At 60.0% G+C, this 57,671-nt stretch carries 50 protein-coding genes (1 of these 50 running past the window's edge); 17 read left to right on the top strand and 33 right to left on the bottom strand.

Features of this window, described 5'->3' with window-relative positions:
- The 4 genes in view from truD to CER19_RS09880 are tightly spaced (at most 54 nt apart) and all read right to left on the bottom strand, a layout consistent with a single transcriptional unit that may run on beyond the window.
- A protein-coding gene (truD, locus tag CER19_RS09895; protein WP_116666285.1) for a tRNA pseudouridine(13) synthase TruD crosses the window boundary here: on the bottom strand, positions 1-280 show its start. Its footprint begins 779 nt before the window's first position; 280 of the gene's 1,059 nt are visible here — the first part of the coding sequence; the start codon lies at positions 278-280; its stop codon lies beyond the left edge, outside the window.
- Positions 277-750 carry a 2-C-methyl-D-erythritol 2,4-cyclodiphosphate synthase gene (gene ispF / locus CER19_RS09890; RefSeq protein ID WP_003189207.1) on the bottom strand — a complete coding sequence of 158 codons (474 nt, stop codon included), beginning with the start codon at positions 748-750 and terminating at the stop codon, positions 277-279. Before ispF ends, truD begins: the two co-directional genes overlap by 4 nt.
- A 54-nt stretch (positions 751-804) precedes the next feature.
- On the bottom strand, positions 805-1,650 hold the full coding sequence (gene fghA / locus CER19_RS09885) for an S-formylglutathione hydrolase (protein WP_116666284.1): 846 nt from the start codon (positions 1,648-1,650) through the stop codon (positions 805-807).
- Positions 1,651-1,658: 8 nt separating this feature from the next.
- Positions 1,659-2,771: an S-(hydroxymethyl)glutathione dehydrogenase/class III alcohol dehydrogenase gene (locus tag CER19_RS09880; protein ID WP_014717243.1), complete on the bottom strand. Its 1,113-nt coding sequence runs from the start codon at positions 2,769-2,771 to the stop codon at positions 1,659-1,661.
- Positions 2,772-2,880: 109 nt separating this feature from the next.
- Between CER19_RS09880 and CER19_RS09875 the strand changes: the two genes are divergently transcribed.
- Entirely contained in the window at positions 2,881-3,780 is a 900-nt protein-coding gene (locus CER19_RS09875) for a LysR substrate-binding domain-containing protein (protein WP_116666283.1), read from the top strand.
- Positions 3,781-3,886: 106 nt separating this feature from the next.
- Here the strand turns inward: CER19_RS09875 and ispD are convergent, their stop codons facing one another.
- The 23 genes from ispD to rpsB all read right to left on the bottom strand — a co-directional run bounded on the left by ispD (position 3,887) and on the right by rpsB (position 30,053).
- Positions 3,887-4,594: a 2-C-methyl-D-erythritol 4-phosphate cytidylyltransferase gene (gene ispD, locus CER19_RS09870; protein WP_116666282.1), complete on the bottom strand. Its 708-nt coding sequence runs from the start codon at positions 4,592-4,594 to the stop codon at positions 3,887-3,889.
- Positions 4,591-4,869 (bottom strand): cell division protein FtsB, encoded by a 279-nt coding sequence (ftsB, locus tag CER19_RS09865; protein ID WP_003189195.1) that lies wholly within the window; start codon positions 4,867-4,869, stop codon positions 4,591-4,593. The genes ispD and ftsB overlap by 4 nt, the downstream gene beginning before the upstream one ends.
- 171 nt (positions 4,870-5,040) lie before the next feature.
- On the bottom strand, positions 5,041-6,330 hold the full coding sequence (gene eno / locus CER19_RS09860; RefSeq protein WP_003189193.1) for a phosphopyruvate hydratase: 1,290 nt from the start codon (positions 6,328-6,330) through the stop codon (positions 5,041-5,043).
- A gap of 157 nt (positions 6,331-6,487) precedes the next feature.
- Positions 6,488-7,333 carry a 3-deoxy-8-phosphooctulonate synthase gene (gene kdsA, locus CER19_RS09855; RefSeq protein ID WP_003189190.1) on the bottom strand — a complete coding sequence of 282 codons (846 nt, stop codon included), beginning with the start codon at positions 7,331-7,333 and terminating at the stop codon, positions 6,488-6,490.
- Positions 7,334-7,338: 5 nt separating this feature from the next.
- Complete coding sequence (locus CER19_RS09850) at positions 7,339-8,970, bottom strand: CTP synthase (RefSeq protein ID WP_003189189.1); 1,632 nt, start codon at positions 8,968-8,970, stop codon at positions 7,339-7,341.
- 273 nt (positions 8,971-9,243) lie between these two features.
- On the bottom strand, positions 9,244-10,563 hold the full coding sequence (gene tilS, locus CER19_RS09845; protein WP_116666281.1) for a tRNA lysidine(34) synthetase TilS: 1,320 nt from the start codon (positions 10,561-10,563) through the stop codon (positions 9,244-9,246).
- A 174-nt stretch (positions 10,564-10,737) separates the two neighbouring features.
- Positions 10,738-11,685 (bottom strand): acetyl-CoA carboxylase carboxyltransferase subunit alpha, encoded by a 948-nt coding sequence (locus tag CER19_RS09840; RefSeq protein ID WP_003189182.1) that lies wholly within the window; start codon positions 11,683-11,685, stop codon positions 10,738-10,740.
- 129 nt (positions 11,686-11,814) lie between these two features.
- Positions 11,815-15,336, bottom strand: coding sequence for a DNA polymerase III subunit alpha (gene dnaE / locus CER19_RS09835; RefSeq protein WP_116666280.1), 3,522 nt, complete (start codon positions 15,334-15,336; stop codon positions 11,815-11,817).
- Positions 15,337-15,412: 76 nt separating this feature from the next.
- Positions 15,413-16,039 carry a ribonuclease HII gene (rnhB, locus tag CER19_RS09830; protein ID WP_165861621.1) on the bottom strand — a complete coding sequence of 209 codons (627 nt, stop codon included), beginning with the start codon at positions 16,037-16,039 and terminating at the stop codon, positions 15,413-15,415.
- Positions 16,040-16,041: 2 nt separating this feature from the next.
- Positions 16,042-17,181, bottom strand: a complete 1,140-nt coding sequence (gene lpxB, locus CER19_RS09825; RefSeq protein ID WP_116666278.1) for a lipid-A-disaccharide synthase — start codon at positions 17,179-17,181, stop codon at positions 16,042-16,044.
- A 2-nt stretch (positions 17,182-17,183) separates the two neighbouring features.
- Positions 17,184-17,960, bottom strand: a complete 777-nt coding sequence (gene lpxA, locus CER19_RS09820) for an acyl-ACP--UDP-N-acetylglucosamine O-acyltransferase (RefSeq protein WP_032893181.1) — start codon at positions 17,958-17,960, stop codon at positions 17,184-17,186.
- Positions 17,957-18,397 (bottom strand): 3-hydroxyacyl-ACP dehydratase FabZ, encoded by a 441-nt coding sequence (gene fabZ / locus CER19_RS09815; protein WP_003172281.1) that lies wholly within the window; start codon positions 18,395-18,397, stop codon positions 17,957-17,959. The genes lpxA and fabZ overlap by 4 nt, the downstream gene beginning before the upstream one ends.
- Positions 18,398-18,508: 111 nt before the next feature.
- Positions 18,509-19,564: a UDP-3-O-(3-hydroxymyristoyl)glucosamine N-acyltransferase gene (gene lpxD, locus CER19_RS09810; RefSeq protein ID WP_116666277.1), complete on the bottom strand. Its 1,056-nt coding sequence runs from the start codon at positions 19,562-19,564 to the stop codon at positions 18,509-18,511.
- A 3-nt stretch (positions 19,565-19,567) separates the two neighbouring features.
- Positions 19,568-20,071 (bottom strand): OmpH family outer membrane protein, encoded by a 504-nt coding sequence (locus CER19_RS09805; RefSeq protein ID WP_003189173.1) that lies wholly within the window; start codon positions 20,069-20,071, stop codon positions 19,568-19,570.
- Between the two features lie 45 nt (positions 20,072-20,116).
- Complete coding sequence (bamA, locus tag CER19_RS09800) at positions 20,117-22,504, bottom strand: outer membrane protein assembly factor BamA (RefSeq protein ID WP_014717234.1); 2,388 nt, start codon at positions 22,502-22,504, stop codon at positions 20,117-20,119.
- A gap of 74 nt (positions 22,505-22,578) precedes the next feature.
- Complete coding sequence (rseP, locus tag CER19_RS09795; protein ID WP_014717233.1) at positions 22,579-23,931, bottom strand: sigma E protease regulator RseP; 1,353 nt, start codon at positions 23,929-23,931, stop codon at positions 22,579-22,581.
- Positions 23,932-23,984: 53 nt separating this feature from the next.
- Positions 23,985-25,175, bottom strand: a complete 1,191-nt coding sequence (ispC, locus tag CER19_RS09790; protein WP_116666276.1) for a 1-deoxy-D-xylulose-5-phosphate reductoisomerase — start codon at positions 25,173-25,175, stop codon at positions 23,985-23,987.
- Positions 25,172-25,978, bottom strand: coding sequence for a phosphatidate cytidylyltransferase (locus tag CER19_RS09785; protein WP_116666275.1), 807 nt, complete (start codon positions 25,976-25,978; stop codon positions 25,172-25,174). Before CER19_RS09785 ends, ispC begins: the two co-directional genes overlap by 4 nt.
- Entirely contained in the window at positions 25,979-26,734 is a 756-nt protein-coding gene (gene uppS / locus CER19_RS09780) for a polyprenyl diphosphate synthase (RefSeq protein WP_003189167.1), read from the bottom strand.
- Between the two features lie 17 nt (positions 26,735-26,751).
- On the bottom strand, positions 26,752-27,309 hold the full coding sequence (frr, locus tag CER19_RS09775; protein ID WP_116628371.1) for a ribosome recycling factor: 558 nt from the start codon (positions 27,307-27,309) through the stop codon (positions 26,752-26,754).
- Complete coding sequence (pyrH, locus tag CER19_RS09770) at positions 27,306-28,049, bottom strand: UMP kinase (protein WP_003189161.1); 744 nt, start codon at positions 28,047-28,049, stop codon at positions 27,306-27,308. Before pyrH ends, frr begins: the two co-directional genes overlap by 4 nt.
- Before the next feature lie 211 nt (positions 28,050-28,260).
- Positions 28,261-29,124, bottom strand: coding sequence for a translation elongation factor Ts (tsf, locus tag CER19_RS09765; protein ID WP_003189160.1), 864 nt, complete (start codon positions 29,122-29,124; stop codon positions 28,261-28,263).
- A 191-nt stretch (positions 29,125-29,315) separates the two neighbouring features.
- Positions 29,316-30,053: a 30S ribosomal protein S2 gene (gene rpsB / locus CER19_RS09760; RefSeq protein WP_003189158.1), complete on the bottom strand. Its 738-nt coding sequence runs from the start codon at positions 30,051-30,053 to the stop codon at positions 29,316-29,318.
- Positions 30,054-30,440: 387 nt separating this feature from the next.
- Between rpsB and map the strand changes: the two genes are divergently transcribed.
- The 4 genes from map to CER19_RS09740 all read left to right on the top strand — a co-directional run bounded on the left by map (position 30,441) and on the right by CER19_RS09740 (position 36,394).
- Positions 30,441-31,223: a type I methionyl aminopeptidase gene (gene map, locus CER19_RS09755; RefSeq protein WP_003189156.1), complete on the top strand. Its 783-nt coding sequence runs from the start codon at positions 30,441-30,443 to the stop codon at positions 31,221-31,223.
- Positions 31,224-31,287: 64 nt separating this feature from the next.
- Positions 31,288-33,990 (top strand): [protein-PII] uridylyltransferase, encoded by a 2,703-nt coding sequence (locus CER19_RS09750; RefSeq protein ID WP_014717230.1) that lies wholly within the window; start codon positions 31,288-31,290, stop codon positions 33,988-33,990.
- Between the two features lie 143 nt (positions 33,991-34,133).
- Complete coding sequence (dapC, locus tag CER19_RS09745; RefSeq protein WP_116666274.1) at positions 34,134-35,333, top strand: succinyldiaminopimelate transaminase; 1,200 nt, start codon at positions 34,134-34,136, stop codon at positions 35,331-35,333.
- 239 nt (positions 35,334-35,572) lie between these two features.
- A complete protein-coding gene (locus tag CER19_RS09740; protein WP_116666273.1) occupies positions 35,573-36,394 on the top strand; it encodes a M12 family metallopeptidase in 822 nt (273 codons plus the stop codon).
- Between the two features lie 62 nt (positions 36,395-36,456).
- On the opposite strand, the gene CER19_RS09735 is transcribed toward CER19_RS09740, so the two are convergent.
- Positions 36,457-38,100, bottom strand: coding sequence for a Na+/H+ antiporter (locus CER19_RS09735; protein WP_116666272.1), 1,644 nt, complete (start codon positions 38,098-38,100; stop codon positions 36,457-36,459).
- 278 nt (positions 38,101-38,378) lie between these two features.
- Here CER19_RS09735 and CER19_RS09730 point away from each other — a divergent pair, with 278 nt between their 5' ends.
- The 4 genes from CER19_RS09730 to CER19_RS09715 all read left to right on the top strand — a co-directional run bounded on the left by CER19_RS09730 (position 38,379) and on the right by CER19_RS09715 (position 41,436).
- Positions 38,379-38,687, top strand: a complete 309-nt coding sequence (locus tag CER19_RS09730) for an arsenate reductase (protein WP_229999207.1) — start codon at positions 38,379-38,381, stop codon at positions 38,685-38,687.
- 31 nt (positions 38,688-38,718) lie between these two features.
- Complete coding sequence (gene dapD / locus CER19_RS09725) at positions 38,719-39,753, top strand: 2,3,4,5-tetrahydropyridine-2,6-dicarboxylate N-succinyltransferase (RefSeq protein WP_116666271.1); 1,035 nt, start codon at positions 38,719-38,721, stop codon at positions 39,751-39,753.
- Positions 39,754-39,820: 67 nt separating this feature from the next.
- On the top strand, positions 39,821-41,026 hold the full coding sequence (locus CER19_RS09720; RefSeq protein ID WP_116666270.1) for an aminotransferase class V-fold PLP-dependent enzyme: 1,206 nt from the start codon (positions 39,821-39,823) through the stop codon (positions 41,024-41,026).
- Entirely contained in the window at positions 41,023-41,436 is a 414-nt protein-coding gene (locus CER19_RS09715) for a SufE family protein (protein ID WP_116666269.1), read from the top strand. The genes CER19_RS09720 and CER19_RS09715 overlap by 4 nt, the downstream gene beginning before the upstream one ends.
- Positions 41,437-41,526: 90 nt before the next feature.
- On the opposite strand, the gene tcdA is transcribed toward CER19_RS09715, so the two are convergent.
- Entirely contained in the window at positions 41,527-42,345 is an 819-nt protein-coding gene (tcdA, locus tag CER19_RS09710) for a tRNA cyclic N6-threonylcarbamoyladenosine(37) synthase TcdA (RefSeq protein ID WP_371921543.1), read from the bottom strand.
- Positions 42,346-42,562: 217 nt separating this feature from the next.
- Between tcdA and CER19_RS09705 the strand changes: the two genes are divergently transcribed.
- From CER19_RS09705 to CER19_RS09685, 4 genes are all read left to right on the top strand, one after another.
- On the top strand, positions 42,563-45,154 hold the full coding sequence (locus tag CER19_RS09705; RefSeq protein WP_116666267.1) for a glycosyltransferase: 2,592 nt from the start codon (positions 42,563-42,565) through the stop codon (positions 45,152-45,154).
- Positions 45,155-45,408: 254 nt separating this feature from the next.
- Positions 45,409-46,560: a succinyl-diaminopimelate desuccinylase gene (gene dapE / locus CER19_RS09695; RefSeq protein WP_116666265.1), complete on the top strand. Its 1,152-nt coding sequence runs from the start codon at positions 45,409-45,411 to the stop codon at positions 46,558-46,560.
- On the top strand, positions 46,560-47,369 hold the full coding sequence (locus CER19_RS09690) for a putative RNA methyltransferase (RefSeq protein ID WP_116666264.1): 810 nt from the start codon (positions 46,560-46,562) through the stop codon (positions 47,367-47,369). The genes dapE and CER19_RS09690 overlap by 1 nt, the downstream gene beginning before the upstream one ends.
- A 54-nt stretch (positions 47,370-47,423) precedes the next feature.
- A complete protein-coding gene (locus CER19_RS09685; RefSeq protein ID WP_116666263.1) occupies positions 47,424-47,801 on the top strand; it encodes a hypothetical protein in 378 nt (125 codons plus the stop codon).
- Positions 47,802-47,938: 137 nt separating this feature from the next.
- On the opposite strand, the gene CER19_RS09680 is transcribed toward CER19_RS09685, so the two are convergent.
- Positions 47,939-48,148 carry a cold-shock protein gene (locus CER19_RS09680; RefSeq protein WP_003189131.1) on the bottom strand — a complete coding sequence of 70 codons (210 nt, stop codon included), beginning with the start codon at positions 48,146-48,148 and terminating at the stop codon, positions 47,939-47,941.
- A gap of 181 nt (positions 48,149-48,329) precedes the next feature.
- Here CER19_RS09680 and plsB point away from each other — a divergent pair, with 181 nt between their 5' ends.
- Genes plsB through CER19_RS09665 form a run of 3 tightly spaced genes read left to right on the top strand, consistent with a single transcriptional unit; the run spans position 48,330 to position 52,020 of the window.
- Entirely contained in the window at positions 48,330-50,849 is a 2,520-nt protein-coding gene (gene plsB, locus CER19_RS09675; RefSeq protein WP_116666262.1) for a glycerol-3-phosphate 1-O-acyltransferase PlsB, read from the top strand.
- Between the two features lie 51 nt (positions 50,850-50,900).
- Positions 50,901-51,302: a YbaY family lipoprotein gene (locus tag CER19_RS09670; RefSeq protein ID WP_014717218.1), complete on the top strand. Its 402-nt coding sequence runs from the start codon at positions 50,901-50,903 to the stop codon at positions 51,300-51,302.
- Positions 51,303-51,330: 28 nt separating this feature from the next.
- Entirely contained in the window at positions 51,331-52,020 is a 690-nt protein-coding gene (locus tag CER19_RS09665) for a DUF4197 domain-containing protein (protein ID WP_003189124.1), read from the top strand.
- A gap of 92 nt (positions 52,021-52,112) precedes the next feature.
- Here the strand turns inward: CER19_RS09665 and CER19_RS09660 are convergent, their stop codons facing one another.
- The 3 genes from CER19_RS09660 to CER19_RS09650 all read right to left on the bottom strand — a co-directional run bounded on the left by CER19_RS09660 (position 52,113) and on the right by CER19_RS09650 (position 56,665).
- Complete coding sequence (locus CER19_RS09660) at positions 52,113-52,352, bottom strand: type III secretion protein (RefSeq protein ID WP_116666261.1); 240 nt, start codon at positions 52,350-52,352, stop codon at positions 52,113-52,115.
- 142 nt (positions 52,353-52,494) lie between these two features.
- Positions 52,495-55,560, bottom strand: coding sequence for an efflux RND transporter permease subunit (locus tag CER19_RS09655; protein WP_116666260.1), 3,066 nt, complete (start codon positions 55,558-55,560; stop codon positions 52,495-52,497).
- Positions 55,561-55,564: 4 nt separating this feature from the next.
- Positions 55,565-56,665, bottom strand: a complete 1,101-nt coding sequence (locus tag CER19_RS09650) for an efflux RND transporter periplasmic adaptor subunit (RefSeq protein ID WP_116666259.1) — start codon at positions 56,663-56,665, stop codon at positions 55,565-55,567.
- 93 nt (positions 56,666-56,758) lie between these two features.
- Between CER19_RS09650 and CER19_RS09645 the strand changes: the two genes are divergently transcribed.
- Positions 56,759-57,415 (top strand): TetR/AcrR family transcriptional regulator, encoded by a 657-nt coding sequence (locus CER19_RS09645; RefSeq protein ID WP_116666258.1) that lies wholly within the window; start codon positions 56,759-56,761, stop codon positions 57,413-57,415.
- Positions 57,416-57,671: the final 256 nt, after the last annotated feature.

Raw genomic sequence — 57,671 nt, 5'->3', positions numbered from 1 at the left:
ATTGCACGCTGAACCACTGGCGGGTCAAGGCCTGACGGTCCTTGAGCCCGGCATAGCTGACGGTGCGCAACGGCACGCCAGCGGCTTTGGCGATACGCCGTGCGGCTTCCTCAGTGTTCAAGCCGCGCTTTTCCACCCACAGCCACAGGTGCTCGCCATCGCCGGTCAGCGGGATGTCCAGCACCTCATCAACCTGGAAGTCTTCGGCCGTGGCCTTGAGTACCGCGCTGCCCAGGGCCTCGCCATAGGCCCGCGGGCCCAGCAGTTGCAGGTCGTTCATGCGCGCAGCAACAAGGCGACGGAGTGCACCGCAATGCCCTCTTCACGACCGGTAAACCCGAGCTTTTCGGTGGTGGTGGCTTTCACGTTGACTTGATCCAATTCAATTTGCAGGTCTGCGGCGATCGCTGTGCGCATCGCTTCGATATGGGGGGCCATTTTTGGCGCCTGGGCGACGATGGTGTTATCGACGTTGCCGACCTTCCAGCCCTTGGCATGGATCAGGCCGACCACATGGCGCAGCAACACACGGCTGTCCGCGCCCTTGAAGGTGGGGTCGGTGTCCGGAAAGTGCTTGCCGATATCGCCCAATGCTGCCGCGCCGAGCAAGGCATCGCTCAAGGCGTGCAAGACTACGTCGCCGTCGGAATGAGCCAGCAACCCATGGTGGTGTGCAATGCGCACGCCGCCCAGGGTGATGAAATCGCCTTCAGCGAAACGGTGCACATCGTAGCCGTGGCCAATACGCATAAAAAAACGCCCCGATTTAATTCAGGGCGTGATTCTACCTACTTTTGCCTCAGATTAACCGAGCAAAGCACGACCATGATGCCGCAAATGGTCTTCGATGAAGCTGGCGATGAAGAAGTAGCTGTGGTCGTAGCCAGGCTGCAGGCGCAGTTCCAGCGGATGGTTGGCTGCCTTGGCCGCTTGCAGCAGGGCTTCAGGCTTTAGCTGAACGGCGAGGAAATCGTCGCGATCGCCTTGATCCACCAACAGCGGCAACTTTTCCGAGGCCTCGCTGATCAGCACGCAGGTATCCCATTCACGCCACTTCGAGCGCTCTTCACCCAAATAACGGGAAAAGGCCTTCTGGCCCCACGGACAGTCCATCGGATTGTTGATCGGCGAAAATGCCGACACCGAAAGGTAACGTCCAGGGTTGCGCAGCGCACAGACCAACGCACCGTGACCGCCCATAGAGTGGCCGCTGATGCCGCGTTTATCCGACGCAGGGAAATGCGCCTCCACCAGTGCCGGCAATTCCTGCACCACGTAGTCATGCATCCGATAGTGCTTGGCCCAGGGTTCCTGGGTGGCATTCAAGTAGAAGCCGGCGCCGAGGCCGAAGTCCCAGGCATTGTCCGGGTCGCCCGGCACGCCGGGGCCACGGGGGCTGGTGTCCGGCGCGACGATAATCAAGCCCAGCTCGGCGGCCATGCGCTGGGCGCCGGCCTTCTGCATGAAGTTTTCGTCGGTACAGGTCAAACCGGACAGCCAATACAACACCGGCAGCTTGCCGCCCTGCTCCGCTTGCGGCGGCAGGTAGACGGCAAAGGTCATGTCGCAACCGAGCACATCGGAATGATGCTTGTAGCGTTTATGCCAGCCGCCGAAGCTCTTCTGGCATGACAGGTTTTCCAGACTCATGGCCGACCTCAGAAGTGAATGACGGTACGAATGCTCTTGCCTTCATGCATCAGGTCAAACGCTTTGTTGATATCTTCCAGGCCCATGGTGTGGGTGATGAAGGTATCCAGCGGGATTTCACCGGACTGAGCCATTTCCACGTAGCTTGGCAATTCGGTACGTCCGCGCACGCCACCAAACGCCGAACCACGCCAGACGCGCCCGGTGACCAGCTGGAATGGGCGAGTGGCAATTTCCTGGCCAGCACCGGCCACACCGATGATCACCGATTCGCCCCAGCCTTTGTGGCAGCACTCAAGGGCCGCACGCATCAGCTGCACATTGCCGATGCACTCGAAGGAGAAGTCCACGCCGCCGTCAGTCAGGTCGACAATCACGTCCTGGATCGGGCGGTCGTAGTCTTTCGGGTTGATGCAATCGGTAGCGCCCAGTTGCTTGGCGATTTCGAACTTGGCCGGGTTGATATCAATGGCGATGATGCGCCCGGCCTTGGCTTTGACCGCACCGATAATCGCCGACAGACCAATGCCGCCCAGACCGAAGACGGCCACGGTGTCGCCCGGCTTGACCTTGGCGGTGTTGATCACCGCACCGATACCGGTGGTGACACCGCAACCGAGCAGGCAGACTTTTTCCAGCGGCGCTTCTTTAGGAATCTTGGCCACGGAGATTTCCGGCAGCACGGTGTACTCGGAGAACGTCGAGGTGCCCATGTAGTGGAAAATCGGCTGGCCCTTGTAGGAGAAACGCGTGGTGCCATCCGGCATCAAGCCCTTGCCCTGCGTGGCGCGAATGGCCTGGCACAGGTTGGTCTTGCCACTCAGGCAGAACTTGCACTTGCCGCATTCCGGGGTGTACAGCGGGATCACGTGATCGCCCACAGCGACCGAAGTCACGCCTTCGCCGATGGCTTCCACCACTGCGCCGCCTTCATGGCCGAGGATCGACGGAAAAATGCCTTCCGGGTCTGCACCCGACAAGGTGTAGGCGTCGGTGTGGCACACGCCGGACGCGACCACCCGCAGCAGCACCTCGCCAGCCTTGGGCATGGCGACATCCACTTCAACAATCTCAAGGGGCTTCTTGGCTTCGAAGGCTACGGCGGCGCGGGACTTGATCATCCGGGTTTCTCCATCGGGTTAAAAACTGAGGCTGTGAGTGTAAAACATCGCCCATTGATGAATAATCCGGACCAAAGCAAAACATTATTGCCGTACAGGGACAATCAGAATGCTGGAGAACCGCTGGGAAGGCATTGACGAATTTGTGGCGGTGGCCGAGTGCAGCCAATTCACGGCGGCGGCCGAACGGTTGGGCGTATCGTCCTCCCATGTCAGCCGGCAAGTGGCGCGCCTGGAAGAACGCCTGCAAACCCGATTGCTGTACCGCAGTACGCGCAAGGTGACCTTGACCGAAGCCGGTCAGACCTTCCTGCAGCACTGCCAACGCCTGCAGGACGGTCGCGAGGAAGCGTTGCGAGCGGTGGGCGACCTGACCAGCGAACCCAAGGGCATGTTGCGCATGACCTGCGCCGTGGCCTATGGCGAACGTTTTATCGTGCCGCTGGTGACACGGTTCATGGCGCACTATCCGCAACTGCGCGTGGACATCGAGTTGACCAACCGCTCGCTGGACCTGGTCCATGAAGGCCTCGACCTGGCCATCCGCCTGGGACGCCTGCAAGACTCGCGCATGGTTGCCAGCCGCCTGGCGCCTCGACGCATGTACCTGTGCGCGTCGCCCTCCTACCTCGAACGATACGGTCGGCCACACAGCTTGTCGGAATTGAGCCGGCATAACTGCCTGATTGGCAGCTCGGATATCTGGCAAATGGCCCAGGACGGGCGCGAATTTTCCCAGCGCGTGCAGGGCAATTGGCGCTGCAACAGTGGGCAAGCGGTGCTGGATGCGGCGTTGCAAGGCATGGGCTTGTGCCAGTTGCCGGATTACTACGTGCTGGAGCATCTGCACAGCGGGGCGTTGGTGTCGTTGCTGCAGGCTCATCAACCGCCGAATACTGCCGTGTGGGCGCTGTATCCGCAGCAGCGGCATTTGTCGCCGAAGGTGAGGAAGCTGGTGGATTTCTTGAAGGTGGGTTTGGCGCAGAGGCCGGAGTACAGCGGGTTGTAATGGGGTGTTTGGGCCGGCCTCTTCGCGAGCAAGCCCGCTCCCACATTTGACCGTGCTCCTACCCTGTGCGGGCTTGCTCGCGAAAGGCGCGACTCGGTGTGACAGGTTACCGCCGGTTAGCCCAGCGCAACTTCAACCACTCCAAGTCTTCCGGCCGAGTCACCTTGATATTGTCCGAACGCCCTTCGACCAGGCGCGGCGCCTGCCCGGACCATTCCATGGCCGACGCTTCATCGGTGATCACCGCATCGGCCACCAGACTGTCGGCCAAGGCGCGATGCAAAGCGCCCAGGCGAAACATCTGCGGCGTGTAAGCCTGCCAGATCAGGCTGCGATCAATGGTGTCCACCACACGGCCATGCTTGTCGACACGCTTGAGGGTGTCGCGCGCCGGCACCGCCAGCAGGCCGCCTACCGGATCGTCAGCCAGTTCCGCCAACAATTTGTCGAGGTCATCACGGCTCAGGTTAGGCCGCGCAGCGTCGTGCACCAACACCCAGTCGTCATCACTTGCGCCCAGGGCGTTGAGTTGCAGCAGCGCATTGAGTACCGAGCCGGACCGTTCCGAGCCCCCGTCGGCACGCTGGATACGCGGGTCATTGGCGCATGCCAAGGTGGGCCAATAAGGATCGTCAATTGCAAGACTGACCACCAGGCCCTTGAGGCGTGGGTGGTCGAGAAAACAGCCGAGGCTGTGTTCGAGAATAGTGCGCCCGCCCAATTGCAGGTACTGCTTGGGACGGTCTGCGGCCATACGGGCACCGACGCCCGCGGCAGGAATCACGGCCCAGAAGGCCGGTAAATCGTGGCTCATTGGGCCAACTGGTAGAGGGTCTCGCCCTCCTTAACCATGCCCAACTCATGGCGAGCCCGCTCTTCAACGGTCTCCGTGCCTTTTTTCAGCTCAAGCACTTCAGCGTCGAGGACGCGGTTACGCTCCAGCAGGCGTTCGTTTTCGGCACGCTGGTCGGCAATTTGCTGGGTCAACTCTTCCACCTGCGCAAAGCTGCCATTACCGACCCATAGGCGGTACTGCAGGCCAGCCAGCAACAAGAGCAAGACGAGGAACAACCAATTGGGACTGCGCATCGAAATCCGGGTATCCAGTGAAAAAAGACAGTCATGCAAACCTTTTGCAGCAACTGATAGCACAAAGCCTGGAAAAACCAGGCTTGCGCTTGTCAGTCAGCAGATTAGCGCCGAAATTCACACTTTCGTGAAATTTCTGACGCAACCCGCCGACTTTTTACCATTTACTGCTTAGCCGCGAAACTCACCGCGACCGTTGTACTTGGCTTTACCTGCCAATTGCTCTTCGATGCGCAGCAATTGGTTGTACTTGGAGACGCGATCGGAACGGCACAGGGAACCGGTCTTGATCTGGCCCGCCGAAGTACCCACGGCCAGGTCGGCAATGGTGGAGTCTTCGGTTTCGCCGGAGCGATGGGAGATCACGGCGGTGTAGCCCGCGGCCTTGGCCATCTGGATGGCTTCCAGGGTTTCGGTCAAGGTGCCGATCTGGTTGAACTTGATCAGGATCGAGTTGGCGATCTTCTTGTCGATGCCTTCTTTCAGGATCTTGGTGTTGGTCACGAACAAGTCGTCACCCACCAACTGGATTTTCTCGCCGATCTTGTCGGTGAGGATTTTCCAGCCATCCCAATCGGACTCGTCCAGGCCATCTTCGATCGAGATGATCGGGTAGCGCTGGGTCAGGCCCTTCAGGTATTCAGCAAAACCTTCTGAGTTGAACACCTGGCCTTCGCCGGACAGGTTGTACTTACCGTCTTCATAGAATTCGCTGGCGGCGCAGTCCAGGGCCAGGGTCACGTCGGTGCCCAGCTTGTAGCCAGCGTTGGCCACGGCTTCGGAGATGACTTTCAGTGCATCTTCGTTGGAGGCCAGGTTCGGCGCGAAACCACCTTCGTCACCTACGGCAGTGCTCAGGCCACGGGCCTTCAGTACAGCCTTGAGGTGATGGAAAATCTCGGTGCCCATGCGCAGGCCTTCGGAGAAGGACTTGGCGCCCACCGGCTGCACCATGAACTCCTGGATGTCGACGTTGTTATCCGCGTGCTCGCCACCGTTGATGATGTTCATCATCGGTACCGGCATCGAGTAGACGCCCGGGGTTCCGTTCAGGTTGGCGATGTGCGCGTACAACGGCAGGTCCTGGTCCTGCGCAGCCGCCTTGGCAGCCGCCAGGGATACCGCGAGGATGGCGTTAGCGCCGAGGCTACCTTTGTTTTCAGTGCCGTCGAGCTTGATCATCGCGTGGTCCAGGGCTTTCTGATCCAGCGGGTCCTTGCCCAGCAACAGGTCACGAATCGGACCGTTGATGTTGGCTACAGCCTTGAGTACACCCTTGCCCAGGTAACGGCTCTTGTCGCCATCACGCAGTTCCAGCGCTTCGCGCGAACCGGTGGAAGCACCGGACGGCGCGCAGGCGCTGCCGATGATGCCGTTATCGAGAAGCACGTCGGCTTCGACGGTGGGGTTGCCACGGGAGTCGAGAACTTCACGACCTTTGATGTCGACGATTTTTGCCATTGTTGTAAACACTCCAAAGTTGACGAAAACGACGCAGCTGAAGGAAATTTTTTGACCGACCGCAAGGGTGGAACAACGGGGCAGGCTTGCAGACGACAAGGCTCAGGCCCGGGGGCCTGAGCGTAAAGCGTGGGAAATTCTACCGGAGAAATGCCAGTTACGCGGTCTCTACCGTCGGAAAACTCTTGACCAGCTCGTCCAACTGCTTGAGTTGGGCCAGGAATGGCTCCAGCTTGTCCAGGCGCAGGGCGCATGGGCCGTCGCACTTGGCGTTGTCCGGGTCTGGGTGAGCTTCAAGGAACAGGCCCGCCAGCGACTGGCTCATGCCCGCCTTGGCCAGGTCCGTCACTTGGGCACGACGCCCCCCAGCGGAGTCCGAACGACCACCGGGCATTTGCAGCGCGTGGGTCACGTCGAAGAACACCGGGTACTCGAACTGTTTCATGATGCCGAAACCGAGCATGTCCACCACGAGGTTGTTATAGCCGAAGCTCGAACCCCGCTCGCAGAGGATCAACTGGTCGTTACCCGCTTCCACGCACTTGCTCAGGATGTGTTTCATTTCCTGGGGCGCAAGGAACTGGGCTTTTTTGATATTGATCACAGCGCCGGTCTTGGCCATGGCGACCACGAGGTCGGTCTGGCGCGACAGGAAGGCCGGCAACTGGATGATGTCGCACACCTCGGCGACCACGGCAGCCTGCTCAGGCTCGTGGACGTCGGTGATGATCGGCACGCCGAAGGCTTGCTTGATGTCCTGGAAGATCCGCATGCCTTCTTCAAGGCCCGGGCCGCGATAGGAGGTTACGGACGAACGGTTGGCCTTGTCGAAGCTGGCCTTGAAGACATAAGGGATACCCAGTTTCTGGGTGACCCGAACGTACTCCTCACACACCTGCATCGCCATGTCGCGGCTTTCCAGCACGTTCATGCCGCCGAACAGCACCATGGGCTTGTCGTTGGCAATCTCGATGTCGCCTACGCGAATGATCTTCTGGGCCATCAGGTTTACGCCTTCTTCTGATGTTGCGTCAGTGCTGCTTTGACGAAACCACTGAACAACGGGTGACCGTCGCGCGGTGTCGAGGTGAACTCCGGGTGGAACTGGCAGGCCACGAACCACGGATGATCCGGTGCCTCGACCACTTCAACCAGCTTGCCATCACCGGAGCGGCCGGAGATTTTCAGGCCAGCTTCTTTGATCTGCGGCAGCAGGTTGTTGTTCACTTCGTAGCGGTGGCGGTGACGCTCGACGATCACGTCCTTGCCGTAGCAGTCGTGTACCAGCGAGCCGGCTTCCAGCAGGCAGTCCTGTGCACCCAGGCGCATGGTGCCGCCCAGGTCGGACGTTTCGGTACGGGTTTCAACGGCGCCGGTGGCGTCTTCCCACTCGGTGATCAGGCCCACGACCGGATGGCCGCTGCTGTGATCGAACTCGGTGGAGTTGGCGTCTTTCCAGCCCAGCACGTTACGGGCGAACTCGATAACGGCCACTTGCATGCCCAGACAGATACCCAGGTACGGCACCTTGTTTTCACGGGCGTACTGCACGGCAGTGATCTTGCCTTCCACGCCACGCAGGCCGAAACCGCCCGGCACGAGAATCGCGTCAACGCCTTCGAGCAGCGCGGTGCCCTGGTTCTCGATGTCTTCGGAATCGATGTAGCGCAGGTTGACCTTGGTACGGTTGCTGATACCGGCGTGGCTCATGGCTTCGATCAGCGACTTGTACGCGTCCAGCAACTCCATGTACTTACCGACCATGGCGATGGTGACTTCATGCTCAGGGTTGAGCTTGGCGTCGACAACCGCTTCCCACTCGGACAGGTCGGCACCGCCGCACTGCAAGCCGAAACGCTCGACCACAAAATCATCCAGCCCCTGGGAATGCAGGATGCCCGGGATCTTGTAGATGGTGTCGGCGTCTTCCAGGGCAATCACCGCACGCTCTTCAACGTTGGTGAACTGCGCGATCTTGCGGCGCGAGGAAATGTCGATCGGGTGATCGGAGCGGCATACCAGCACATCCGGCTGCAGGCCGATGGAACGCAGTTCCTTGACCGAGTGCTGGGTAGGCTTGGTTTTGGTTTCGCCGGCAGTGGCGATGTAGGGCACCAGTGTCAGGTGCATCAGCATCGCGCGCTTGGCGCCGACTTCGAAACGCAACTGGCGGATGGCCTCGAGGAACGGTTGGGACTCGATGTCACCCACGGTGCCACCGATCTCGACCATTGCCACGTCGGCATCGCCTGCACCCTTGATGATGCGGCGCTTGATTTCGTCGGTGATGTGCGGGATCACCTGGATGGTTGCACCCAGGTAGTCACCACGGCGCTCTTTGCGCAGCACGTGCTCGTAGACACGGCCGGTGGTGAAGTTGTTGTTCTGGGTCATGGTCGTGCGGATGAACCGCTCGTAGTGGCCCAGGTCCAGGTCGGTCTCGGCGCCGTCGTGGGTGACGAACACTTCACCGTGCTGGAACGGGCTCATGGTGCCCGGGTCAACGTTGATGTATGGGTCCAGCTTGAGCATGGTGACCTTAAGTCCCCGCGCCTCCAGGATGGCCGCCAATGAAGCGGAGGCAATGCCTTTCCCCAATGAAGAAACAACACCGCCCGTGACGAATATGTAGCGCGTCATGAAAAACCCTAGAAGTCTGCGTTAAAGCGGTCCGAGCCGCCGGGGAAAGCGAAGGAAGGCCGAAGCCCCCGATCACCTGCATTAATCACAGTGCACCTTTCAAAAAAACCGCCGCGTTGTGACAGACCAGCAATGAAACACCGGTACGTTGATCGCTACACATTTTTTGGAATCGCCCAGCAAAGACTGCTTGGTAATCGGCAACGACTGCGATTCAGGCGAATCCACAGAAGTTGTATCAAGAAGGGAGCGTAGTCTACCGGAAAGGCGCTATCAGCTCAAACCTTGATCGCAGGTCTGTGGCAACCAATCCAATTGCACCTCACCCACCGACCTGGTCCATGCCCCCGCAACGCTTGGCACAACCAGCAATTGCTCGCCCCGATAGACCAGCGGCAATCTGCCACGGGCAAAGCCCGGCATGCCGCTTTCATTCAGCAGACGCTTGAGATCCCGCCGGCCTCGGCCCGGTACGTCGATGATTTCGCCACCCTGGCGATAACGAACCTGCAGCGGGCCTTCAGGGGCCTTGCCGATAAATCTCAGTTGACCATTGCCCGTTAACTCTAGTGGATTTTGCGGATCGGGCCAGCTCACCGACGCGTCGGAAAACTCCGACCATGTTGAGGGCAGCCACCAGATGCGTTCACCACTACGCTGTATTTGGCCGTCGGCCAGGCGCCACAGAGGCTGTGCGTCACGCTTGGCGTCGCGCAGGGCATCCCAACCAGCCCAGTGATCGCTGTCGGGTAAACGGGTCAGTGGCGTGAGCCAATGCCGCAGGGCGTTACGCTGGCGGGCATCGGACAATTCACGCAATGGTTCAAGCGCCAGGGACTGCAGAGGCAACCAGGGAAACGCAGAAGGCTGATCGGCACGCTGCAGGTCCATCAGCGCCAAGTCGTCGAGCAGCCCTTGAGCCTCAGCCATGTGCTCAGCCGTGCGAGCCAGGTGGGTGATCACCTTGGGCCAGCGTTCCGTCAGGGCGGGGAGTACACGGTGACGCAGGTAATTGCGGGAAAACCGGGGATCAACGTTGGAGGGGTCTTCGATCCACTGCAACTGATGCTGCTGCGCGTAGGCGTCCAGTTCGCTACGGGAGAACGCCAGCAACGGCCGCACCAAGCAGCCTTGGGCCAAGGGGCGATGCTCAGGCATAGCCGCCAACCCTCGCACACCGGCGCCACGCAGCAGGCGAAACAGCAGGGTTTCGGCTTGATCGTCGCGATGCTGGCCGGTGAAAAGCACCTCCCCTGCCCCCATGACCTGCATGAACGCTTGGTAGCGCGCATCGCGCGCCGCACGTTCAAGGCTCGCGCCGGGCCTCACCTGCACACGCATGACGCGCAAAGGTACACCCAGGCTGTCGCAGACCGATTGGCAATGAGCGGGCCACGCATCGGCAGCAGCTTGCAGGCCATGGTGGATATGGACGGCGCTGACAGGAGGCAGGTTTTCGATTTTGGCCAGTGAGGCCAGGAGGTGCAGCAGGACGGTGGAGTCGAGACCGCCGGAGAACGCGATATGCCAGGCCGGCGCGTTGCGCCAGGGGGCCAGGGTGTGCAGGAGTGTGGCCGGCAGGGTTGGTTTCATCACACGTCACCGCCGCAAAGCTGGAATACGTTCGTCAGCATACACAAAGCAAATGTGGGAGCCGGGCTTGCCCGCGATGCAGGCACCTTGGTGTATCAGTGATACCAAGGTGATGCTATCGCAGGCAAGCCAGCTCCCACACAAGCCAGCTCCCACATTGGGTACAGCGTCGGCTTAGAGGCCGTAGCTCATCAGGCGCTCATAACGACGAGCCAGCAGCGCTTCGTTATCCAGCTTCTTGAGCATCGCCAGTTGCGAACCCAACTCGGCACGGATGGTCGCAGCAGCAGCAGCCGGATCACGGTGAGCGCCGCCCAGTGGCTCGGCGATGACCTTGTCCACGATACCCAGGCCTTTGAGGCGATCGGCGGTGATGCCCATGGCTTCGGCAGCGTCCGGCGCCTTTTCGGCGGTTTTCCACAGGATCGAGGCACAACCTTCCGGCGAGATCACCGCATAGGTCGAGTACTGCAACATGTTCAGTTGGTCGCACACGCCAATGGCCAGTGCACCGCCGGAACCACCTTCACCGATCACGGTGGCGATGATCGGGGTTTTCAGGCGGGCCATGACGCGCAGGTTCCAGGCAATCGCTTCGCTCTGGTTACGCTCTTCGGCGTCGATACCCGGGTAGGCACCCGGCGTGTCGATGAAGGTCAGGATCGGCATCTTGAAGCGCTCGGCCATTTCCATCAGGCGGCACGCCTTGCGGTAGCCTTCCGGGCGCGGCATGCCGAAGTTGCGGCGTACTTTCTCGCGCACTTCACGGCCTTTCTGGTGACCGATCACCATCACCGGCTGGTCGTCCAGGCGAGCGATGCCGCCCACGATGGCCGCGTCGTCGGAGAAGTGACGGTCGCCGTGCAACTCGTCGAACTCGGTGAAGATGTGTTCGATGTAGTCCAGGGTGTAGGGACGGCGCGGGTGGCGAGCCAGGCGCGCGATCTGCCAGCTGGTCAGCTTGCCGAAGATATCTTCGGTGAGCGTGCTGCTCTTGTCTTGCAGGCGAGCGATTTCATCGCCGATGTTCAGCGAATTGTCATTGCCGACCAGGCGCAGCTCTTCGATCTTGGCTTGCAGGTCAGCGATCGGCTGTTCGAAATCAAGAAAATTCGGGTTCATAAGCGTCCGTCTTGGGTCGACGGCCAAGGGGTGCCTGGCCAGCCGGTTGTCTATTCGCGCCCTACCTTAAGGGAGAGGCGCGTTTAGGTCGAGATTAAATGTTTAGTCGAGATCAGATCTATCTGGCCGTCAACGGTATTGGAGGAAGACGTTGTCTCGCCCGAACTGGTCACGCAATGCTTGAATCAAGCCATCAGCGGGATCAATTCGCCACGTCTCACCAAACTGCAACATGGCCTTGGCATCGCTGCCGGTGTACTCCATGGTCACCGGGCACGCGCCCCGGTGGCGTTTGAGCAGGTCACCCAACCAGCGTAGCTGATCGCCTTTGAGCGCTTCGGTCTTGACCTTCAGGCGCAGGCTCTCGGCCAGGTTGGTGCGGGCATCTTCCATGCTCATCACGCGCTTGATGCGCAGGCGCAGGCCACCGGAGAAGTCATCATTGCTGACCTCCCCTTCCACCACCACCATGGCGTCGGTCTGCAGCAACGACTGGGCGGAGTGAAACGCATCGGCAAACAATGACGCTTCGATGCGGCCCGAGCGGTCATCGAGGGTGATGAAGCCCATCTTGTCGCCCTTCTTATTTTTCATCACCCGTAGGGCGATGATCATACCGGCGACGGTCTGGGTATCCCGCGCCGGTTTCAGGTCGATGATGCGCTGACGGGCAAAACGGCGGATTTCGCCTTCGTACTCGTCAATCGGGTGACCGGTAAGGTACAGGCCCAAGGTGTCTTTCTCACCCTTGAGGCGCTCCTTGAGGGTCAGTTCCTTGGCCTTGCGATGGTTGGCGTAGACATCCGCATCTTCTTCGACGAACAGCCCGCCAAACAGGTCGGCGTGGCCACTGTCATGGGTACGGGCGGTCTGTTCGGCGGCCTTGATCGCTTCTTCCATGGCGGTCAGCAGCACCGCGCGGTTGCGGTCGATATTGGCCTGGTAAGCCTTCGGCTCATCATGGAAATACGGACCAAGACGGTCGAGTGCACCACTGCGGATCAGGCCGTCGAGGGTACGCTTGTTGATGCGCTTGAGGTCAACGCGTGCGCAAAAGTCGAACAGGTCCTTGAACGGCCCGTCCTGACGCGCTTCGGTAATGGCCTCGACCGGACCTTCGCCCACGCCTTTGATCGCGCCGAGGCCATAGATGATGCGGCCTTCGTCGTTCACCGTGAACTTGAACTCCGAAGCGTTCACGTCCGGCGCGTCGAGGCGCAGCTTCATGGTGCGCACTTCCTCGATCAAGGTCACGACCTTGTCGGTGTTGTGCATATCCGCCGAGAGTACCGCCGCCATGAACGGCGCCGGGTAGTGGGCTTTCAGCCAGGCGGTCTGGTACGACACCAGGCCGTAGGCGGCGGAGTGGGATTTGTTGAAGCCATAACCGGCGAATTTTTCTACCAGGTCGAAGATGTTCCCGGCCAGGTCGGCATCGATGTTGTTAGTCGCGCAGCCCTCAATGAAACCGCCACGCTGCTTGGCCATTTCCTCGGGCTTTTTCTTACCCATGGCGCGACGCAGCATGTCCGCACCACCGAGGGTGTAGCCAGCCATCACCTGGGCGATCTGCATCACCTGTTCCTGGTACAGGATGATGCCGTAGGTCGGTGCCAGTACGGGCTTGAGGCCCTCGTACTGGTAGTCGGAGTGCGGGTAAGCCAGCTCGGCACGCCCGTGTTTACGGTTGATGAAGTCATCCACCATGCCCGATTGCAGCGGGCCCGGACGGAACAGGGCCACCAGTGCGATCAAGTCTTCCAGGCAGTCGGGCTTGAGCTTTTTGATCAGCTCTTTCATGCCTCGGGATTCAAGCTGGAACACTGCGGTGGTTTCGGCTTTTTGCAGCAGGCTGTAGGTCGGTTTGTCATCCAGCGGGATAAACGCGATATCCAGCGGTTCTTCGCCGACCTTGGCACGGTCGCGGTTGATGGTCTTGAGCGCCCAGTCGATGATCGTCAGGGTCCGCAGGCCGAGGAAGTCGAACTTCACCAGGCCGGCGGCCTCCACATCGTCCTTGTCGAACTGGGTGACCAGGCCGTCGCCTTCTTCATCGCAATAGATCGGCGAAAAGTCGGTGAGTTTGGTCGGGGCGATAACCACGCCACCGGCGTGTTTACCGACGTTACGCACCACGCCTTCGAGCTTGCGCGCCATGTCCCAGATTTCGGCGGCTTCTTCATCGACCTTGATGAAGTCGCGCAGGATTTCTTCCTGCTCATAGGCTTTTTCCAGGGTCATGCCGACTTCGAACGGGATCATCTTCGACAGGCGGTCCGCCAAACCGTAGGACTTGCCCTGCACCCGCGCCACGTCGCGGATTACCGCTTTGGCGGCCATGGAACCGAAGGTGATGATCTGACTTACCGCGTTGCGGCCATATTTTTCGGCCACGTACTCAATCACGCGGTCACGGCCATCCATGCAGAAGTCGACGTCGAAGTCGGGCATGGAAACCCGTTCCGGGTTCAGGAATCGTTCGAACAGCAGGTCATATTCCAGCGGGTCAAGGTCGGTGATCTTCTGTACGTAAGCCACCAGCGAACCAGCACCTGACCCCCGGCCGGGGCCTACCGGTACACCGTTGTTTTTGGCCCACTGGATAAAGTCCATTACGATCAGGAAGTAGCCGGGGAACCCCATCTGGATAATGATATCCAGCTCGAAATTCAACCGATCGACATACACCTGGCGCTTGGCGTCGTAGTCCTCGGTGGTGTCCTTGGGCAGCAGGACGCTGAGGCGTTCCTCCAGGCCATCGAACGACACTTTGCGAAAGTACTCGTCGATGGTCATGCCATCGGGAATCGGGAAGTTGGGCAGGAAGTGTTTACCCAGTTTCACTTCGATGTTGCAGCGCTTGGCGATCTCGACGGAGTTCTCCAGGGCCTCGGGCAAATCGCTGAACAGCTGCGCCATTTCATCGGCGCTTTTGAGGTACTGCTCTTCGCTGTAGTTCTTGGAGCGGCGCGGGTCATCCAGGGCCCGGCCTTCGCCGATGCACACGCGGGTCTCGTGGGCTTCGAAATCTTCTTTCTTGATAAAGCGCACATCGTTGGTCGCCACCAGCGGTGCACCCAGCTTATCGGCCAGGGTTACGGCAGCGTGCAGATGCTCTTCATCGTTGGGGCGGTTGGTGCGCTGGACTTCCAGGTAGAAACGGCCTGGGAACACCTGCATCCACTCACGCGCCAGTACTTCGGCTTCCTGAGGGTTGCCGCCCAGCAGCGCGATACCAATTTCGCCCTCTTTGGCCGCCGAGAGCATGATCAGGCCTTCGCTGGCTTCGGCCACCCACTCGCGCTCGATGATGATCGGGCCGTTACGCTGGCCGTCGATAAAGCCACGGGAGATCAGTTCGGTGAGGTTGCGATAACCCACGCCGTTCATCGCCAGCAGGCTGATGCGGCTCAGGGGGTTATCCGGGTCTTTGTTGGACAGCCACAGATCGGCGCCACAGATCGGCTTGATGCCGGCGCCCATGGCGTTCTTGTAGAACTTGACCAGGGAACACATGTTGTTCTGGTCGGTAACCGCGACCGCAGGCATGTTCATGCCCACCAGGGTTTTGACCAGCGGTTTGATCCGTACCAGGCCGTCGACCAGGGAGTACTCAGTGTGCAGGCGTAGATGAACGAATGAAGCCGGCATAGTGATCCTGTCTTGATACATGAAAACAACAAGGCCCGGATTGTACCGGGCCTGGGTAAAAACATCAGCCTTGCCGCTAAACCTCGATCAGACTTTCACGGGCCTCATAAGCCTGGCGTACCGGGGCAAACGAGCGGCGATGTATCGGGGTGGGGCCGAGCCGAGCCAGAGCTTCCAGATGAACGGGCGTCGGGTAGCCTTTATGGCCACCAATGCCGTAGCCGGGATAGATCAATTCGAACGCGGCCATTTCACGGTCGCGGCTGACCTTGGCCAGGATCGAGGCGGCGGCAATGGCGGGGACCTTACTATCACCCTTGACCACCGCTTCGGACGGCATTGACAGCTTGGGGCAGCGGTTACCGTCGATCATCGCCATTTTCGGGGTGATGTGCAGCCCTTCCACAGCACGCTGCATCGCCAGCATGGTGGCGTGCAGGATATTCAGTTCATCGATTTCTTCGACTTCAGCCCGGGCGATATGCCAGCTCAGGGCTTTTTCACAGATCTCGTCATAGAGCTTTTCGCGACGGGCTTCGGTGAGCTTCTTCGAATCGTTGAGCCCCAGGATCGGGCGGTTCGGATCAAGGATCACCGCCGCCGTAACCACTGCGCCACACAGCGGGCCGCGCCCGACTTCGTCAACACCCGCCACCAGTTCGTGGGCTTGGGCAACGAGGCTGAAATCCAGGCCCATTTGCATGGTCATAAGGCTTCCTGTTTATGGCCGATCAAGGTCAACACGGCGTCGGCCGCCTGGTTCGAGGCATCACGGCGTAACGTGCGGTGAATATCGTCGAAACCACGGGTCTGCTCTTCGCCGCCGTCAATCAAGGGTAATAGGGTTTGCGCAAGCGCTTCGGGCGTTGCATCGTCCTGCAACAACTCCGGCACCAGCAGGCGCTGGGCCAGCAGGTTGGGCAAGGAAATGTAAGGGCTCTTGACCATGCGCTTGAGGATCCAAAAGGTCAGTGGCGCCAGGCGATAGGCCACGACCATCGGGCGCTTGTACAGCAAGGCCTCAAGCGTGGCGGTGCCCGAGGCGATCAACACCGCATCGCAGGCTGCCAGGGCCAGGTGGGACTGGCCATCGAGCAGGGTCAACGGCAGGTTGCGACCTTCCAGCAGCGTTTCGATCTGCGCACGGCGTTGTGGACTGGCGCAAGGCAGCACAAAGCGGATTCCCGGCTTTTGCGTCTGGAGACGCTCGGCGGCATCAAAAAACAGCGCTCCCAAACGTCCTACCTCGCCGCCACGGCTCCCTGGCATCAGCGCAACCAAGGGGCCATCGGGCAAGCCCAGCTCGGCACGCGCAGCCGCACGATCAGCTTGCAAGGGAATGGCGTCAGCCAGGGTGTGGCCGACAAACCGCACCGGCACGCCCTTCTCTTCGTAGAACCGGGCTTCGAATGGCAGCAAGGTCAACATCAGGTCGCAGCCTTCGCGGATTTTCAACACCCGCTTCTGGCGCCACGCCCACACGGATGGGCTGACGTAGTGCACGGTCTTGATCCCGGCCTGGCGCAACTTGAGTTCGATATTGAGCGTGAAATCCGGCGCATCGATGCCGATAAAGACGTCAGGCTTTTCTTCGATCAGCGTCTTGATCAGCAGCTTGCGGCGAGCCAGCAGCTCACGCAGGCGCCCCAAGACTTCCACCAGCCCCATGACTGACAGGCGCTCCATGGGGAAGTAGGAGGTCAGGCCTTCGGCCTGCATCAACGGGCCACCGACGCCGATAAATTCCACCGCCGGATGCTGGGCCTTGAGCGCCCGCATCAAGCCAGCACCCAGGATATCGCCGGAAGCTTCACCGGCCACGAGCGCAATACGCAAAGTGGCCATGATCAGCGGGTGATGCCGCGAGTCGAGGTCTGGATAGAGTCACGGAACACCGCGACTTCCGGGAACTGCGTGGCAGGCTCGGCCAACTCGGCCAGGGCCTGCTCTACGGTCAACCCTTGGCGGTAAACCGTCTTGTAGGCACGGCGCAGGGCGTGAATGGCTTCTTCGCTGAAACCGCGACGACGCATGCCTTCGAAGTTCATGCTACGGGCTTCGGCAGGGTTGCCGAACACCGTCACGAACGCCGGGACATCCTTGCCGATGGCGGTGCCCATGCCGGAAAAGCTGTGGGCACCGATGTGGCAGTACTGATGCACCAGGGTAAACCCGGAGAGGATCGCCCAGTCATCAACGTGCACATGGCCTGCCAACGCAGTGTTGTTGACCAGGATGCAATGGTTGCCGATCACGCTGTCATGGCCGATGTGCGCATAGGCCATGACCAGGTTGTGATCACCCAAGGTGGTTTCGGCGCGATCCTGCACGGTGCCGCGGTGAATGGTGACGCCTTCACGAATGATGTTGTGGTCACCGATTACCAGGCGTGTTTCTTCACCCTTGTACTTCATGTCCGGGGTGTCTTCGCCTACCGAGGAAAACTGGTAGATACGATTGTGTTTGCCAATGCGGGTCGGACCCTTGAGGATCACGTGCGGCCCGATGACAGTCCCCTCGCCGATTTCAACACCTGCGCCGACGATCGACCAAGGGCCGACCTCAACGTCGGCGGCCAGTACGGCCGACGGATCGATGATTGCGCGAGGGTCAATCAAACTCATAGTTTGCGTTCCGCACAGATGATCTCGGCAGAGCACACCGGCTTGCCATCTACCGAGGCCTGGCATTCGAACTTCCAGATCTGGCGCTTGCAACTGATGAACTTGGCTTCCAGGATCAACTGGTCACCCGGGGTGACCGGGTTGCGAAAACGCAGCTTGTCCGAACCCACGAAATAGTAAAGCGTGCCGTCGGCAGGCTTGAGGTCGAGCATTTTGAAACCAAGGATACCGGCAGCCTGGGCCATGGCTTCGATGATCAACACACCTGGCATGATTGGATGCGCAGGAAAGTGACCATTGAAGAATGGTTCGTTGATGCTGACATTCTTGTAGGCACGAATGCGCTTTTCCTCGACGTTGAGGTCCACTACGCGGTCCACCAGCAGGAACGGGTAACGGTGAGGCAGGTATTCGCGAATCTCGTTGATGTCCATCATTTCGGGGGGAAGCCTGTAATAAAGATTGGGGGCGGGCGCACCAGGCGCACGCCCCGCTAGCAAATCAAGGAGGCTGTCTAGCGGCCGCGCACACTTGATATGGAAATGGTATCAGCCTTCTGATGAAGCATTACCGCCGGGGGTCACGTCCCCGACACGCTTTTCAAGCTGTTTGATACGTCGTGCCATGTCGTCGATCTTCCTCAAACGCGCGGCACTCTTGCGCCATTCGGCCGCAGGTTGCATCGCGGTACCGGACGAGTAGGCCCCTGGCTCTGTGATCGAGTGGGTCACCATGGTCATGCCGGTGATGAAGACGTTGTCGCAAATATCGATATGCCCCACCAGCCCTACGCCACCGGCGAGCATGCAATGCTTGCCGATCTTGGTGCTGCCGGAAATACCCACGCAGGCGGCCATGGCGGTGTGATCGCCAATCTGTACGTTGTGGGCGATCTGGATCTGGTTATCGAGTTTCACACCGTTACCGATCACGGTATCGGCCAGGGCCCCGCGATCCACAGCAGTGTTCACACCGATCTCCACATCGTCGCCGATCAGTACGCCACCGACCTGGGCGATCTTGTGCCAGATGCCCTTGGCATTGGCAAAGCCGAACCCCCCACCGCCGATCACGGCGCCCGACTGGATGACCACACGCTGACCGATACGCACATCGTGGTAAAGGGTCACACGGGGAGCCAGCCAGCCATCGGCACCAATTTCGCAGCGCGCGCCAATGAAACAATGGGCACCCACAGTGACGCCCGCACCAATACGCGCCCCACTCTCGATCACGGCAAACGCACCGATGCTGGCGGCAGGGTCAACCTGGGCATCATCGGCGATCTCGGCAGACGGGTGAATACCGCCGGCCGCCTTCGGCTTGGGATCGAACAGGTGCGACGCCTTGGCGTACGACAGGTACGGGTCGGCCACCACCAGCGCATCCCCGGTAAACCCTTCGGCGTCAGCGGCCTTCAGCAACACGGCTGCGGCCTGGCAGTCGACCAGGTATTTACGGTATTGAGGATTTGCGAGGAAGCTCAACTGAGCTGGGCCAGCCTCCTGCAAGGTGGCTAGCCCAGTGATTTCTTTCTCCTTGGAGCCACGCAAAGTGGCCCCGAGGAACTCGGCCAACTCGCCGAGTTTGATAGTCGCTGTCATGGTTTACTTCAGCTGGTTCATGCGCTCGATCACCTGGCGGGTGATGTCGTATTGAGGCTTGACGTCGATCACGGCGCCACGCTCGAACACCAGGTCAAAGGCACCCTTCTTGATGACTTCTTCCACAGCGCTGTCCAATTTCGGCTTGAGCTGCTTGAGCATTTCGCGGTCGGCCACAGCCTTGGCTTCGTTTAGTTCCTTGGATTGGAACTGGTAGTCACGGGCCTTTTGCTTGAATTCAAGCTCCAGACGCTCGCGCTCGCCTTGCTGCATCTTGTCGCCACCGGCAACCAGGCGGTCCTGGATACCCTTGGCGCTGCTTTCCAGCGTCTTGAGCTTGGTCAGCTGCGGACCGAATTTCTTCTCGGCATCCACGGCGTATCTCTTGGCCGCATCGGATTCCAGCAGGGCCATCTGATAGTTCAGGACCGCGATTTTCATTTCGGCGAAGGCCGGGGTGGTGACCAGCACAGTGGCCAGCAAGACCAATTGAGTCAACTTACGCACGATGTACTCCTACAGAATCCGTTGTCGTTATCTTAGGTCAGACGCTTAGAACGTCTGGCCGAGGGAGAATTGGAAAATCTGGGTTTCAGCGTTATCCGGTTTCTTGATCGGCATGGCCAGAGCAAAGCTCAACGGGCCCAGCGCAGTCACCCAGGTCACACCCACGCCCACGGAGCTCGCCAGGTTGCTGAGGCTTACGTCGTTGCACTGGGTGTTGGACTTCAGCCCGCTTGGGTTCTTGATCTGCTCGCACTTGGAGTCGAACACGTTACCCACGTCCCAGAAGACCGACGTCCGCAGGGAGCGCTGGTCCTTGACGAACGGCAGCGGGAACAGGATCTCGGCACCACCCTGGATCAGCACGTTACCACCGAATGGCAGCGGGTCGTTGTCCGAGTCAGCGACAGTGCCTTGGTTACCGGTCCGGTCAACACCGCGGCTCGGCGTACCACGCGGACCCAAGGTGCTGTCCTTGAAGCCACGTACCGAGTTGAAACCACCTGCATAGTAGTTCTCGTAGAACGGCAAGCCATCGGTCGAACCATAACCGTCGCCATAGCCCAGCTCTGTGTGCAGGCGCATGGTGTAGTTATCGCTCAACGGCTGGAACAACTGGCCGCGGTAGTCGAGTTTGAAGAACGACAGGTCGCTGCCCGGCGTGGTGACTTCCGCAGTCAGGCTCTGGGAGTGGCCGCGGGTTGCCAGTACGCCTTTGTTCAGGGTCGACTCGGACCAGCCGGCAGACGCCTTGAAGTTCAGGAACTTGTCGCCCTCACGACGGGTGAAGTCGAAGATTTCATCCACGGTGTACACACCGGTCTTGATCTCATCCTGCTGCGCGGTGAGGCCGAAGGTCAGGCGCGACGTCTCGCTGATCGGGTAACCCACGTTGACACCGGCACCCAGGCTGTCGATCGCATAGCTTGCAACGTCAACATCGAGGTCTTTGTAGTCGGTGGTGCGGTAGAAGGCGTTGTAGCCCAGGCTCACACCGTCTGCAGTCCAGTAGGGGTCGGTGTAGCCGAAGTTGTATCGGCTCTGGTATTCGCTGCGGGTCAGGCCGATGGACACACGGTTACCGGTACCCAGGAAGTTGTTCTGCGTGATCGAACCACCCAGGATCAAACCGGCGCTCTGGGCGAAACCGACGCTGGCGGTGATCGAACCCGAGGCTTGTTCTTCAACGGCGTAGTTCACGTCAACCTGGTCATCCACACCCGGTACGGCCGGGGTTTCGACGTTGACTTCCTTGAAGAAGCCCAGGCGCTCAAGACGGGTCTTGGATTGGTCGATCAGGTAGGTCGAAGCCCAGCCACCTTCCATCTGACGCATTTCACGACGCAGCACTTCGTCCGCAGACTTGGTGTTGCCACGGAAGTTGATGCGGTTGACGTAGGCACGCTTGCCCGGATCGACGACGAAGGTGATGTCCACGGTGTGGTCTTCATCATTCGGGGTCGGCACGCCGTTGACGTTGGCGAAGGTATAGCCTTCGTTACCCAGGCGACGGGTGATCAGTTCGGAAGTGGTGGTCATCAGCTTGCGCGAGAACACCTGGTCCTTCTGTACCAGCAACAGGGACTTGACCTGGTCTTCAGGAACTTTCAGGTCACCGCTGAGCTTGACGTCACGAACCTTGTACTTCTCGCCTTCGTTGACGTTGACGGTAATGTAGACGTGCTTCTTGTCCGGGGTGATGGACACCTGGGTCGAAGCGATGTCCATGTTGATATAGCCACGGTCCAGGTAGTAGGAGCGCAGGCGTTCCAGGTCACCGGAGAGTTTTTCACGGGCGTACTTGTCATCGTTCTTGAAGAACGACAACCAGTTGGTGGTCTTGAGTTCGAACAGGTCGACCAGGTCTTCATCAGGGAACTTGGTGTTGCCCACGACGTTGATGTGCTGGATGGCGGCCACGGTGCCTTCGTTGATGTTGACCTTCAGGCCCACACGGTTACGAGGCTGGGGGATCACTTCGGTTTCCACGGTCGCGGAGTAGCGGCCCTGGGCAACGTACTGGCGTTGCAGCTCGTTACGCACACCCTCAAGGGTAGCGCGCTGGAAGATCTCGCCCTCGGCCAGGCCCGATTGCTTCAGGCCCTTCATCAGGTCTTCAGTGGAGATGGCCTTGTTACCTTCGATCGCGATACTGGCGACGGAAGGTCGCTCGACGACCGTGATGACCAGGACGTTGCCTTCGCGACCCAGTTGGATATCTTGAAAGAACCCGGTTTTGAACAGCGCACGAGTGGATTCCACCAGGCGACGATCATCCGCCTGTTCCCCGACGTTCAACGGCAAGGCACCAAAGACGCTACCCGCGGAAACCCGCTGGAGGCCGTTGACGCGAATATCGGAGATGGTGAAGGACTCGGCGTGAACTTCGGCGATCATCAATACGGTGAGAACCGCAGTTAGCAGCAGACGTTTCATGAAGTCCTTTCTTATTCCAACTGGCAATAAACAAACTGCCGCAAAATGCGGCAGATTCGCAATTCAGCGAAGCGTTACAGACGTCCCAGATCGTTGACCAGGGCTAACAACATCACCCCGACCACCAAACTGATACCAATCTGTATCCCCCAACCCTGCACCCGATCCGACAAGGGGCGACCACGCACCCACTCGACCAGATAAAACAGCAGATGCCCCCCATCCAATACAGGAATGGGCAGCAAATTCAGAACCCCAAGGCTAATACTCAGATAAGCCAGGAAATTCAGGAAATCCGCGACACCCGACTGGGCAGAAGCGCCCGCCACTTTAGCAATGGTTATCGGTCCACTCAAGTTTTTTACCGAGAGCTCACCGAACAACATTTTCTTGAGGGATTCGAGGGTCAGCACGCTCATGGTCCAGGTGCGTTTCGCGCCCTCGCCAATCGCGGCCAAAGGCCCGAAACTGACCTCTCGCACCATCGATGGCGGCCATTCGACACCTTTGACCCCGGCCCCCAGGTATCCCCCGGCCGCCTTGGCCTCCCCTCTCACCGACAAGGTCACGGGGACGTCGATTTGAGCACCCTCGCGCTCAACTTTCAGCACAATTTTGGTATCAGGGCGCACACGCACCAGGTCGACCACCTGCTGCCAGTCACCCAGCGCCTGGCCATCAAGGGCCAACAGGCGATCACCGGTTTTCAGGCCGGCAGCCTGGGCCGGGCCTTTCGGATCGAGTTCAGCCAGCACCGGCGGCAAGGCCGGACGCCAAGGGCGAATCCCCAGGGATTTGATCGGATCGGGCTCATCGGCGCCCTTGAGCCAATGGTCCAGCGCCAATGCCCGCGGGGTTTCGGCGCTGGAATCCTGGTCACGCACCACCACATTGACGGTGCCGCTTTCACCCAGGCGACGCACCAACTGCAAATTGACCGCGCCCCACCCCGTGGTGGGTTCGCCATCAATGGATACAATTTCCTGCCCTGCCGTCAGGCCCGCCTTGGCCGCGATGCTGTCGGCTTCGACCGCGCCAATGACCGGGCGCACCTGCTGACTGCCCAGCATGGCCAAGACCCAGAAGAACACCATCGCCAACAGGAAGTTGGCGATCGGTCCCGCCGCGACAATCGCGATACGCTGACGAACCGTCTTGCGATTGAAGGATTGGTCCAGCTGGTCTGCAGGCACTTCGCCTTCGCGCTCATCGAGCATCTTGACGTAGCCGCCCAACGGGATAGCAGCAATGACAAACTCAGTGCCGCGGCGATCATGCCAGCGCAACAACGGCATGCCGAAACCGACGGAAAAGCGCAATACCTTGACGCCGCAACGACGCGCCACCCAGAAGTGGCCGAATTCGTGGAAGGTAACCAACACACCCAGAGCAACCAGGGTGCCGACAATCATGTAGAGCGCACTCATCTAATTTCTCCGCATTTCAATTCAATGCCCGAAGACTCAAACCTGCCCGCGGCCTAACCCGCATTGCGATCCAACCATTGCCCGGCCAAGGTTCGAGCCTTGGTGTCGGCCTCGAACACCGCCTCCAGGTCATTCACCGCCACCACTGGCTCAAGCGCCAGGACGTCCTCGATGATACTCGCGATCTGCGGAAAGCGGATGCGCCGCTCAAGAAACGCCGCCACGGCCACTTCGTTGGCCGCGTTAAGCATCGCCGGGGCACTGTTACCCGCCTCGGCTGCTTGCCGCGCCAGGCGCAAACAAGGGAAACGCTGCTCGTCCGGAGCTTCGAAGTCCAGGCGCGCGATTGCAAACAGGTCCAGCGGTGCTACGCCGGAATCAATCCGCTCAGGCCACGCCAAGGCGTTGGCGATCGGTGTGCGCATGTCCGGGTTACCCAATTGCGCCAACACCGAACCATCCACGTAATCGACCAGGGAATGGATCACACTTTGCGGGTGAATGACCACCTCAACCTGGTCAGGCCGTGCATCGAATAGCCAGCATGCCTCGATCAACTCAAGGCCTTTGTTCATCATGCTCGCCGAATCCACGGAGATTTTGCGCCCCATGGACCAGTTCGGGTGGGCGCATGCCTGATCGGGAGACACATGTTCCAACTCGGCCGACGGAGTCTGGCGGAATGGCCCGCCAGATGCCGTCAGCAGAATCCGGCGCACGCCGACTTGGCTCAAGCCGCGGGCAAAATCACCGGGCATGCACTGGAAGATGGCGTTGTGCTCACTGTCCAGAGGCAGCAGCACCGCGCCGCTCTTGCGCACCGCTTGCATAAAGAGCGCGCCGGACATGACCAAGGCTTCTTTATTGGCCAGCAGGATTTTCTTGCCAGCATCGACTGCCGCCAAGGTCGGGCGCAAACCTGCTGCACCGACAATCGCCGCCACTACGGTATCCACGTCCGCATCGGCCGAGACCTGGCACAACCCTGCCTCGCCGACCAATACCTGAGTGGCCAGCCCTGCAGCCCGCAGATCCTCCTGCAGACGGCGAGCGGCAGCCGCCTCTGGCACCACGGCAAAGCGCGGCGAGTGTCGCACGCACAAGGCCAGCAGCTCGCGCAAACGCGTGAAGCCGGTCAGGGCGAAAACCTGATAGCGATCGGGGTGACGCGCAATGACGTCCAGGGTACTGAGCCCGACCGAGCCGGTCGCGCCCAGCACCGTAACCTGCTGCAGGCGGCTCACGAAGCGATCATCCACAACAGCACGGCAAAAATCGGCAGCGCGGCGGTGAGGCTGTCGATACGGTCAAGCACACCGCCATGACCTGGCAGCAGGTTACTGCTGTCCTTGATGCCAGCCTGACGCTTGAACATGCTCTCGGTAAGGTCGCCCACCACCGAGATGAAGACGACAATAGCCGCCCCCAGCAAGGCCAGGAGTACTTCCTTTACCGACCAGTCACGCACCACACCGACCACCAGGGTGATCAGCAGCGTCAAAGCCAGGCCGCCGTATACGCCTTCCCAGCTCTTGCCTGGGCTGACGGCCGGGGCCAGCTTGCGCTTGCCAAAGGCTCGACCCGAGAAGTAGGCACCAATGTCAGCGCCCCACACCAACACCATCACAGCCAGGATCAATTCGTTGCCCAGCGGGTAACGTTTGATCTCCACCAGCCCTTGCCAGGCCGGCAACAGGATTGCCAGGCCAATCACCAGCTTGCAGGCCACGCTGGACCATTGGCCACTGGTGCGCGGATAGGTGAGCACCAGGAAAGTCGCCAACGCCCACCACAACACTGCGGCACCCAGCACCCAGGGCGCGATGTCCGGCAGGATATACATAAAGAACAACAACAGCGCGACCATAGCGGCGTAGACCACACGCGGCAATTGGTTGACGAAACCTGCCAGGCGCGCCCATTCCCACGCCCCAAGGGTCACGACCAGGCCGATGAACAGCGCAAAGCCAGAACCGTCGAGCAGGAAAAAACCGCACAAGGCAATCGGCAGCAGGATCAGCGCCGTGATGATTCGTTGTTTAAGCATTTAAACCCGGGCTCCAGCTTCGATCTGCTCGCTCGTTTTACCGAAGCGACGCTGACGGGAAGCGAAATCGGCCAGTGCATTACGCATGGCATCGTGTTTGAAGTCCGGCCAGAACAGGTCGGAGAAGTACAGCTCGGTGTAGGCCAGCTGCCACAGCAGGAAATTGCTGATGCGATGCTCGCCACCGGTACGAATGCACAAGTCCGGCAACGGCAAGTCGCCGGTCACCAGGCAGGTTTGCAACAGTTCGGGCGTGATGTCGTCCGGGCGCAGATGGCCGGCTTGCACTTCGCGGGCCAGCCGCTGTGCAGCCTGGGCGATATCCCACTGGCCACCGTAGTTGGCTGCGATCTGCAGTACAAAACGGTTACTGCCGGCAGTGATGGCCTCGGCTTCGCGCATGGCCGTTTGCAGCTCCGGGTGGAACCGCGAACGATCACCGATGATGCGCAGACTGATGTTGTTGTCATTGAGGCGCTTGGCCTCACGACGCAGAGCCTTGAAGAACAGGTCCATCAAGGCACTGACTTCATCGGCGGGCCGCTGCCAGTTCTCACTGGAGAACGCGAACAAGGTCAGCACTTCGACCTTGGCCTCGGCGCACACTTCAATCACCGCCCTTACCGCGTCAACACCCGCTTTATGCCCGGCAACACCCGGCATAAAGCGTTTTTTCGCCCAGCGATTATTCCCATCCATGATGATCGCGACATGGCGCGGCACCACGGAGGGCACAGTCTGCTTGGTCTTTTCCATGAAGGCGTCCTGACCCCTTATACGGCCATCAGGTCCTTTTCTTTTTCTTCGGTCGCCTTGGTGATCTGGGCTTCGGCGTCCTTGGTCAGCTTGTCGATATCAGCGACGGCACGGCGCTCTTCGTCTTCGCTGATTTCCTTGTCCTTGACCAGCTTCTTCAGGTCACCCAGCGCATCGCGGCGGATATTACGCACGGCAACACGGGCATCTTCAGCGGCGCTGCGCGCCTGCTTGGTGAAGCCCTTGCGGGTTTCTTCGGTCAGGGCAGGCATGGAGATCAGCAGCAACTCGCCCAGGTTGGTCGGGTTGAGGTTCAGGCCAGCGCTCTGGATAGCTTTGTCGACGGCGGCAAGCATGTTGCGCTCGAAGGCAACAACTTGCAGGGTGCGCGAGTCCTTCACGGTCACGTTGGCCACACCGCTCAGCGGGGTGTCGGAACCGTAGTAAGGCACCATTACGCTGCCCAGGATGCTTGGGTGCGCCTTGCCAGTACGGATCTGGCCAAAGGCGTGGCTCAAGGATTCCAGGGATTTGTGCATACGCGCCTGGGCGTCTTTCTTGATTTCGTTGATCATTGTTGGCCTTCCTCGATCAGAGTCCCTTCTGCGCCGCCGTGTACGATATTCAGCAGGGCGCCGGGCTTGTTCATGTTAAATACGCGCAGCGGCATCTTGTGGTCGCGGCACAGGCAGATAGCGGTCAGGTCCATGACACCCAGCTTGCGATCCAGTACTTCATCGTAGGTCAGATGATCGAACTTCTCGGCATGCGGGTCTTTGAATGGGTCTGCAGTGTATACGCCATCCACCTTGGTCGCCTTCAACACCACGTCGGCATCGATTTCGATAGCACGCAGGCATGCGGCCGAGTCGGTGGTGAAGAACGGGTTACCTGTGCCAGCAGCAAAGATCACCACTTCCTTGGAGTTCAGGTGGCGCATGGCTTTGCGGCGATCATAATGATCGGTCACGCCAACCATGGAAATAGCCGACATCACGATGGCCGAGATATTGGCGCGCTCCAGGGCGTCGCGCATGGCCAGGGCGTTCATCACAGTGGCCAGCATGCCCATGTGGTCGCCGGTAACCCGGTCCATACCGGCAGCACTCAGTGCCGCACCGCGGAACAGGTTGCCACCACCAATCACCAGGCCGACCTGCACACCGATACCGACCAACTGGCCGACTTCCAGCGCCATGCGGTCAAGCACCTTGGGGTCGATCCCGAACTCTTCCGAGCCCATCAGGGCCTCGCCGCTGAGCTTGAGTAGAATGCGTTTATAGCGAGCCTGATAACCACTGCCCTGCTGAGCCATTGCGAATCTCTCCTGCGGCGTATTTTTTAAAAATTCTTGGCGAGCCGTTTTACGGCTTGCGTTCACTCTAGCTGGACGCTGTCACAGCGCCATCGGAACACGGCTTTGTAAGCCAGTTCCGAGAGGAAACCAAATAAAATTGGCTTTCCCATTTGAAAAGAGGCTGCGCGCGTGAGCGGGCAGCCTCTTTCGGCGACAGTTTGGAACTGTCTTATTGCTTGGCGGCAGCCAGCTGGGCAGCAACTTCTTCAGCGAAGTTGTCGACCGGCTTCTCGATGCCTTCGCCTACTTTGAAGTAAGTGAAGGAAACGATTTCAGCACCGGCTTTCTTGGCCAGTTCGCCAACCTTGATTTCAGGGTTCTTGACGAACGCCTGCTCAACCAGGCTTGCTTCAGCCAGGAACTTGCTGATGCGGCCTTTGATCATGTTTTCAACGATGTTCTCTGGCTTACCGGCGATCTTGTCGGCGTTGAGGCTCAGGAACACAGCTTTTTCACGTTCGATTGCGTCGGCAGACACTTCCGAAGGCAGCAGGAACTCAGGGTTGCTTGCAGCAACGTGCATTGCGATGTCTTTAGCCAGCTCAACGTCGCCGCCTTTCAGAACAACTGCAACACCGATCTTGTTGCCGTGCAGGTAACCACCAACCACATCACCTTCAACGCGAACCAGGCGACGGATGTTGACGTTTTCGCCAACCTTGCCGACCAGTACCAGGCGATCAGCTTCTTGAGCTTCGATCAGCGGAGCGGCGTCAGTCATTTTCTCGGCGAACGCTTTTTCAACGCTGGCAGCAACGAATGCCTTGAAGTCGTCCTGCAGAGCCAGGAAGTCGGTCTGGGAGTTCACTTCCAGCAGAACGGCGGATTTGCCGTCTTCTTTCAGAGCGATAGCGCCTTCAGCAGCCACGTTGCCTGCTTTCTTGGCAGCCTTGATGGCGCCGGAAGCACGCATGTCATCAATGGCTTTTTCGATGTCGCCGCCGGCCTTGGTCAAGGCCTTTTTGCAATCCATCATGCCTTCGCCGGTACGCTCACGCAGTTCTTTAACCAACGCTGCAGTAATCTCTGCCATTTCAAAATCCTCTTGGATAGGTTTTCAACCATTCCACCCGATCAAACGGGCGATCAATTCTTCCCGAATCTCCGTTGTAGGCCGCTGCACGTTACAAACGATGTAGCTGCGCTGCCGACAAATGGTTTTCGAGGTGGCAAAAAGGGGGCCAAGCCCCCTTTTTGCTTACTGAGTCAACGCCAGGGCGTCAATTACTCAGCGGCAGCTACCGGAGCTTCTTCAACGAACTGCTCGGTACCACCAGCAACGTGGTTGCGACCACGGATTACAGCGTCAGCCATCGAACCCATGTACAGCTGGATAGCGCGGATTGCGTCATCGTTGCCTGGGATGATGTAGTCAACGCCTTCCGGGCTGCTGTTGGTATCGACTACGCCGATAACCGGGATGCCCAGCTTGTTGGCTTCGGTGATCGCGATGCGCTCGTGATCAACGTCGATAACGAACAGTGCGTCAGGCAGACCGCCCATGTCCTTGATACCACCCAGGGAACGATCGAGCTTTTCCAGGTCACGGGAGCGCATCAGCGCTTCTTTCTTGGTCAGCTTGGCGAAAGTACCGTCTTCGGCTTGCACTTCAAGGTCACGCAGACGCTTGATGGAAGCACGGATGGTTTTGAAGTTGGTCAGCATGCCGCCCAACCAGCGGTGATCGACGTACGGCGAACCGCAACGTGCTGCTTCTTCAGCAACGATCTTGCCAGCGGAACGCTTGGTGCCGACGAACAGGATCTTGTTTTTGCCCTGGGCCAGACGCTCTACGAAAGTCAGCGCTTCGTTGAACATTGGCAGGGTTTTTTCAAGGTTGATAATGTGAATCTTGTTACGCGCGCCGAAAATGTACTTACCCATTTTCGGGTTCCAGTAACGGGTCTGGTGACCGAAGTGCACACCGGCCTTCAGCATATCGCGCATGTTGACTTGGGACATGATAGTTCCTTAATAAGTCGGGTTTGGCCTCCACGTATCCCAATGACCAACCAGCGGCATCAAGGCCTCCGGCACCCAGGTCATCGTGTCGACACGTGTGTGGATTTAAGCTTTGCGGGGCATCCCCGGAAAGCGGCGCATTTTATACCACAGCATCGGCAAAAACGAAACCCGCAATCACACTTGCCGGTCGTCGTCTTTGCGTAAGCCCTTGAATACAGCCAACATGCCTTTACCTCATAGAGAGAAGCGATCACCAGACGCGCATGATTTGCCAGCATCGTCTGTTAGAATCGCGTTTTTTGGGACTTGCGCGAATGCTGTAACCCTTTGTCGCGCCCCCGTGAACCGTATTGATTTCAGCGCGTCGCGCTAGAGAGAGCCTGTATGACCGTTACCTTGAAAACCGCCGAAGACATCGCAGGCATGCGCGTTGCCGGCAAACTGGCTGCCGACGTGCTGGAAATGATCGCCGAACACGTCAAGCCCGGTGTCACCACCGAAGCGCTGGACCGTATCTGCCACGACTATATAGTCGACGTGCAAAAAGCCATCCCCGCCCCACTGAATTACAAAGGCTTCCCCAAGTCGATCTGCACCTCGATCAACCACGTGGTGTGCCACGGCATTCCCGGTGACAAACCCCTGAAAGACGGCGACACCCTGAACATCGACGTCACCGTGATCAAGGATGGTTACCACGGCGACACCAGCCGCATGTTCCACGTCGGCAATGTACCGGTGTGGGCCGAGCGCCTGTCCCAGGTCACCCAGGAATGCATGTACAAGGCCATCGAGATCGTCAAGCCCGGCTGCCGCCTGGGTGACATCGGTGAAGTGATCCAGAAGCACGCGGAAAAGAACGGCTTCTCGGTGGTGCGCGAATTCTGCGGCCACGGTATCGGCAAGGTGTTCCACGAAGAGCCGCAGATTCTGCACTACGGCCGCGCCGGCACCGGCATGGAACTCAAGGCCGGCATGACCTTCACCATCGAACCGATGATCAACCAGGGCAAGGCCGACACCAAGGTGTTGGGCGACGGCTGGACTGCTATCACCAAGGACCGCAAACTCTCGGCCCAGTGGGAACACACGCTGCTGGTCACCGACACGGGCTACGAGATCTTCACCCTGCGCGCCGACGACACCATCCCACGCGTTTCGGCCTGAAGCTTAGCCAGGTTTTCCCACAGCGTGTTGTGACTGACTGATAGATAGATAGGAAAGCCGATCGATGCCCCAGGTGGATCCCGAACTCTTCGACCGTGGCCAGTTCCAGGCCGAGCTGGCATTGAAGGCAAGCCCCATCGCTGCTTTCAAGAAGGCCATCCGCCAAGCCCGCGAGGTGCTCGATGCGCGCTTTCGCAGCGGCCGGGATATTCGCCGCCTGATCGAAGACCGCGCCTGGTTCGTCGATAACATCCTGCAAAAGGCCTGGGAGCAGTTCAACTGGAGTTTCGACGCCGATATCGCCCTGGTGGCGGTCGGCGGCTACGGTCGCGGCGAACTGCACCCCTACTCCGACATCGACCTGCTGATCCTGCTGGACAAGGCCGATCACGAGACCTTTCGCGATTCCATCGAGCGCTTTCTGACGTTGCTGTGGGACATCGGCCTGGAAGTCGGCCAGAGCGTGCGCTCGGTGGACGAATGCGCCGAAGAGGCCCGTGCCGACCTGACGGTGGTCACCAACCTGATGGAAAGCCGCACCATCTGTGGCCCCGAGCGCCTGCGCCAGCGCATGCTCGAAGTCACCAGCACCGCACACATGTGGCCAAGCAAGGACTTTTTCCTGGCCAAGCGCGCCGAACAAAAAGCCCGGCACCACAAGTACAACGACACCGAATACAACCTGGAACCCAACGTCAAAGGCTCACCGGGCGGGCTGCGGGATATCCAGACGATTTTGTGGGTGGCCCGCCGCCAATACGGCACGCTGAACCTGCGCGCCCTGGCCGGCGAAGGCTTCCTGGTGGAGAGCGAAAACACTCTGCTGGCTTCGTCCCAGGAGTTCCTGTGGAAGGTGCGCTACGCCCTGCACATGCTGGCCGGACGCTCCGAAGACCGCCTGCTGTTCGATCACCAGCGCTCTATCGCCACCTTGCTCGGTTTTGAGGGCGAAGACGCGAAGACCAGCATCGAAAGCTTCATGCAGCAGTACTACCGGGTGGTCATGAGCATTGCCCAGCTCAGCGACTTGATCATCCAGCATTTCGAAGAAGTGATCCTGGCCCCCGAAGACGAAGCGCCGCCGCAGCCGATCAATGCGCGGTTCCAACTGCATGACGGCTATATCGAAGCGCGCAACGACAACGTGTTCCGCCGCACGCCGTTCGCCATGCTGGAAATCTTCGTGTTGATGGCCCAGCAGCCGGAGATCAAAGGCGTGCGCGCCGACACCATCCGCTTGCTGCGGGAAAACCGTCACCTGATCGACGACGACTTTCGCAACGATATCCGCAATACCAGCCTGTTTATCGAGCTGTTCAAGTGTCGCATCGGCATCCACCGCAACCTGCGGCGCATGAACCGCTACGGCATTCTCGGGCGCTACCTGCCGGAGTTCGGGTTTATTGTCGGGCAAATGCAGCACGACCTGTTCCACATCTACACCGTCGATGCCCACACCCTGAACCTGATCAAGCACCTGCGTAAGTTGCAGTACACCCAGGTGTCAGAGAAATTCCCGCTGGCCAGTAAGCTGATGGCCAAGCTGCCCAAGCCCGAGCTGATTTACCTGGCCGGGCTGTACCACGACATCGGCAAGGGCCGGCATGGCGACCACTCGGAGATCGGCGCGGTCGATGCCGAAGCCTTCTGCCAGCGCCACCAGTTGCCGGTGTGGGACAGCCGCCTGATTGTCTGGCTGGTGCAGAACCACCTGGTGATGTCGACCACGGCCCAGCGCAAGGACTTGTCCGACCCGCAGGTGATCCACGACTTTGCCGGCATCGTCGGCGATGAGACCCGCCTGGATTACCTGTATGTGCTGACCGTCTCCGATATTAACGCCACCAACCCCACCCTGTGGAACTCCTGGCGCGCCAGCCTGTTGCGCCAACTGTACACCGAGACCAAGCGCGCCCTGCGCCGTGGCCTGGAGAACCCGGTGGACCGCGAAGAACAGATCCGCCGCACTCAAAGCGCAGCCCTGGATATCCTGGTGCGCGGCGGTAACGACCCGGACGACGTCGAGCAACTCTGGTCGCAACTGGGTGACGATTATTTCCTGCGCCACACCGCCGGCGACGTGGCCTGGCACAGCGACGCGATCCTGCAGCAACCCGCCGATGGCGGCCCGTTGGTCTTGATCAAAGAAACCACCCAGCGCGAATTCGAAGGCGGCACGCAGATCTTCATCTACGCCCCCGACCAGCACGACTTCTTTGCCGTGACCGTGGCGGCCATGGACCAGCTCAACCTGAACATCCATGACGCCCGGGTCATCACCTCCAGCAGCCAGTTCACCCTCGACACCTACATCGTGCTCGACACCGACGGCGACTCGATTGGCGATAACCCGGCGCGGGTGAAAAAGATCCGCGAAGGTCTTACCGAAGCCCTGCGCAACCCCGACGACTACCCCACCATCATCCAGCGCCGGGTGCCGCGCCAGCTCAAGCACTTTGCCTTTGCGCCCCAGGTGACCATTTCCAACGACGCACAGCGACCGGTGACGGTGCTGGAGCTCAGCGCACCGGACCGCCCGGGCCTGCTGGCACGCATCGGCGGGATTTTCCTGGAGTTCGACCTGTCGCTGCAGAACGCCAAGATTGCGACCCTGGGCGAGCGTGTGGAAGACGTGTTCTTTATCACCGATGCCGACAACCAGCCGCTGTCCGACCCGCAGCTTTGCCTGCGTTTGCAGGCGGCGATCGTGGAGCAATTGAGCGTGAGCCAGGAACCCGGTGTCGAGCTGACCAGACTGACAATTTGAATTCTTAACTTTGTGAACACGAGTCATGTAGGAGCTGGCTTGCCTACGATGCAGACACCTCGGTCCGTCAGGTCGACCGTAGTGATGCCATCGCAGGCAAGCCAGCTCCCACAGGGGCCGCGCTCACCGTGACAGAGGCTTATATGAACAACGCCCTTAACCAGTTGCAGCCCTACCCCTTCGAGAAACTGCGCGCCCTGCTCGGCAGCGTGACGCCGAACCCGGACAAACGCCCGATTGCGCTATCCATCGGCGAACCCAAGCACAAATCACCGGCCTTCGTTGCCGAGGCCTTGAGCAGTAACCTCGATCAAATGGCGGTGTACCCCACCACTTTGGGTATCCCGGCCCTGCGCGAAGCCATCGGCGCCTGGTGCGAACGCCGCTTCAACGTGCCCAAGGGCTGGCTGGACCCAGCGCGCAACATCCTGCCGGTCAACGGTACGCGCGAGGCGCTGTTTGCCTTCACCCAGACCGTGGTCAACCGTGGCGACGACGCGCTGGTGGTGAGCCCCAACCCGTTCTACCAGATCTACGAAGGCGCCGCGTTCCTGGCCGGGGCCAAGCCGCATTACCTGCCGTGCCTGGACAGCAATGGCTTCAACCCGGACTTCGACGCTGTCTCCCCCGACATCTGGAAACGCTGCCAGATCCTGTTCCTGTGCTCCCCAGGCAACCCGACCGGCGCGCTGATCCCGGTCGACACCCTGAAAAAACTCATCGCCCTGGCCGACGAATACGACTTCGTCATCGCCGCCGACGAGTGCTACAGCGAGCTGTACTTCGACGAGCAAACCCCACCCCCGGGCCTGCTCAGCGCCTGCGTCGAGCTGGGCCGCGAGGACTTCAAGCGTTGCGTGGTGTTCCACAGCCTGTCCAAGCGCTCCAACCTGCCAGGCCTGCGTTCAGGCTTCGTGGCCGGCGATGCCGAGATCCTCAAGGCCTTTTTGCTGTACCGCACCTACCACGGCTGCGCGATGCCAGTGCAAACCCAGCTTGCAAGCATTGCGGCCTGGCAGGACGAAGCCCACGTACTGGCCAACCGTGACCTGTACCGCGAGAAGTTCGACGCGGTGTTGGCGATCCTCAAGCCGGTGCTGGACGTGCAAAGCCCGGACGGCGGCTTTTACTTGTGGCCGAATGTGATCGGCGACGATGCGGCCTTCTGTCGGGACTTATTCGTGGAAGAACACGTAACCGTGGTGCCGGGCTCGTACCTGTCGCGGGAAGTGGACGGCGTAAACCCAGGCGCTGGGCGTGTGCGCATGGCACTGGTTGCGCCGTTGGCGGAGTGCGTGGAAGCCGCGGAGCGGATTCGCGCCTTTATGCAGCGCAGGACGTAACCCCACCTCAGAACCCGTACTGTGCAACGCAGTGCGGGCCACTTCAGCGCGCAACGGCTTAAGCTAAAACAAATCAGTCTTCGCCTTGACTGCATGCCTACGCATAACTAATGCATTCGCCCTATTCGACAGAAAACCCTTACGGAACTAACAAGCCACTACTGCCACTACGTTGTAAATAAACCCACAGCAGCTTTTCCAAAAGACCACAGAACGCTGAGAAAATCGTAGAGGCCTATATGAACGTCAATTCTTTCCCTCTTCCTCACACGCGGCCCCCATTCCAAGCTACCGGCGAAAGCGCCGAAGACGGTAATAACAACCGTCCCGTCGAAAATACAAAAACAAACGAGACTTCTGGCACCAGGAAAAAGCGAGGCGTTGCAGACCCGTATCGCCTATGGCCACAAAATTCCGAATTAACCATTTCCCTGGTAAATTTAAATGATTCTCAAAAGTTCAAAATAAAAGAAGGCTTTGAAAAATTTGCACCTCACGTCAACCTGCGATTTAAATTTGACGAAAGTGACAACGCCGATGTCATCTTTGACTCAACCAGCGGAAAATCCAGCTCTCTTATTGGTACCGATGCGGAGCAGTCCGCCATAGGAAAAGCCACTATTAAGATTAATTTCTGGGATACTCCTGAACACGACATACTCCATGAAATCGGGCACGCACTCGGTTTAAAACATGAACACCAACACCCCGACAGAACCGTAACTTATGATCGTCAAGCACTTCTCCCCTTTTTCGGAAACAACGAAGACACTTACACTCGAAACATGGGCACCCTCAACCCCGACAAAATCGTTACATCAGCATACGATCCAAAATCGATCATGCATTATTACGCTCCCCCTGGATATTCAAGAGGTGGGAGCACCACCTCTAGAAGCACTGAGCTCTCGCCAGAAGACAAGGCTTTTCTCGAAAAACTATATCCGCCTCAACGCCCCCCGGAAAGTGTGATCCCCGTAAAGTTAACCACACACTCTGGGCGTTTGACTCATCATAAGTATTCCACGCTCCCCTCATTGGGAGGGCGGCGACCATCATAGTGAATGCGCCAACAAACGAAGTATTTACCCCTCACCTGACGGTCTCCGGGCAAGTTCAATTATCACTTAATTAAACCTAAATTCGCTTCACTCATATCCAGATCTGCCAACACCTCTCGCAAAACGTCATCGCCAATTTGGTGATGACGGCTCAAGCTGTACAACTCTAAGCGTTGCGCACGCAGGGCTTTGAGACGAAGTTTGCGTTCAAGCTGATCCATCTGCAGGGCCAGGGCCTGGGCTTCGGCAGAGTCGTTGAATACCTCAAGCTGATGGCGGTATTCCGACATCAGCCGAGCCTTGCGCTCTGTAGCCAATGCAGCTTGAGCGGCGTCCAGGGTTTCGGCTTCGGCGGGTTCCTGGGCCTCCAGTGCATGGATCGCGGCCACGGCGGTCTTTTTCCAGGCCTCGCGCACTTCGTTGTGGCGCTTTTCATCCGGGCCTTTTTCGACGCCTCGCAGCAGTAACGGCAGCGCGATGCAGGCAGCGACCAGCGACAGCAGGATCACCCCGGCAGCGATAAAGATCAGCAGGTCCCGCTCAGGGAAATCCTGGCCTGGCGCCATCAGCAAGGGCACCGACATGACGCCCGCCAGGGTCACCGCTCCACGAACACCGCCGACGGTCAGTAACCAACAGGAACGGGCCGTCGGCACCAGGGTCAGCGCGCTTTTGCCACGCAACCGGCGTAGTAACCCCGACAGCCGCCAGATGCTCTGCACCCAGATAAAGCGCAATACCACCAGCACCAGGAAGATCGCTACCACATCCAGGCAGCGATACATCAAGGTGGGCCACAGCGTGGTTTCATGGCTGACCACGGCCTTGATGATGTCTGGCAGTTGCAGGCCGAGCAGCAGGAAGATCAGGCCGTTAAAGGCAAACTCCAGCAACGACCATACGCTGCGGTTGAGCAGGCGCGTGCTGGTCTGGCGCGGCAGCAGGTCGAGCCAGCTTTGCATCATGCCCGCTGCCACCGCCGAGAGAATGCCGGACGCGCCCAGGCGTTCAGCCAGTACGTACGCAGCAAAGGGCAGCAGCAACATGAACACCACATGGGTCGCCGGGTCATCCCAACCGCGCGCGATCATCCAGGCGCGCAGGCGACCGACCAGCCAGCTCAGCGCCACGCCGATCGCCAACCCGCCCACCGCCACCAGTACAAACGTCAGACTGGCATCCGCCAGGGAAAAGACCCCGGTCAGCGCCGCGGCCAGGGCGAACTTGAAAGTCACCAGGCCCGACGCGTCATTCATCAAGGCCTCGCCCTGGAGCATGTGCATCAGCGGCTTGGGCAAACGGTTCTGGGAAATGGCCGACACCGCCACGGCGTCCGTCGGCGAGAGCACCGCTGCCAGGGCAAAGGCCACCGGTAATGGGATGGTTGGCAATAGCCAATGAATGAAATAGCCGGCGCCCACCACGGTGAACAGCACCAGCCCCACCGCCAATGTCAGAATCGGACCACGCAGGCGCCACAACTCGCGCTTGGGCATGCGCCAACCATCGGAAAACAGCAGCGGCGGCAGGAACAGAAACAGGAACAGCTCCGGGTCCAGCGCCACATGCAGCCCCAACGTGGGCCAAGCCAGCAAGGCGCCGGCAGCGATCTGCACCAGGGGCAACGGCAGTGGGATGATGCGCCCGACCAGGCGCGAAAGGCTGACCAGCATCAGCAGGATAAGAACGGTGTAGGCGGTTTGCATAACGCGGGTTTCCCGGACAATCGACTTGCAACGACACATCAGGCAACAACTGGCCGTTGAAGTGCCATATTACCCGGCTATGTTACCTGGCTATGGTACTCGCCTATGCTGCGCACTGGCTTTTGCACAAAAGTCGCACGCTGTTGACGAGCGGCGCCGAAACCCGCTGGTCGTGGCATAATCGGCGATCTTTCATTTTCATACGTCCAAAGGGGGGCAATTCCTTGAGTGCTTCAAGCAAAACCTTGCACCTTTTCGGCATCAAAGCCTGCGACACCATGAAAAAGGCGCGCACCTGGCTCGATGAGCACGGGGTGAGCTATGAGTTCCATGACTACAAAACGGCCGGTATCGACCGCGAACACTTGACCCAATGGTGCAACGAGCACGGTTGGCAAGTGGTTTTGAACCGCGCGGGCACCACCTTTCGCAAACTCGAAGACGAACGCAAAGCCGATCTCGATCAGTCGAAAGCCATTGAATTGATGCTCGCACAACCCTCGATGATCAAGCGCCCGGTGCTCGATCTCGGTGACAGAACCCTGATTGGCTTCAAGCCAGATAGTTATTCGGCGGCCCTCAAGTAGGTCAGCCTTCCATTTTTGTAGAGGTAACAGCATGTCCAATTCCCTGTTCAGCCTGGGCTTCGGCGTCGGCACTCAGAACCGCCAAGGTGCTTGGCTGGAAGTGTTTTACGCGCAACCCTTGCTCAACCCGTCGGCTGAAATCGTTGCCGCCATCGCACCGATCCTCGGTTACACCGAAGGCAACCAGGCGATCACCTTCACCGTGAGCCAGGCCTTGCAACTGGCCGACGCGCTCAAAGGCGTCGACACTGCCCAGGCCGCCCTGCTCAGCCGCCTGGCTGAAAGCCACACGCCGCTGGTCGCGACCCTGCTGGCTGAAGACGCCGCATTGACCTCCACGCCCGAGGCCTACCTCAAGCTGCACCTGCTGTCCCATCGTCTGGTCAAGCCCCACGGCCTGAGCCTGGCCGGTGTGTTCCCGCAGTTGCCGAACGTGGCCTGGACCAGCCAGGGCGCTATCGACATCAATGAACTGGCCGAGCGCCAACTGGAAGCGCGCCTGCGTGGCGAGCTGCTGGAAGTGTTCTCGGTGGACAAGTTCCCGAAAATGACCGACTACGTGGTGCCAGCCGGCGTGCGTATCGCTGACGCTGCACGTATTCGCCTGGGCGCGTACGTGGGCGAAGGCACCACCGTGATGCACGAAGGGTTCGTCAACTTCAACGCGGGCACCGAAGGCCCGGGCATGATCGAAGGCCGCGTATCGGCGGGCGTATTCGTCGGCAAGGGTTCGGACCTGGGCGGCGGTTGCTCCACCATGGGCACCCTGTCGGGCGGCGGCAATATCGTAATCAAGGTGGGCGAAGGCTGCCTGATCGGCGCCAACGCCGGTACCGGTATCCCATTGGGCGACCGCAACACCGTGGAGTCGGGCCTGTACATCACCGCCGGCACCAAGGTTGCCCTGCTGGATGAGCAGAACCAACTGGTCAAGGTGGTCAAGGCGCGTGAGTTGGCTGGCCAGCCAGACCTGCTGTTCCGTCGCAACTCCGAGACCGGTGCCGTGGAGTGCAAAACCCACAAATCGGCCATCGAACTGAACGAAGCGCTGCACGCTCACAACTAAGCAGCCACTCGATGCCACTAGCGGCCGCACCTTCGGGGGCGGCTCGCTTATACGAGTCTTGATCACCATGCTTGTGCCCTCCCCCTGGCGCGCCGACTTCCCGGCCATCGCCACCCTGCAACGGCAAGACCAGACCTATCTGGACAGCGCCGCCACCACGCAAAAACCCCAAGCCCTGCTGGATGCCATCAGTCATTACTACGCCAATGGCGCAGCCAATGTGCACCGTGCTCAGCATTTGCCCGGAGCCCATGCGACCCAGGCGTTCGAAGACAGCCGCAGCAAGGTCGCGCAGTGGTTGAACGCAGGTGACAGCGGGCAGGTCGTGTTTACCCACGGCGCAACCTCTGCGCTGAATCTCCTGGCCTATGGCCTGGAGCACTTATTCAATGCGGGCGATGAGATTGCCATCAGCGCCCTGGAACACCACGCCAACCTGTTGCCCTGGCAGCAATTGGCCAAACGCCGCGCACTCACGCTGGTGGTCTTGCCTCTGAACGATGACGGCGTGATCGACCTGGACGCTGCAGCCAGCTTGATTGGCCCACGCACACGCTTGCTGGCGGTGAGCCAGTTGTCCAACGTGCTCGGTGCCTGGCAGCCGCTGCCAGCCTTGCTGACGATGGCCCAGGCACACGGTGCCCTCACGGTGGTGGACGGCGCCCAAGGCATCGTCCATGGCCGCCACGACGTGCAGGCCCTGGGCTGCGACTTCTACGTGTTTTCCAGCCACAAACTCTACGGCCCGGACGGCGTTGGTGTGCTGTATGGCCGTAATGAGGCCCTGCACCACCTGCGCCACTGGCAGTTCGGCGGCGAGATGGTGCAACAGGCCGACTACCACAGCGCCAGCTTTCGCCCCGCGCCATTAGGTTTCGAGGCCGGCACTCCACCGATTGCCAGCGTGATCGGCCTGGGCGCGAGCCTGGATTACCTGAGTTCACTGGATCCCTCGGCGGTGATCGCCCACGAAGCCGCCCTGCATGACTACCTGCTGCGTGGGCTTAAGGCACGCAATGGTGTACGCGTGCTGGGCTCGCCGCAGGTGGCGCTGGTGAGTTTTGTGGTGGAGGGCGTGCACAACGCCGACCTCGCCCACCTGCTGACCGAGCAAGGCATTGCTGTGCGTGCCGGTCACCACTGCGCAATGCCGCTGTTGAAGGCGATGAACCTGTCAGGCGCCATCCGCGTTTCGCTGGCGCTCTACAACGATTCCGACGACCTGGAGCGCTTTTTTGAAGCGCTGGACCAGGCGCTGGACATGCTGCGATGAGCTTGCCGCTGGAGGCACGCGCCGCACTGCAAGCCTTCCAGGCCATTGGCAGTTGGGAGCAGCGCGCCCGGATGCTGATGCAATGGGGTGAACGCTTGCCCGCCCTGGCTGATGACGAAAAGGTCGACGCCAACCTGGTGCAAGGTTGCGAAAGCCTGGTGTGGCTGGTGGGTCGTTTTCAGGACGGCCATTGGCAGTTTGCGGCGAGCAGCGAGGCGCGGATGATTCGTGGGTTGGTGGCGTTGCTGCTGGCGCGGGTCAATGGGTTGTCGGCTGATGAACTGAAAGCGGTCGACCTGCCTGACTGGTTCAATCAGCTGGGCTTGTCGCGCCAGTTATCGCCGTCGCGCAGTAATGGCCTCAACGCAGTCCTGCAGCGCATGCGCGCACTAAGCCGTCTGCAAAACTAAATGTGGGAGCTGGCTTGCCTGCGATGCAGGCACCTCGGTCTATCAGTCAAACCTCGGTGACGCTATCGCAGGCAAGCCAGCTCCCACCTTTTAGACTTGCGTGGTGGGCTTGACCCGCTCCGACGGCCTGCGCACTCCCGCCACAATCTTATCCACCGCCTTGGTGGCCGCCACCATGCCGAACGTGGCCGTGACCATCATCACCGCGCCAAAACCTCCTGCGCAGTCCAGCTTCACGCCATCACCGACAAAACTCTTCTGCAGGCAGATGCTGCCATCGGGCTTGGGGTAGCGCAGTTGCTCGGTGGAAAACACGCACGGCACGCTGTAATGACGGGTCACCGTGCGCGAAAAGCCATAATCGCGGCGCAAGGTAGAGCGCACTTTCGAGGCCAGCGGGTCATTGAACGTGCGGTTCAGGTCGCACACCTGGATCAGCGTGGGGTCAATCTGCCCACCGGCGCCGCCGGTGGTGATGATCTGGATCTTGCGGCGCTTGCACCAGGCAATCAGCGCCGCCTTGGCATTGACCGCGTCGATGCAGTCGATCACGCAGTCGATAGTCGGGGTGATGTACTCGGCCATGGTGTCGCGGGTGACGAAGTCTGCCACCGCGTGCACGGTGCAATCGGGATTGATACCGCGCAGGCGTTCGGCCATCACTTCGACCTTGGGCTTGCCCACGGTGCTGTCCAGGGCATGCAACTGGCGGTTGCTGTTGCTGACGCAGACATCGTCCAGGTCAAACAGCGAAATCTCGCCCACCCCGCAGCGGGCAATCGCTTCCGCCGCCCAGGAACCTACGCCGCCGACGCCGACAATCGCCACATGGGCCGCTTTCAAGCGTTCCAGGCCCTCAAGGCCGTACAAGCGGGCGACGCCTGCAAACCGCGGATCTTCTGTACTCATCATCATTACCCCAAAAACCGGCGCGCATTATAGGGCTACGCCGCGACAAGTTCGACGCTTGCAGCTACAAGTAAAGAACTTAGGCTGACTTTCGCAGACTAACGTCCGGCTTTTCTCTGTCTGCTGTACGCTCAGGGAAGGGCCGGTGTAGGATGCGCGCCGTTCGGCGTAGGCCGACACCTCTTTCGTTCCGCACCCTTTGGAACCCGACATAACCATGGCATCGCGTAAATTTGGACTCAACCTGGTGGTGGTGCTGGCAATTGCCGCGCTGTTCACCGGTTTCTGGGCGCTGATCAACCGCCCGGTCACCGCTCCCAACTGGCCAGATCAGATCTCCGGTTTTTCCTACTCGCCGTTCCAGCAAGGCCAGTACCCGCAGAAAGACCAGTACCCTACCGACGAACAGATGCGTCAGGACCTTGCGATCATGAGCAAGCTGACGGACAACATCCGTACCTACTCGGTGGACGGCCCCCTGGGGGATATTCCCAAGCTGGCCGAAGAGTTCGGCCTGCGCGTGACCCTGGGGATCTGGATCAGCCCAGACCTTGAGCGTAACGAGCGGGAGATCCAGCGCGCTATCGAGATCGCCAACACCTCGCGCAGTGTCGTGCGCGTAGTGGTGGGCAACGAAGCGTTGTTCCGTGAAGAAATCACCCCCGAAGCCCTGATCGTGCTGCTCGACCGCGTGCGCGCCGCCGTGAAAGTCCCGGTGACCACCTCCGAGCAATGGCACATCTGGGAAAAGAACCCGCAACTGGCCAAGCACGTCGACCTGATCGCCGCGCACATCCTGCCGTTCTGGGAATACATCCCGATGGACAAGGCCGGCCAGTACGTCCTCGACCGCGCCAAGGACCTGAAGAAAGCCTTCCCGAAAAAGCCACTGCTGCTGTCGGAAGTGGGCTGGCCGAGCAACGGCCGTATGCGCGGCGGTAATGAATCGTCGCCGGCAGACCAGGCGATTTACCTGCGTACGCTGGTAAACAAGCTCAACCGCCAGGGTTACAACTACTTTGTGATCGAGGCGTTTGACCAGCCGTGGAAGGTCAGCGACGAAGGGTCGGCGGGTGCGTATTGGGGTGTATTCAACGCCGCCCGCCAGCAGAAATTCAATTTTGACGGCCCGGTGGTGGCGATTCCGCAATGGCGGGTACTGGCCATCGGTTCGGTGGTGCTTGCACTGCTGTCCCTGACCCTGTTGATGATCGATGGCTCGGCCCTGCGCCAGCGTGGCCGTACCTTCCTGACCTTCATTGCGTTCCTGTGCGGGTCAGTGCTGGTCTGGATCGGCTACGACTACAGCCAGCAATACAGCACCTGGTTCAGCGTGACGGTCGGTGTGTTGCTGGCACTCGGCGCGCTGGGCGTGTTCATTGTGTTGCTGACCGAAGCCCATGAGTTGGCAGAAGCAGTGTGGACCCACAAGCGCCGGCGTGAATTCCTGCCCGTGGAAGGCGACTCGGACTACCGCCCGAAAGTGTCGATCCATGTGCCGTGCTACAACGAGCCGCCGGAAATGGTCAAACAGACCCTCGACGCCCTGGCCGCCCTCGATTATCCGGACTACGAAGTCCTGATCATCGACAACAACACCAAGGACCCGGCGGTGTGGGAGCCGGTACGCGACTACTGCGAAACCCTCGGCCCGCGCTTCAAGTTCTTCCACGTTGCGCCCCTGGCCGGCTTCAAGGGCGGCGCACTGAATTACCTGATCCCACACACCGCCAAGGATGCCGAAGTGATCGCGGTGATCGACTCGGACTACTGTGTATCGCCGAACTGGCTCAAGCACATGGTGCCGCACTTCGCCGACCCGAAAATCGCCGTGGTGCAGTCGCCCCAGGATTACCGCGACCAGAACGAAAGCACCTTCAAGAAGCTCTGCTACGCCGAGTACAAAGGCTTCTTCCATATCGGCATGGTCACCCGTAACGACCGCGACGCGATCATCCAGCACGGCACCATGACCATGACCCGCCGCTCGGTGCCCGAAGAGCTGGGCTGGGCCGACTGGTGCATCTGTGAAGACGCCGAGCTGGGCCTGCGCGTGTTCGAAAAAGGCTTGTCGGCGGCGTACTACCACGACAGCTACGGCAAGGGTTTGATGCCGGATACCTTCATCGACTTCAAGAAACAGCGTTTCCGCTGGGCCTATGGCGCGATCCAGATCATCAAGCGCCACACCGCCAGCCTGTTGCGCGGCAAGGACACCGAGCTGACCCGCGGCCAGCGCTACCACTTCCTCGCGGGCTGGTTGCCGTGGGTGGCCGATGGCATGAACATCTTCTTTACCGTCGGCGCCCTGTTGTGGTCCGCGGCGATGATCATCGTGCCGACCCGGGTCGACCCGCCGCTGCTGATTTTCGCGATCCCGCCGTTGGCGTTGTTTGTGTTCAAGGTCGGCAAGATCATCTTCCTCTACCGCCGTGCGGTAGGTGTGAACTTGAAAGACGCGTTCTGCGCGGCTTTGGCTGGGTTGGCGTTGTCCCACACCATCGCCAAGGCGGTGTTGTACGGCTTCTTCACCAGCAGTATTCCGTTCTTTCGTACACCGAAAAACGCGGATAACCACGGCTTCTGGGTGGCGATTTCCGAAGCCCGCGAAGAAATGTTCATCATGCTGCTGCTGTGGGGCGCGGCGCTGGGGATCTACCTGGTGCAAGGCCTGCCGAGCAACGACATTCGCTTCTGGGTGGTGATGTTGCTGGTGCAGTCGCTGCCCTATGTGGCGGCGCTGATCATGGCGTTCTTGTCGTCGCTGCCCAAACCTTCGGCGGCGCCTGAGGCCACACCGGCGGCGTAAAAAGTCACGCAATGCACTAAACGGCGGCCCTTGGCCGCCGTTTTGCTATAAGATAACGGCCCTTTTGTGAGACTTGGCCTGGCCCAATTCTATGTGGGAGCTGGCTTGCCTGCGATGCAGACGCCGCGGCCTGACAGGCACACCGCAGCGATGCTATCGCAGGCAAGCCAGCTCCCACATTGGAATTGCGTTGCTCCACGCTCTGTATTTCCACATTCGTCCTGCGCCCATCACACGCTTTCCGGAGTTCCCCCATGACGGCCCATGCCGACCTTTCGCCGACCCTTCAACTTGCCATCGACCTGATCCGTCGCCCGTCGGTCACGCCGATCGATGCCGATTGCCAGAAGCTGATGATGCAGCGCCTGGGCGACGCCGGTTTTGCGCTTGAACCGATGCGCATCTTCGACGTGGATAACTTCTGGGCCACCCACGGCAAGCACGAAGGCCCGGTGCTGTGCTTTGCCGGTCACACCGACGTGGTGCCGACCGGTCCGGTACAGGCCTGGCAGAACGACCCGTTCGACGCGTTGATCGACGAAAACGGCATGCTCTGTGGCCGTGGCGCGGCGGACATGAAAGGCAGCCTGGCGGCGATGCTGGTGGCAGCGGAACGTTTCGTCAGCGACTACCCGTACCACAAGGGTTCGGTCGCCTTCCTGATCACCAGCGACGAAGAAGGCCCGGCGCACCATGGCACCAAGGCCGTGATTGAACGCCTGGCCGCACGCAAGGAGCGCCTGGACTGGTGCATCGTCGGCGAACCGTCAAGCACCAGCCTGGTGGGCGACGTGGTCAAGAACGGCCGCCGTGGCTCCCTCGGCGCCACCTTGACCGTACGCGGTGTACAGGGCCATGTGGCTTACCCGCACCTGGCGAAGAACCCGATCCACCTGGCGGCACCGGCCCTGGCCGAACTCGCTGCCGAGCATTGGGATGACGGCAACACGTTTTTCCCGCCGACCAGCTTCCAGATTTCCAACCTCAATTCCGGTACCGGCGCCACCAACGTGATCCCGGGTGACCTGACGGTGGTGTTCAACTTCCGTTTTTCCACCGAGTCCACCGTCGAGGGCCTGCAACAACGGGTCGCGGCCATTCTCGACAAACATGGCCTGGACTGGCATGTAGAGTGGGCGCTGTCGGGCCTGCCGTTCCTCACCGAGCCAGGCGCTCTGCTGGATGCGGTGTCGGCCAGCATCCTGGCGATCACCGGGCGTGAAACCCAGGCGTCCACCAGCGGAGGTACCTCCGATGGGCGCTTCATTGCGACGTTGGGCACCCAGGTGGTCGAACTGGGCCCGGTCAATGCGACGATCCACCAGGTCAACGAACGCATCCTGGCTAGCGACCTCGACGTGCTCACCGAAATCTACTACCAGACCCTGATCAAGTTGCTCGCCTGATGCTTGCCTGCCCCATTTGCAGCGCACCGCTCAATGCGGTGGACAATGGCGTGGAGTGCCCGGTCGGGCACCGTTTCGATCGCGCGCGCCAGGGTTACCTGAACCTGTTGCCGGTGCAGCACAAGAACAGCCGCGACCCGGGCGATAACCTGGCCATGGTCGAGGCACGCCGCGACTTCCTCAACGCCGGGCACTACGCCCCGGTGGCCAAGCGCCTGGCCGAACTGGCCGCCGAGCGCGCACCACAGCGCTGGGTGGACATTGGCTGTGGCGAGGGTTACTACACTGCGCAAATCGCCCAGGCCCTGCCGGATGCCGATGGCTACGCGCTGGATATCTCCAAGGAAGCGGTCAAGCGCGCGTGCAAACGCAACCCAGCGCTGACCTGGTTGATCGCCAGCATGGCCCGCGTGCCATTGGCCGACGCCAGCTGCCAGTTCCTCGCCAGCGTGTTCAGCCCGTTGGACTGGGAAGAGGCCAAGCGCCTGCTCAGCCCCGGCGGCGGCTTGATGAAAGTAGGCCCCACCCGCGGCCACTTGATGGAACTGCGCGAGCGCCTGTACGACGAAGTGCGCGAATACACCGACGACAAACACCTGGCCCTGGTGCCGGACGGCATGAGCCTTGCTCACAGTGAAATCCTGGAATTCACCCTGAGCCTGGCCGAAGCCCAGGACCGCGCCAACCTGCTGGCGATGACGCCCCACGGTTGGCGTGCCAGTGCCGAGCGCCGCCACGAGGTGATCGAGGCGGCTGCGCCGCTGCAGGTCACGGTGTCGATGCGCTACGATTATTTCGTGCTTCAATGACCGACTTTCACCCATCCGCGAATGGATTTTCGAATCCCGCAACGAGGAACATCCATGCGCCAACCCGATATTGAGATTTACCTGAAGGACGCCGACGTCGATCACAAGGCCATCGCCGCCTGGCTGGGCGCCGCTCTGGGCCCGTGCACCGACTGGGTCCAGAAAGGCCAGACCTACAAGTGCAAGGCCGGCAGCGTGCCGATTACCTGGCTGCCCAAGGCGGTGGGCAAATGGAACAGCCTGTACCTGGAAAGCGACGAGACCCCGTGGGACGACGACATAGCCTGCGCCCGCGCCGCGTTTGCCGCGCTGAACGTCGAAGTGCGTTGCGCGCCGGGCACCTGGGTTGAGGAAGAAGGTGAGGAAAGTGCCGACACCTGGATTCGCATCAGCGAAGACGGTGAAGAACAGATCACTTGGAAAACCGCCTGACAGCGGATTGCTAACCCAATCAATGTGGGAGCTGGCTTGCCTGCGATGCAGACACCTTGGTCTATCAGTCAGACCACAGTGATGCTATCGCAGGCAAGCCAGCTCCCACAGTTGATTGGGTTATCAAAACAAAGTTGTTACAGGCCGACCACATCCTCCGCCTGCAAGCCCTTCTCGCCGGTCACCACGGCGTATTCCACCTGCTGGCCCTCGGCCAACGAGCGGTGGCCTTCACCGCGAATGGCGCGGTAGTGCACAAACACATCCTTGCCATCTTCACGCTGGATAAAGCCATAGCCCTTTGCATCGTTGAACCACTTCACATTGCCGGTTTCGCGCGTTGTCATCTGTTCACTCCCACTGGTTTTTTTATTGTTAAGTCGCTCGCATTGAACTGCCGAGTATAAGACAGGCTCAAAAACCATCAACTCAACTTTACATCGCTGCTTTTTTGCCGATTTTCGGCGAATACGGCACACTACCCGCCCGAGCGCCTGCTCGGTTTTTTCCACTTGAAGCAGTTCGCCTATGACCCGCTCCCCGTTCCGCCGTCTGGTGTTTGGCACCTTGCGCCGACTGTTGTACCTCTGGGTTCGCTCAGAGACGATCAACCAGTCGTCCCTCACCCTTAACCTGGACCGCAGCCGGCCGGTTTTCTACGTCCTGCAATCACCCTCCCTCACCGAGTTGGCGGTGGTCGACGCCGAGTGCACCAAGGCCGGCCTGCCACGCCCGGTGCTGCCAGTGTCAGTGGGGCCGTTGATGGAGCCTGCGGCGTTCTTCTACCTCACGCCGGATCCGGATTGGCTAGGGCGCCAGGACAAGCGTGGCGCACCGCCCACCCTGACGCGCCTGGTCAACACCCTCACCGAACACGCCGAAGAGAATGCACAAATCATTCCGGTCAGCGTGTTCTGGGGCCAATCCCCTGAAAGCGAGTCCAGCCCGTGGAAGCTGTTATTCGCCGACAGCTGGGCGGTCACCGGGCGTCTACGCCGGTTATTGAGCATCCTGATCCTGGGGCGCAAGACCCGCGTGCAATTCTCCGCGCCTATCAACCTGCGTGAATTGATCGAGCACAATAAAGGCCACGAACGTACCGTGCGCATGGCCCAGCGCATCTTGCGTGTGCACTTTCGTAACCTGAAGACGGCGGTGATCGGCCCCGACCTGTCCCACCGCCGTAATCTGGTGAAGGGCCTGGTGAATATGCCGCTCGTGCGCCAAGCCATTTCTGATGAGGCTGAACGCGAAAAAATCTCGCCGGAAAAAGCCAAGGCCCTGGCCCTGCGCTATGGCAACGAGATTGCCTCGGACTACACCTACACCGCGATCCGCTTCCTGGAAGTGGTATTGAGCTGGTTCTGGAACAAGATCTACGACGGCATCAAGGTCAATAACATCGAAGGCGTGCAAAAGGTGGCCCAGGGCTACGAGGTGATCTACGTGCCTTGCCACCGCAGCCATATCGACTACCTGCTGCTGTCCTACCTGCTGTTCAAGAACGGCCTGACCCCACCGCACATCGCCGCCGGCATCAACCTCAACATGCCGGTGATCGGCAGCCTGCTGCGCCGTGGCGGTGCGTTTTTCATGCGTCGCACCTTCAAGGGCAACCCGTTGTACACCTCGGTGTTCAACGAATACCTGCACACCCTGTTCACCAAGGGCTTCCCGGTGGAGTACTTCGTCGAAGGCGGCCGCTCGCGCACCGGGCGCATGCTGCAACCGAAAACCGGGATGCTGGCGATTACCCTGCGCAGCTTCTTGCGCTCCTCGCGCATGCCTATCGTGTTCGTGCCGGTGTATATCGGCTATGAGCGTGTCCTCGAAGGCCGCACTTACCTGGGCGAACTGCGTGGCGCCAGCAAGAAGAAAGAGTCGATCTTCGATATCTTCAAAGTGGTCGGCGCGCTCAAGCAGCGCTTCGGCCAAGTGGCGGTCAACTTTGGCGAACCGATCAAGCTGGCAGAGTTCCTCGACGCCGAGCAACCGGACTGGCGCGCCCAGGAACTGGGGCCGAACTACAAACCGGCCTGGCTCAACGAAACCACCAATCGCCTCGGCGAACAGGTGGCGCGTCATTTGAACGAAGCCGCTGCGGTGAACCCGGTGAACCTGGTGGCGCTGGCACTGCTGTCCACCACCCGCCTGGCCCTGGATGAACAGGCCATGGCCCGCCAGCTGGACCTGTACCTCGCGCTGTTGCGTCGTGTGCCCTACTCGCCCCACACCACCCTGCCGGAAGGCGATGGCCTGGCGCTGATCAAGCACGTCAAGGACATGAACCTGTTGTCCGAGCAGAGCGACGCCCTGGGCAAAATCGTTTATCTGGATGAGCAGAATGCCGTCCTGATGACCTACTACCGCAACAACGTACTGCACATCTTCGCCCTGCCGGCGTTGCTGGCGAGCTTCTTCCAGAGCAGCTCGCGGATGAGCCGCGAACAGATCCTGCGCTACACCCACGCGCTTTACCCGTACCTGCAATCGGAACTGTTTATTCGTTGGTCGTTGGACGACTTGGACAACGTGGTCGACCAATGGCTGGACGCGTTTGTCGAACAAGGCCTGCTGCGTTTCGAAAACGCCGTGTACCTGCGCCCGGCGCCGAGCTCTCGGCACTTTGTGCTGCTGACGCTGCTGTCCAAGAGCATCGCCCAGACCCTGCAACGCTTCTACATGGCGATCTCGTTGCTGCTCAACAGCGGCCAGAACAGCATTAGCGCCGAAGAGCTGGAAGACCTGTGCACGATCATGGCCCAGCGCCTGTCAATCCTGCACGGCCTCAACGCTCCGGAATTCTTCGACAAGAGCCTTTTCCGACATTTCATCCAGACGTTGCTGGAGCAAGATGTGCTGCGTCGCGATGAAGCTGGCAAGCTGGGCTATCACGACCTGCTCGGCGAACTGGCCGAAGGCGCGGCCAAACGCGTATTGCCCGCGGATATTCGCCTGTCGATCCGCCAGGTGGCCTTGCACCGCGTGGACGGCGCAACCGAGGCCGCGGCCGAACCGGTTGCCGTCAACCCTGAAGAAAACCGCTAGATTGAACGAGGCGCCGGGCGGATTCCGGCGCCGTTGAAAAGGAGTTGCACCGTGAAAAAACTCATCCTCCTGGGCCTGACTGCCCTGCTCGGAGCCTGCCACTCGATGACCCCAACCCCGAAGGCCAGTCTGGACGGCGAAGTGTTCTACCTGCAACGCATCGCCCTGCCGCCGGCCGCCACCTTGAGTGTCAGCCTGCAGGACGTGTCCCTGATGGACGCCCCGGCCGTGACCCTCGCCGAACAGAAAGGCCCGGTCAAAGGCCAGGTGCCGCTGCCGTTTCACCTGAGCTATGACCCGGCCCAAGTCAAACCGGGCCACACCTATTCGGTCAGCGCTCGCATCGAGCTGGACGGCAAGCTACTGTTTATCACCACCGAGCGGCACACCGTGCAACTCAACGGCCAGGACCCGCAACCGCTGCGCCTGCGGGTGGATGCGGCCGCACACTGATCATTCCCACTTCATAAGGAAAGCGCCCATGCTCCGCAAATCTCTTCGCCTCACCGCCCTGTGTGCTGGCTTGCTGTTCGGCGCCAATGCCATGGCTCTGGATCTCGGCAGCCTGTCCCAGGGTGACGCCAGCGGCGGCCTCAAGGATGCCTTGACCCAAGGTGCACAGATTGCTGTGAAACAACTCGGGACGCCCGGTGGTTTCAGCAACAACCCGGACGTGAAGATCGGCCTGCCGGGCAAACTCGGCAAAGTCGCCGACAAGCTGAAAATGTTTGGTATGGGTGACCAGGTCACGCAGCTGGAAACCAGCATGAACAAGGCCGCAGAAACCGCCGTGACCCAGGCCCAGCCGATCCTGGTCAACGCCGTGAAGAACATGAGCGTGACCGACGCCAAGGGCATTCTCAGTGGAGGCCAGGACTCCGCCACCCAGTACCTGAACAAAAGCAGCCGTGAAGAAATTCGCGCCAAGTTCCTGCCCATCGTCAAGGCCGCCACCGACAAAGTCGGCGTGGCCCAGCAGTACAACGCCCTGGCCGGCAAGGCCGCGGCCTTTGGCGCCGTGGATGCCAAGAGCGCCAACGTCGAAAACTACGTGACCGAGCAAGCGCTGGATGGCTTGTTCAAAATGATCGCGCAGCAGGAAGAAACCATTCGCAAGAACCCGGCGGCAGCAGCCACCAGCTTGGCCAAGAAGGTGTTTGGGGCACTTTAAGCCCTCGCCAGCGATTTGCACTTGGACGTAACGCGGCAAACACTCTGCGGTGCAGAGTGTTTGCAACGGCTGAATATCAGAACTCAGCGCATTCAACGGCCGATTTGAGCGTTGGTATTCGCATTGCTGTTCGCGTTGGAAACACTGTTGTTGATCGTAATATTGCTGGTGGGCTGGGAATGATCGTATTTGAACGATTTGAGCGCGTCCGAAAGCTCACGCCGACTGACGGAGTCATTATGTGAATGTTTGGCGCAAGCGCCACCCATCTGACCGCCGCCCAGCATCATGCCGATCCCCGAGTAAAAGTTTCCCAATGCTTGTAGGAGCATATCTATTTCGCCTCTATGAACGTTCTGGAAATTTTATCCACGTGATAAAAACCACCGAATAAAGTACCTGCGAACAGGTAACTATCTGTGGCAAGCCTGAAAAAAAGGTTCCCATTGGGTCCACCCAAAAACAGTCACAGATTTACTCCACGTCCTTCCTGACCCTGAACCAAGCCGCGTACAACGCCGGCAAGAACAACAGTGTCAACGCCGTCGCCACGATCAACCCCCCCATGATCGCCACGGCCATGGGCCCGAAGAACACACTGCGCGACAACGGGATCATCGCCAGCACCGCTGCCAGCGCCGTCAGCACAATCGGGCGAAAGCGTCGGACGGTGGCTTCGATAATTGCCTGCCAGGGTGCCAGGCCGGCCTTGATGTCTTGTTCTATCTGGTCCACCAGAATCACCGAATTACGCATGATCATGCCCGACAGCGCGATGGTGCCGAGCATGGCGACGAAACCGAAGGGTTGGCGAAACACCAACAGGAACAGGGTCACGCCGATCAGCCCCAACGGTGCGGTGAGAAAGACCATCGCCGTGCGCGAAAAGCTGCGCAGTTGCAGCATCAGCAAGGTCAGCACCACCACGATAAACAGCGGCACGCCGGCCTTCACCGAGTTTTGCCCCCGCGCAGAGTCTTCAACCGTACCGCCCACTTCCAACAGATAGCCGTCCGGCAGCTCGGCACGCACATCGGCGAGCGTCGGCAAGATCTGCTGCACGAGGGTCGCCGGCTGTTCCTTGCCATAGATATCGGCCCGTACGGTCACCGTCGGCAAGCGGTTGCGATGCCAGATGATGCCCTCTTCAAAACCATATTCGAGGGTGGCGATCTGCGACAGCGCCACGCTTTTACCATTGTCGGTAGGCACGGCCAGGCTCGGCAGGCGCGACAGTTCACTACGCTCATGCACGGTGCCGCGCAGGAGGATCTCGATCAATTCATTGTCCTCCCGGTACTGGCTGACGCTGGAACCGGTCAGGGAGCTCTGCAGGAATTTCGACAGGTTGGCGGTGCTCACACCCAGGGCGCGGGCACGGTCCTGGTCGATATTCAGGTACACGATTTTGCTCGGTTCTTCCCAGTCCAGATGCACATTCACCACATGGGTATTTTCGCGAACCTTGGCCGCCACTTTGCGCGCCAGCGCACGGACTTCTTCGATGTGCTCGCCAGTCACACGAAACTGCACGGGGTAGCCTACGGGCGGGCCGTTCTCCAGCCGCGTGACACGCGAACGCAGGTCGGGGAATTGCTCGTTGAGGGTTTCGATCAGCCAGGTGCGCAGGCTTTCACGCTCCTCGATGGTGTTAGCCAGCACCACAAACTGGGCGAAGCTGGCAGCGGGCAATTGCTGGTCCAGTGGCAGGTAAAACCGTGGCGAACCGGTGCCCGCGTAGGCGACATAGTTGTTGATGCCGGCATGTTCCTTGAGCAATGCCTCCAGGCGCTTGACCTGCTCGGCGGTGTTGCTCAGGGAAGCGCCTTCGGCCAGTTTCAGATCGACCATCAACTCCAGTCGACCGGAAGCAGGGAAGAACTGTTGCGGCACGAAGCGGAACAGTGCAACCGAGCCGATAAACAGCAGCAAGGTCAGCACGATCACGGTTTTACGCCGCTGCACGCACCACTCCACCAAGCGCCTTACACGCTGGTAGAAGGGTGTGCCGTAAGGGTCCGGGCCATCGGTGCCGTGTTTGGCCACATGAATCTTCGCCAGGTCGGGCAGGAGTTTTTCCCCCAGGTAGGGCACAAACACCACGGCCGCCACCCAGGAGGCTAGCAGTGCGATGGTCACCACCTGGAAGATCGACCGGGTGTATTCGCCGGTGCTCGATTGCGCGGTGGCAATCGGCAAAAAGCCCGCCGCCGTGATCAGGGTGCCGGTGAGCATGGGGAATGCGGGGCTGGGCCAGGCGAAACTCGCGGCTTTGAGGCGGTCGTAGCCCTGCTCCATTTTGATCGCCATCATTTCCACGGCGATGATCGCGTCATCCACCAGCAAGCCGAGGGCCAGGACCAAGGCGCCCAGGGAAATTTTGTGCAAGCCGATGCCCAGGTAATACATGGGGGCAAAGGTCATCGCCAGTACCAGCGGAATCGCCAGGGCGACGACCATGCCGGTACGCACGCCGAGGGAGAAAAAGCTCACCAGCAAAACAATCGCCAGCGCTTCAGCCAATACCTGGACGAATTCGCCGACGCTGGTCTTCACGGCGGCCGGCTGGTCCGACACTTTGCGCAGCTCCATCCCTGCCGGAAGGTTCTTTTGCAGGCGTGCGAATTGCGCTTCAAGGGCCTTGCCCAATACGAGGATGTCGCCACCGTCGCGCATGGCCACGGCCAGGCCGATGGCATCTGCGCCCATGTAGCGCATGCGCGGTGCCGGTGGGTCGTTGAAGCCTCGATGGATGTCAGCCACGTCACCGATGCGCAAGGTGCGATCCCCCACGCGTATCGGAAAGCTGCGGATCTCTTCCACCGTCTTGAAGTTGCCAGAAACGCGCAGTTGCACGCGCTCAGTGGGGGTTTCAAAGAAGCCGGCGGTGGACACCGCATTTTGTTCCTGCAACGCCTGTTGTACCGCAGCCAGAGGCAAACCGAGGGTGGCGAGCTTGAGGTTGGACAGCTCGATCCAGATCTTCTCGTCCTGCAGGCCGAGCAGCTCGACCTTGCCCACATCCGGGACGCGTTGCAGCTGGATCTGGATGCGGTCGGCGTAGTCCTTGAGCACGGCATAGTCAAAGCCATCGCCGGTCAGGGCGTAGATATTGCCAAAGGTGGTGCCGAACTCGTCGTTGAAAAACGGCCCCTGGATATCCGGCGGCAAGGTGTGGCGGATGTCGCTGATTTTCTTGCGCACCTGGTACCACAACTCAGGAATCTGCGCCGAACGCATCGAATCACGGGCAATAAAGGTGACCTGGGATTCACCGGGGCGGGAGAACGACACGATGCGTTCGTACTCACCGGTCTCCATCAGTTTCTTTTCGATTCGCTCGGTGACCTGGCGGGATACCTCCTGGGCCGTAGCCCCGGGCCAGTTGGTCTTGATCACCATGGCCTTGAAGGTAAAGGGCGGGTCTTCGCTTTGCCCCAACTTGGTGTAGGACAAGGTGCCAACCACGGCCAGCAGGATCATCAGGAACAGTACGATCTGGCGATTACGCAACGCCCATTCGGAAAGATTGAAACCCATGGGACTACTCCTTGGTCGCCAGATTAACCACACGGTTGGAGCGATCCACCGGGCGCACTGGTTGGCCCTCATGGAGTACATGCACACCTGCGGCAACCACCCAATCGGTGGCGGCCAAGCCTTCGAGGACCGGCACGGTGTTTTCGCCAAAGGCACCAATGCGCACGGGAGTGCGTTTAAGGGTGTTGTCCGGTTGTACGCGCCAAACGTAGGACGCACCGTTTTCGGCACTCAGGGCAGACAAAGGTACTGACAGGGGAATGACACCGTCGGCCTGGATGAAAACCCGTGCACTCTGACCCAGTTCGGCGGGAACCTTGCCGCCCGTGAAGGCGACGCGCGCGGCGAAGGTGCGGGATTTGGGGTCGGCGGCAGGAGACAGTTCACGAATGCGCCCGGCGAAACGTTGCTCTGGCTGGCTCCATAACTCCACCGACACTGGCTGGCCGATCTTGAAGCGGCCAAAGCCCTGTTCAGGCAGGCTGATCAATACTTCACGCTCGCCATCGGTGGCCAGGGTGAACACGGTCTGGCCAGCAGAAACCACTTGCCCCACCTCTACGGCCCGCTTGGCGACCACACCGTCCTGAGGCGCACGCAGCACGGCATAGCCGGCCTGGTTGCTCGATACATCGAACTCGGCCTTGATCTGCTTAAGGCGCGCTTCACCGGCTCGGTAGAGGTTTTCGGAATTGTCGTACTGCGACCGACTGACCATCTGCCGATCCATCAAGGTCTTGTAGCGATCTCGCTCCGCACGCACCAAGCTCAGATTAGCCTCTGCGGCGGCTACTTGGGCGCGGGTCGCTTCCAGTTGCAAGCGCACGTCCTGGGGGTCGAGTTCGGCCAGCGGCTGGTTGGCCTTGACCCGCTCGCCCTCCCCCCCCGGGCGCTTGCTGACTTTACCGCCGATGCGAAAGGCCAGGTCCGGCTCATAACGGGCACGCACCTCACCGGGGTAGCTGTCCATTGCCTGTGCCGAAGGCTGGGGTTGCACCACCATGGCCGGGCGTACGGTGGTCTGGGCCGCTTCTTCATGGCCGCAAGCGGCCAACAGGAAGACCAGGCTGACAGGCAAAGCAAGGGGCAGGAAAGCGCTGCGCATGCTGAAGGACCTTTCGCAAATAGAGCTTGGAATAATTATACTGGCCGGTATGTTATTAATACCAAACTCACCAGTCCAGTATTAAAGGTGAAAATGTCCGACAATCCTCTGAACACCGCAAGCCCCGGGCGCCCCAAGGACATGGCAAAACGCCAGGCAATCCTCGAATCGGCGAAATCGCTGTTCTTGAGCAACGGTTATGCGAACACCAGCATGGACGCCGTCGCCCTGGCGGCCGGCGTATCGAAACTCACGGTCTACAGCCACTTCACCGACAAGGAAACGCTGTTCACCGCGGCGGTGGTGGCCAAATGCGAAGAGCAATTACCGGTGATGTACTTCGAGCTTCCCGAAGGCATGCCCGTCGAGACGGTGCTGCTTAACATCGCCCGAGGCTTTCATCGGTTGATCAACAGCGAGGAGTCGGTAAATTTGCATCGCCTGATGATGACCACCGGCAATCAGGACGTGAAACTCTCCCAGATCTTCTTCAACGCCGGCCCCATGCGCATGCTGCAAGGCATGGAGCGCCTGCTCGGCAAGATTCACCAGGGCGGCGCCTTGAGCATCGACACACCGTTCAAGGCCGCGGAGCACTTCTTTTGCCTGCTCAAGGGCACGGCGAACTTCCGCTTGTTGTATGGCTGCGGCGGACAATTGAGCGCGCAAGAGGCCGAAGAGCATGTGCAGGACGTGGTGAAGTTGTTTATGCGGGCCTATCGCAGCACGGGGCTCGACACCACTGCGTAGGCGGTAGCAACCGACGGTAACCACGATGCGAAGAGAGTCGCTCTTGATCTGCTTTTGATTTTGATCTTAAGCGCCCCGTCAAACCACGCTGGCCGGAACTCGACAGGGATTTGGGGGGTAAACCGGCAGGGATGCCGGTTTAGCCGCCCCGCGCCATGGATGGCGCGTGGCGGCGGCCCACGGATTCAAGCCTGTGTTCGGGCACACCGAGCCCAAGCGAGGTGCCGAGTGGTGGGGCAAGAGCGTTTTGCTGGGC

The sequence above is a fragment of the Pseudomonas sp. GL93 genome, assembly GCF_003408955.1.
Lineage (GTDB): Bacteria > Pseudomonadota > Gammaproteobacteria > Pseudomonadales > Pseudomonadaceae > Aquipseudomonas > Aquipseudomonas paracarnis.
The sequence above is the reverse complement of the archived record's forward strand: the minus strand, read 5'-3'. Positions and strand labels throughout refer to the sequence as shown.

What these genes read in the sequence shown, in the direction of transcription:
- CER19_RS09645 (WP_116666258.1), top strand. Translation starts at nt 56,759, where the DNA reads ATGTCCGACAATCCTCTGAACACCGCAAGCCCCGGGCGCCCCAAGGAC.
- plsB (WP_116666262.1), top strand. Translation starts at nt 48,330, where the DNA reads ATGACCCGCTCCCCGTTCCGCCGTCTGGTGTTTGGCACCTTGCGCCGA.
- tsf (WP_003189160.1), bottom strand. Translation starts at nt 29,124, where the DNA reads ATGGCAGAGATTACTGCAGCGTTGGTTAAAGAACTGCGTGAGCGTACC.
- CER19_RS09880 (WP_014717243.1), bottom strand. Translation starts at nt 2,771, where the DNA reads ATGATCAAGTCCCGCGCCGCCGTAGCCTTCGAAGCCAAGAAGCCCCTT.
- dapD (WP_116666271.1), top strand. Translation starts at nt 38,719, where the DNA reads ATGTCCAATTCCCTGTTCAGCCTGGGCTTCGGCGTCGGCACTCAGAAC.
- CER19_RS09785 (WP_116666275.1), bottom strand. Translation starts at nt 25,978, where the DNA reads ATGCTTAAACAACGAATCATCACGGCGCTGATCCTGCTGCCGATTGCC.
- tilS (WP_116666281.1), bottom strand. Translation starts at nt 10,563, where the DNA reads ATGAAACCAACCCTGCCGGCCACACTCCTGCACACCCTGGCCCCCTGG.
- CER19_RS09660 (WP_116666261.1), bottom strand. Translation starts at nt 52,352, where the DNA reads ATGCTCCTACAAGCATTGGGAAACTTTTACTCGGGGATCGGCATGATG.
- lpxA (WP_032893181.1), bottom strand. Translation starts at nt 17,960, where the DNA reads ATGAGTTTGATTGACCCTCGCGCAATCATCGATCCGTCGGCCGTACTG.
- map (WP_003189156.1), top strand. Translation starts at nt 30,441, where the DNA reads ATGACCGTTACCTTGAAAACCGCCGAAGACATCGCAGGCATGCGCGTT.
- dapE (WP_116666265.1), top strand. Translation starts at nt 45,409, where the DNA reads ATGACGGCCCATGCCGACCTTTCGCCGACCCTTCAACTTGCCATCGAC.
- kdsA (WP_003189190.1), bottom strand. Translation starts at nt 7,333, where the DNA reads ATGGCCCAGAAGATCATTCGCGTAGGCGACATCGAGATTGCCAACGAC.
- CER19_RS09685 (WP_116666263.1), top strand. Translation starts at nt 47,424, where the DNA reads ATGCGCCAACCCGATATTGAGATTTACCTGAAGGACGCCGACGTCGAT.
- ispF (WP_003189207.1), bottom strand. Translation starts at nt 750, where the DNA reads ATGCGTATTGGCCACGGCTACGATGTGCACCGTTTCGCTGAAGGCGAT.
- CER19_RS09720 (WP_116666270.1), top strand. Translation starts at nt 39,821, where the DNA reads ATGCTTGTGCCCTCCCCCTGGCGCGCCGACTTCCCGGCCATCGCCACC.
- tcdA (WP_371921543.1), bottom strand. Translation starts at nt 42,345, where the DNA reads ATGAGTACAGAAGATCCGCGGTTTGCAGGCGTCGCCCGCTTGTACGGC.
- ispD (WP_116666282.1), bottom strand. Translation starts at nt 4,594, where the DNA reads ATGAGCCACGATTTACCGGCCTTCTGGGCCGTGATTCCTGCCGCGGGC.
- CER19_RS09735 (WP_116666272.1), bottom strand. Translation starts at nt 38,100, where the DNA reads ATGCAAACCGCCTACACCGTTCTTATCCTGCTGATGCTGGTCAGCCTT.
- bamA (WP_014717234.1), bottom strand. Translation starts at nt 22,504, where the DNA reads ATGAAACGTCTGCTGCTAACTGCGGTTCTCACCGTATTGATGATCGCC.
- CER19_RS09705 (WP_116666267.1), top strand. Translation starts at nt 42,563, where the DNA reads ATGGCATCGCGTAAATTTGGACTCAACCTGGTGGTGGTGCTGGCAATT.
- rseP (WP_014717233.1), bottom strand. Translation starts at nt 23,931, where the DNA reads ATGAGTGCGCTCTACATGATTGTCGGCACCCTGGTTGCTCTGGGTGTG.
- fabZ (WP_003172281.1), bottom strand. Translation starts at nt 18,397, where the DNA reads ATGATGGACATCAACGAGATTCGCGAATACCTGCCTCACCGTTACCCG.
- CER19_RS09840 (WP_003189182.1), bottom strand. Translation starts at nt 11,685, where the DNA reads ATGAACCCGAATTTTCTTGATTTCGAACAGCCGATCGCTGACCTGCAA.
- fghA (WP_116666284.1), bottom strand. Translation starts at nt 1,650, where the DNA reads ATGAGTCTGGAAAACCTGTCATGCCAGAAGAGCTTCGGCGGCTGGCAT.
- CER19_RS09740 (WP_116666273.1), top strand. Translation starts at nt 35,573, where the DNA reads ATGAACGTCAATTCTTTCCCTCTTCCTCACACGCGGCCCCCATTCCAA.
- dapC (WP_116666274.1), top strand. Translation starts at nt 34,134, where the DNA reads ATGAACAACGCCCTTAACCAGTTGCAGCCCTACCCCTTCGAGAAACTG.
- CER19_RS09730 (WP_229999207.1), top strand. Translation starts at nt 38,379, where the DNA reads ATGAAAAAGGCGCGCACCTGGCTCGATGAGCACGGGGTGAGCTATGAG.
- frr (WP_116628371.1), bottom strand. Translation starts at nt 27,309, where the DNA reads ATGATCAACGAAATCAAGAAAGACGCCCAGGCGCGTATGCACAAATCC.
- CER19_RS09750 (WP_014717230.1), top strand. Translation starts at nt 31,288, where the DNA reads ATGCCCCAGGTGGATCCCGAACTCTTCGACCGTGGCCAGTTCCAGGCC.
- pyrH (WP_003189161.1), bottom strand. Translation starts at nt 28,049, where the DNA reads ATGGCTCAGCAGGGCAGTGGTTATCAGGCTCGCTATAAACGCATTCTA.
- uppS (WP_003189167.1), bottom strand. Translation starts at nt 26,734, where the DNA reads ATGGAAAAGACCAAGCAGACTGTGCCCTCCGTGGTGCCGCGCCATGTC.
- lpxB (WP_116666278.1), bottom strand. Translation starts at nt 17,181, where the DNA reads ATGGCCACTTTGCGTATTGCGCTCGTGGCCGGTGAAGCTTCCGGCGAT.
- CER19_RS09680 (WP_003189131.1), bottom strand. Translation starts at nt 48,148, where the DNA reads ATGACAACGCGCGAAACCGGCAATGTGAAGTGGTTCAACGATGCAAAG.
- CER19_RS09850 (WP_003189189.1), bottom strand. Translation starts at nt 8,970, where the DNA reads ATGACGCGCTACATATTCGTCACGGGCGGTGTTGTTTCTTCATTGGGG.
- ftsB (WP_003189195.1), bottom strand. Translation starts at nt 4,869, where the DNA reads ATGCGCAGTCCCAATTGGTTGTTCCTCGTCTTGCTCTTGTTGCTGGCT.
- CER19_RS09665 (WP_003189124.1), top strand. Translation starts at nt 51,331, where the DNA reads ATGCTCCGCAAATCTCTTCGCCTCACCGCCCTGTGTGCTGGCTTGCTG.
- CER19_RS09655 (WP_116666260.1), bottom strand. Translation starts at nt 55,560, where the DNA reads ATGGGTTTCAATCTTTCCGAATGGGCGTTGCGTAATCGCCAGATCGTA.
- rnhB (WP_165861621.1), bottom strand. Translation starts at nt 16,039, where the DNA reads ATGCAAATGGGCCTGGATTTCAGCCTCGTTGCCCAAGCCCACGAACTG.
- CER19_RS09650 (WP_116666259.1), bottom strand. Translation starts at nt 56,665, where the DNA reads ATGCGCAGCGCTTTCCTGCCCCTTGCTTTGCCTGTCAGCCTGGTCTTC.
- lpxD (WP_116666277.1), bottom strand. Translation starts at nt 19,564, where the DNA reads ATGACAGCGACTATCAAACTCGGCGAGTTGGCCGAGTTCCTCGGGGCC.
- eno (WP_003189193.1), bottom strand. Translation starts at nt 6,330, where the DNA reads ATGGCAAAAATCGTCGACATCAAAGGTCGTGAAGTTCTCGACTCCCGT.
- dnaE (WP_116666280.1), bottom strand. Translation starts at nt 15,336, where the DNA reads ATGCCGGCTTCATTCGTTCATCTACGCCTGCACACTGAGTACTCCCTG.
- CER19_RS09875 (WP_116666283.1), top strand. Translation starts at nt 2,881, where the DNA reads ATGCTGGAGAACCGCTGGGAAGGCATTGACGAATTTGTGGCGGTGGCC.
- CER19_RS09715 (WP_116666269.1), top strand. Translation starts at nt 41,023, where the DNA reads ATGAGCTTGCCGCTGGAGGCACGCGCCGCACTGCAAGCCTTCCAGGCC.
- CER19_RS09690 (WP_116666264.1), top strand. Translation starts at nt 46,560, where the DNA reads ATGCTTGCCTGCCCCATTTGCAGCGCACCGCTCAATGCGGTGGACAAT.
- rpsB (WP_003189158.1), bottom strand. Translation starts at nt 30,053, where the DNA reads ATGTCCCAAGTCAACATGCGCGATATGCTGAAGGCCGGTGTGCACTTC.